This is a genomic window from Arcobacter sp. s6 (assembly GCF_040884245.1).
GTDB lineage: Bacteria > Campylobacterota > Campylobacteria > Campylobacterales > Arcobacteraceae > Aliarcobacter.
Genome location: NZ_JBEVTN010000019.1, coordinates 1 through 57,671 on the forward strand (window position 1 = coordinate 1; position 57,671 = coordinate 57,671).

At 27.9% G+C, this 57,671-nt stretch carries 61 protein-coding genes (1 of these 61 running past the window's edge); 35 read left to right on the plus strand and 26 right to left on the minus strand.

Annotation, left to right across the window (positions count from 1 at the left end):
* The first annotated feature begins 141 nt into the window (after positions 1-141).
* Genes ABVS04_RS12190 through ABVS04_RS12200 form a run of 3 tightly spaced genes read left to right on the plus strand, consistent with a single transcriptional unit; the run spans position 142 to position 2,613 of the window.
* Entirely contained in the window at positions 142-1,221 is a 1,080-nt protein-coding gene (locus ABVS04_RS12190; protein ID WP_368031013.1) for an amino acid ABC transporter permease, read from the plus strand.
* Positions 1,222-1,254: 33 nt separating this feature from the next.
* On the plus strand, positions 1,255-1,983 hold the full coding sequence (locus tag ABVS04_RS12195; RefSeq protein WP_368031103.1) for an amino acid ABC transporter ATP-binding protein: 729 nt from the start codon (positions 1,255-1,257) through the stop codon (positions 1,981-1,983).
* A gap of 15 nt (positions 1,984-1,998) precedes the next feature.
* Positions 1,999-2,613 (plus strand): LysE family translocator, encoded by a 615-nt coding sequence (locus ABVS04_RS12200; protein WP_368031014.1) that lies wholly within the window; start codon positions 1,999-2,001, stop codon positions 2,611-2,613.
* 11 nt (positions 2,614-2,624) lie between these two features.
* Here ABVS04_RS12200 and ABVS04_RS12205 read toward each other — a convergent pair whose 3' ends face one another.
* Complete coding sequence (locus ABVS04_RS12205) at positions 2,625-3,272, minus strand: LysE family translocator (protein ID WP_368031104.1); 648 nt, start codon at positions 3,270-3,272, stop codon at positions 2,625-2,627.
* 149 nt (positions 3,273-3,421) lie between these two features.
* On the opposite strand from ABVS04_RS12205, the gene ABVS04_RS12210 reads away from it, so the two are divergent.
* Positions 3,422-4,000: a helix-turn-helix domain-containing protein gene (locus ABVS04_RS12210; RefSeq protein WP_368031015.1), complete on the plus strand. Its 579-nt coding sequence runs from the start codon at positions 3,422-3,424 to the stop codon at positions 3,998-4,000.
* Positions 4,001-4,021: 21 nt separating this feature from the next.
* On the opposite strand, the gene ABVS04_RS12215 is transcribed toward ABVS04_RS12210, so the two are convergent.
* Genes ABVS04_RS12215 through ABVS04_RS12225 form a run of 3 tightly spaced genes read right to left on the minus strand, consistent with a single transcriptional unit; the run spans position 4,022 to position 5,909 of the window.
* Positions 4,022-4,321, minus strand: a complete 300-nt coding sequence (locus tag ABVS04_RS12215; RefSeq protein WP_368031016.1) for a metal-sulfur cluster assembly factor — start codon at positions 4,319-4,321, stop codon at positions 4,022-4,024.
* 4 nt (positions 4,322-4,325) lie between these two features.
* Positions 4,326-5,561 (minus strand): hypothetical protein, encoded by a 1,236-nt coding sequence (locus ABVS04_RS12220; protein WP_368031017.1) that lies wholly within the window; start codon positions 5,559-5,561, stop codon positions 4,326-4,328.
* A 3-nt stretch (positions 5,562-5,564) separates the two neighbouring features.
* Entirely contained in the window at positions 5,565-5,909 is a 345-nt protein-coding gene (locus ABVS04_RS12225) for a hypothetical protein (RefSeq protein ID WP_368031019.1), read from the minus strand.
* A gap of 121 nt (positions 5,910-6,030) precedes the next feature.
* On the opposite strand from ABVS04_RS12225, the gene ABVS04_RS12230 reads away from it, so the two are divergent.
* On the plus strand, positions 6,031-6,411 hold the full coding sequence (locus ABVS04_RS12230) for a hypothetical protein (protein ID WP_368031020.1): 381 nt from the start codon (positions 6,031-6,033) through the stop codon (positions 6,409-6,411).
* Between the two features lie 345 nt (positions 6,412-6,756).
* Here the strand turns inward: ABVS04_RS12230 and serS are convergent, their stop codons facing one another.
* On the minus strand, positions 6,757-7,998 hold the full coding sequence (gene serS, locus ABVS04_RS12235) for a serine--tRNA ligase (RefSeq protein ID WP_368031021.1): 1,242 nt from the start codon (positions 7,996-7,998) through the stop codon (positions 6,757-6,759).
* Between the two features lie 74 nt (positions 7,999-8,072).
* On the minus strand, positions 8,073-8,279 hold the full coding sequence (locus tag ABVS04_RS12240; protein ID WP_368031022.1) for a hypothetical protein: 207 nt from the start codon (positions 8,277-8,279) through the stop codon (positions 8,073-8,075).
* 154 nt (positions 8,280-8,433) lie between these two features.
* Here ABVS04_RS12240 and ABVS04_RS12245 point away from each other — a divergent pair, with 154 nt between their 5' ends.
* Positions 8,434-9,717, plus strand: coding sequence for a TAXI family TRAP transporter solute-binding subunit (locus ABVS04_RS12245; protein ID WP_368031023.1), 1,284 nt, complete (start codon positions 8,434-8,436; stop codon positions 9,715-9,717).
* 48 nt (positions 9,718-9,765) lie between these two features.
* The gene (gene trpS / locus ABVS04_RS12250; protein ID WP_368031024.1) at positions 9,766-10,731 is read left to right on the plus strand and encodes a tryptophan--tRNA ligase; all 966 of its coding nucleotides are present in this window, start codon (positions 9,766-9,768) and stop codon (positions 10,729-10,731) included.
* A 25-nt stretch (positions 10,732-10,756) separates the two neighbouring features.
* On the opposite strand, the gene ABVS04_RS12255 is transcribed toward trpS, so the two are convergent.
* From ABVS04_RS12255 to ABVS04_RS12275, 5 genes are read right to left on the minus strand one after another with little or no spacing between them, the layout of a single operon-like run.
* A complete protein-coding gene (locus ABVS04_RS12255) occupies positions 10,757-11,362 on the minus strand; it encodes an FmdE family protein (RefSeq protein WP_368031025.1) in 606 nt (201 codons plus the stop codon).
* A gap of 59 nt (positions 11,363-11,421) precedes the next feature.
* Complete coding sequence (locus tag ABVS04_RS12260; RefSeq protein ID WP_368031026.1) at positions 11,422-12,120, minus strand: methyltransferase domain-containing protein; 699 nt, start codon at positions 12,118-12,120, stop codon at positions 11,422-11,424.
* The gene (gene hisG, locus ABVS04_RS12265; protein WP_368031027.1) at positions 12,120-12,728 is read right to left on the minus strand and encodes an ATP phosphoribosyltransferase; all 609 of its coding nucleotides are present in this window, start codon (positions 12,726-12,728) and stop codon (positions 12,120-12,122) included. The genes ABVS04_RS12260 and hisG overlap by 1 nt, the downstream gene beginning before the upstream one ends.
* Complete coding sequence (locus ABVS04_RS12270; protein ID WP_368031028.1) at positions 12,706-13,332, minus strand: type III pantothenate kinase; 627 nt, start codon at positions 13,330-13,332, stop codon at positions 12,706-12,708. Before ABVS04_RS12270 ends, hisG begins: the two co-directional genes overlap by 23 nt.
* Positions 13,319-13,651 carry a hypothetical protein gene (locus ABVS04_RS12275; protein ID WP_368031029.1) on the minus strand — a complete coding sequence of 111 codons (333 nt, stop codon included), beginning with the start codon at positions 13,649-13,651 and terminating at the stop codon, positions 13,319-13,321. The genes ABVS04_RS12270 and ABVS04_RS12275 overlap by 14 nt, the downstream gene beginning before the upstream one ends.
* 126 nt (positions 13,652-13,777) lie before the next feature.
* Here ABVS04_RS12275 and ABVS04_RS12280 point away from each other — a divergent pair, with 126 nt between their 5' ends.
* Positions 13,778-14,551: a threonine/serine exporter ThrE family protein gene (locus tag ABVS04_RS12280; protein WP_368031030.1), complete on the plus strand. Its 774-nt coding sequence runs from the start codon at positions 13,778-13,780 to the stop codon at positions 14,549-14,551.
* 1 nt (position 14,552) lies between these two features.
* Positions 14,553-15,020 (plus strand): threonine/serine exporter family protein, encoded by a 468-nt coding sequence (locus ABVS04_RS12285; protein WP_368031031.1) that lies wholly within the window; start codon positions 14,553-14,555, stop codon positions 15,018-15,020.
* A 38-nt stretch (positions 15,021-15,058) separates the two neighbouring features.
* Here the strand turns inward: ABVS04_RS12285 and ABVS04_RS12290 are convergent, their stop codons facing one another.
* Positions 15,059-16,870, minus strand: coding sequence for a menaquinone biosynthesis decarboxylase (locus ABVS04_RS12290; protein WP_368031032.1), 1,812 nt, complete (start codon positions 16,868-16,870; stop codon positions 15,059-15,061).
* Between the two features lie 90 nt (positions 16,871-16,960).
* Here ABVS04_RS12290 and ABVS04_RS12295 point away from each other — a divergent pair, with 90 nt between their 5' ends.
* The 20 genes from ABVS04_RS12295 to ABVS04_RS12390 all read left to right on the plus strand — a co-directional run bounded on the left by ABVS04_RS12295 (position 16,961) and on the right by ABVS04_RS12390 (position 40,976).
* Positions 16,961-18,133 (plus strand): MalY/PatB family protein, encoded by a 1,173-nt coding sequence (locus tag ABVS04_RS12295; RefSeq protein WP_368031033.1) that lies wholly within the window; start codon positions 16,961-16,963, stop codon positions 18,131-18,133.
* A 127-nt stretch (positions 18,134-18,260) separates the two neighbouring features.
* Positions 18,261-18,623, plus strand: coding sequence for an NADH-quinone oxidoreductase subunit A (locus tag ABVS04_RS12300; RefSeq protein WP_368031034.1), 363 nt, complete (start codon positions 18,261-18,263; stop codon positions 18,621-18,623).
* Positions 18,614-19,129 carry an NADH-quinone oxidoreductase subunit B gene (locus ABVS04_RS12305; protein ID WP_368031035.1) on the plus strand — a complete coding sequence of 172 codons (516 nt, stop codon included), beginning with the start codon at positions 18,614-18,616 and terminating at the stop codon, positions 19,127-19,129. The genes ABVS04_RS12300 and ABVS04_RS12305 overlap by 10 nt, the downstream gene beginning before the upstream one ends.
* Positions 19,122-20,756: an NADH-quinone oxidoreductase subunit D gene (locus ABVS04_RS12310; RefSeq protein WP_368031036.1), complete on the plus strand. Its 1,635-nt coding sequence runs from the start codon at positions 19,122-19,124 to the stop codon at positions 20,754-20,756. Before ABVS04_RS12305 ends, ABVS04_RS12310 begins: the two co-directional genes overlap by 8 nt.
* Complete coding sequence (gene nuoE / locus ABVS04_RS12315) at positions 20,756-21,235, plus strand: NADH-quinone oxidoreductase subunit NuoE (RefSeq protein WP_368031037.1); 480 nt, start codon at positions 20,756-20,758, stop codon at positions 21,233-21,235. Before ABVS04_RS12310 ends, nuoE begins: the two co-directional genes overlap by 1 nt.
* Positions 21,232-22,482 (plus strand): NADH-quinone oxidoreductase subunit NuoF, encoded by a 1,251-nt coding sequence (nuoF, locus tag ABVS04_RS12320; RefSeq protein WP_368031038.1) that lies wholly within the window; start codon positions 21,232-21,234, stop codon positions 22,480-22,482. The genes nuoE and nuoF overlap by 4 nt, the downstream gene beginning before the upstream one ends.
* Positions 22,483-22,510: 28 nt before the next feature.
* Positions 22,511-23,797 (plus strand): citrate synthase, encoded by a 1,287-nt coding sequence (locus ABVS04_RS12325; protein ID WP_368031039.1) that lies wholly within the window; start codon positions 22,511-22,513, stop codon positions 23,795-23,797.
* A gap of 31 nt (positions 23,798-23,828) precedes the next feature.
* Positions 23,829-25,265 carry a 2Fe-2S iron-sulfur cluster-binding protein gene (locus ABVS04_RS12330; RefSeq protein ID WP_368031040.1) on the plus strand — a complete coding sequence of 479 codons (1,437 nt, stop codon included), beginning with the start codon at positions 23,829-23,831 and terminating at the stop codon, positions 25,263-25,265.
* A 2-nt stretch (positions 25,266-25,267) separates the two neighbouring features.
* Entirely contained in the window at positions 25,268-26,545 is a 1,278-nt protein-coding gene (locus tag ABVS04_RS12335) for an NADH-quinone oxidoreductase subunit H (RefSeq protein WP_368031105.1), read from the plus strand.
* A gap of 1 nt (position 26,546) precedes the next feature.
* Positions 26,547-27,053 (plus strand): NADH-quinone oxidoreductase subunit I, encoded by a 507-nt coding sequence (locus ABVS04_RS12340; protein WP_368031041.1) that lies wholly within the window; start codon positions 26,547-26,549, stop codon positions 27,051-27,053.
* Entirely contained in the window at positions 27,046-27,573 is a 528-nt protein-coding gene (locus ABVS04_RS12345; protein ID WP_368031042.1) for an NADH-quinone oxidoreductase subunit J, read from the plus strand. The genes ABVS04_RS12340 and ABVS04_RS12345 overlap by 8 nt, the downstream gene beginning before the upstream one ends.
* Complete coding sequence (gene nuoK, locus ABVS04_RS12350) at positions 27,570-27,881, plus strand: NADH-quinone oxidoreductase subunit NuoK (protein WP_172124688.1); 312 nt, start codon at positions 27,570-27,572, stop codon at positions 27,879-27,881. The genes ABVS04_RS12345 and nuoK overlap by 4 nt, the downstream gene beginning before the upstream one ends.
* Positions 27,881-29,767, plus strand: coding sequence for an NADH-quinone oxidoreductase subunit L (gene nuoL / locus ABVS04_RS12355; protein WP_368031043.1), 1,887 nt, complete (start codon positions 27,881-27,883; stop codon positions 29,765-29,767). Before nuoK ends, nuoL begins: the two co-directional genes overlap by 1 nt.
* Before the next feature lies 1 nt (position 29,768).
* Positions 29,769-31,256 (plus strand): NuoM family protein, encoded by a 1,488-nt coding sequence (locus ABVS04_RS12360; protein WP_368031044.1) that lies wholly within the window; start codon positions 29,769-29,771, stop codon positions 31,254-31,256.
* Positions 31,253-32,773 carry an NADH-quinone oxidoreductase subunit N gene (locus tag ABVS04_RS12365; RefSeq protein WP_368031045.1) on the plus strand — a complete coding sequence of 507 codons (1,521 nt, stop codon included), beginning with the start codon at positions 31,253-31,255 and terminating at the stop codon, positions 32,771-32,773. The genes ABVS04_RS12360 and ABVS04_RS12365 overlap by 4 nt, the downstream gene beginning before the upstream one ends.
* Positions 32,774-32,984: 211 nt before the next feature.
* Positions 32,985-33,785 carry a fumarate reductase cytochrome b subunit gene (locus tag ABVS04_RS12370; protein WP_368031046.1) on the plus strand — a complete coding sequence of 267 codons (801 nt, stop codon included), beginning with the start codon at positions 32,985-32,987 and terminating at the stop codon, positions 33,783-33,785.
* Positions 33,785-35,770, plus strand: coding sequence for a fumarate reductase flavoprotein subunit (locus tag ABVS04_RS12375; protein WP_368031047.1), 1,986 nt, complete (start codon positions 33,785-33,787; stop codon positions 35,768-35,770). Before ABVS04_RS12370 ends, ABVS04_RS12375 begins: the two co-directional genes overlap by 1 nt.
* Positions 35,770-36,501: a fumarate reductase iron-sulfur subunit gene (locus ABVS04_RS12380; RefSeq protein WP_368031048.1), complete on the plus strand. Its 732-nt coding sequence runs from the start codon at positions 35,770-35,772 to the stop codon at positions 36,499-36,501. The genes ABVS04_RS12375 and ABVS04_RS12380 overlap by 1 nt, the downstream gene beginning before the upstream one ends.
* Before the next feature lie 96 nt (positions 36,502-36,597).
* On the plus strand, positions 36,598-38,952 hold the full coding sequence (locus ABVS04_RS12385; protein WP_368031049.1) for a dynamin family protein: 2,355 nt from the start codon (positions 36,598-36,600) through the stop codon (positions 38,950-38,952).
* The gene (locus tag ABVS04_RS12390; protein ID WP_368031050.1) at positions 38,952-40,976 is read left to right on the plus strand and encodes a dynamin family protein; all 2,025 of its coding nucleotides are present in this window, start codon (positions 38,952-38,954) and stop codon (positions 40,974-40,976) included. Before ABVS04_RS12385 ends, ABVS04_RS12390 begins: the two co-directional genes overlap by 1 nt.
* 13 nt (positions 40,977-40,989) lie before the next feature.
* Here ABVS04_RS12390 and ABVS04_RS12395 read toward each other — a convergent pair whose 3' ends face one another.
* Positions 40,990-41,544, minus strand: coding sequence for a PhnA domain-containing protein (locus ABVS04_RS12395; protein ID WP_368031051.1), 555 nt, complete (start codon positions 41,542-41,544; stop codon positions 40,990-40,992).
* A gap of 58 nt (positions 41,545-41,602) precedes the next feature.
* Here ABVS04_RS12395 and ABVS04_RS12400 point away from each other — a divergent pair, with 58 nt between their 5' ends.
* From ABVS04_RS12400 to ABVS04_RS12415, 4 genes are all read left to right on the plus strand, one after another.
* Positions 41,603-42,094, plus strand: coding sequence for a YgjP-like metallopeptidase domain-containing protein (locus ABVS04_RS12400; RefSeq protein ID WP_368031052.1), 492 nt, complete (start codon positions 41,603-41,605; stop codon positions 42,092-42,094).
* Between the two features lie 78 nt (positions 42,095-42,172).
* A complete protein-coding gene (locus ABVS04_RS12405) occupies positions 42,173-43,285 on the plus strand; it encodes a glycosyltransferase (protein WP_368031053.1) in 1,113 nt (370 codons plus the stop codon).
* Between the two features lie 98 nt (positions 43,286-43,383).
* Entirely contained in the window at positions 43,384-43,947 is a 564-nt protein-coding gene (locus ABVS04_RS12410; RefSeq protein WP_368031054.1) for an HPP family protein, read from the plus strand.
* A 119-nt stretch (positions 43,948-44,066) separates the two neighbouring features.
* Positions 44,067-44,294, plus strand: coding sequence for a hypothetical protein (locus ABVS04_RS12415; protein ID WP_368031056.1), 228 nt, complete (start codon positions 44,067-44,069; stop codon positions 44,292-44,294).
* A gap of 237 nt (positions 44,295-44,531) precedes the next feature.
* Here ABVS04_RS12415 and ABVS04_RS12420 read toward each other — a convergent pair whose 3' ends face one another.
* The 8 genes from ABVS04_RS12420 to ABVS04_RS12455 all read right to left on the minus strand — a co-directional run bounded on the left by ABVS04_RS12420 (position 44,532) and on the right by ABVS04_RS12455 (position 52,017).
* A complete protein-coding gene (locus ABVS04_RS12420; RefSeq protein ID WP_368031057.1) occupies positions 44,532-45,338 on the minus strand; it encodes a class I SAM-dependent methyltransferase in 807 nt (268 codons plus the stop codon).
* The gene (recQ, locus tag ABVS04_RS12425; RefSeq protein WP_368031058.1) at positions 45,338-47,443 is read right to left on the minus strand and encodes a DNA helicase RecQ; all 2,106 of its coding nucleotides are present in this window, start codon (positions 47,441-47,443) and stop codon (positions 45,338-45,340) included. The genes ABVS04_RS12420 and recQ overlap by 1 nt, the downstream gene beginning before the upstream one ends.
* Before the next feature lie 384 nt (positions 47,444-47,827).
* A complete protein-coding gene (locus tag ABVS04_RS12430) occupies positions 47,828-48,148 on the minus strand; it encodes an EF-hand domain-containing protein (protein ID WP_368031059.1) in 321 nt (106 codons plus the stop codon).
* Positions 48,149-48,223: 75 nt separating this feature from the next.
* The gene (locus ABVS04_RS12435) at positions 48,224-48,766 is read right to left on the minus strand and encodes a cysteine hydrolase family protein (protein WP_368031060.1); all 543 of its coding nucleotides are present in this window, start codon (positions 48,764-48,766) and stop codon (positions 48,224-48,226) included.
* Positions 48,763-49,635: a DMT family transporter gene (locus tag ABVS04_RS12440; protein ID WP_368031061.1), complete on the minus strand. Its 873-nt coding sequence runs from the start codon at positions 49,633-49,635 to the stop codon at positions 48,763-48,765. Before ABVS04_RS12440 ends, ABVS04_RS12435 begins: the two co-directional genes overlap by 4 nt.
* Entirely contained in the window at positions 49,632-50,018 is a 387-nt protein-coding gene (locus ABVS04_RS12445) for a 4-oxalocrotonate tautomerase family protein (protein WP_368031062.1), read from the minus strand. The genes ABVS04_RS12440 and ABVS04_RS12445 overlap by 4 nt, the downstream gene beginning before the upstream one ends.
* Positions 50,019-50,109: 91 nt before the next feature.
* On the minus strand, positions 50,110-50,697 hold the full coding sequence (locus ABVS04_RS12450) for a TetR/AcrR family transcriptional regulator (protein ID WP_368031063.1): 588 nt from the start codon (positions 50,695-50,697) through the stop codon (positions 50,110-50,112).
* A 3-nt stretch (positions 50,698-50,700) separates the two neighbouring features.
* Positions 50,701-52,017 carry a L,D-transpeptidase gene (locus tag ABVS04_RS12455; protein ID WP_368031064.1) on the minus strand — a complete coding sequence of 439 codons (1,317 nt, stop codon included), beginning with the start codon at positions 52,015-52,017 and terminating at the stop codon, positions 50,701-50,703.
* A 165-nt stretch (positions 52,018-52,182) separates the two neighbouring features.
* Between ABVS04_RS12455 and ABVS04_RS12460 the strand changes: the two genes are divergently transcribed.
* Positions 52,183-53,403, plus strand: coding sequence for a MotA/TolQ/ExbB proton channel family protein (locus ABVS04_RS12460; protein ID WP_368031065.1), 1,221 nt, complete (start codon positions 52,183-52,185; stop codon positions 53,401-53,403).
* Between the two features lie 6 nt (positions 53,404-53,409).
* A complete protein-coding gene (locus ABVS04_RS12465) occupies positions 53,410-54,483 on the plus strand; it encodes an OmpA family protein (protein ID WP_368031066.1) in 1,074 nt (357 codons plus the stop codon).
* Positions 54,484-54,591: 108 nt separating this feature from the next.
* Here the strand turns inward: ABVS04_RS12465 and ABVS04_RS12470 are convergent, their stop codons facing one another.
* From ABVS04_RS12470 to ABVS04_RS12490, 5 genes are all read right to left on the minus strand, one after another.
* The gene (locus tag ABVS04_RS12470) at positions 54,592-55,518 is read right to left on the minus strand and encodes a D-2-hydroxyacid dehydrogenase (protein ID WP_368031067.1); all 927 of its coding nucleotides are present in this window, start codon (positions 55,516-55,518) and stop codon (positions 54,592-54,594) included.
* 69 nt (positions 55,519-55,587) lie between these two features.
* Positions 55,588-55,851 carry a TetR/AcrR family transcriptional regulator gene (locus ABVS04_RS12475; protein WP_368031068.1) on the minus strand — a complete coding sequence of 88 codons (264 nt, stop codon included), beginning with the start codon at positions 55,849-55,851 and terminating at the stop codon, positions 55,588-55,590.
* Between the two features lie 4 nt (positions 55,852-55,855).
* A complete protein-coding gene (locus ABVS04_RS12480) occupies positions 55,856-56,359 on the minus strand; it encodes a dihydrofolate reductase (protein WP_368031069.1) in 504 nt (167 codons plus the stop codon).
* A gap of 9 nt (positions 56,360-56,368) precedes the next feature.
* Positions 56,369-57,232 (minus strand): thymidylate synthase, encoded by an 864-nt coding sequence (locus ABVS04_RS12485; RefSeq protein ID WP_368031070.1) that lies wholly within the window; start codon positions 57,230-57,232, stop codon positions 56,369-56,371.
* Between the two features lie 59 nt (positions 57,233-57,291).
* A protein-coding gene (locus ABVS04_RS12490; protein WP_368031071.1) for a hypothetical protein crosses the window boundary here: on the minus strand, positions 57,292-57,671 show its 3' portion. It continues 598 nt past the right edge of the window; only the last 380 of its 978 coding nucleotides appear in the window; the start codon falls outside the window, past its right edge — the gene reads right to left on this strand; its stop codon occupies positions 57,292-57,294.

Here is a 57,671-nt window from a genome sequence, read left to right on the forward strand (position 1 = left end):
AATGATTTTTTAAAAGTTAGAAACAGCTATAGTAAAAAACTAGCTACTTGCTTGGATTTAAATTTGCAAGTGGCTCATTAGTATTACCATTTCTATATTAATGAATATTCTTAATGCAAAAATGCAAATAAAGGAGAGATAATGGCAATCTATAAAAAATTAGAAGCGAAACCCGCTCCAAGTGGAACAAAGGGAGCTGGGAAATGGATAAAAGATAATCTTTTTCCATCAATAACTAGTTCAATTTTAACTATTTTATCGATTTTATTACTTTGTTATATCATTCCTCCTTTATTAGATTGGATGATTTTTGATGCAACTTGGTCAGGAACAAAAGAAGAAATAACAAAAGATGGTGCTAGATGGATTTTTATTTATGAAAAATTCAATCAGTTTATCTATGGTTTCTATCCAGAAGAATTATATTGGAGACCAAATTTAATCTTAATACTTTTTGTAGTTTCAATAGTAACTTTCAAAATGATTAAGAATATAAAAGTAAGAGCGGCAATAATTATTTTATATCCAATTATTTCATTCTTTTTACTTTATGGTGGATTAGGATTAGATATAGTTCCAACTACAAAATGGGGTGGATTATTACTTACTATTGTGGTTGCTGCTGTTGGTATTGTTGTATCTTTTCCAATTGGTATTATATTTGCACTTGGAAGACAATCTGATATGCCTATTATAAAAACAATTAGTGTGATTTACATTGAATTTATAAGAGGTGTACCTTTAATTACTTTACTATTTATGGCATCAGTAATTCTTCCATTATTCTTCCCTGAAGATATGAGTTTTGATAAATTACTTAGAGCATTAATTGGTATTACGCTATTTCAAGCTGCTTATATTGCAGAAGTTATAAGAGGTGGATTACAAGCTATTCCAAAAGGTCAATATGAAGCTTGTGATTCTATAGGTCTTTCATATTGGCAAGCTATGGGATTAGTTATTTTACCTCAAGCGCTTAAAATATCGATTCCAAATATTGTTGGATCTTTTGTTGCATTATTTAAAGATACAACATTAGTTTTAATTATTGGATTATTTGACGTTTTAGCAATGGTAACATTAACAACAACTGATCCAAACTGGTTAGGTTTTGCAACAGAGGGTTATGTATTTGTAACCATCATTTATTGGATTATTTGCTTTAGTATGTCTAAATATGCACAATCAGTAGAAAATAGATTTAATACAGATCACAAATAGAGAATAGGAATAATAATGAAAAATTTAGATTACATGATAGAAATGACTAATGTTAACAAATGGTATGGAGATTTCCACGTACTAAAAGATGTTAATTTAAGAGTAAAGAAAGGTGAGAAAATTGTAATTTGTGGACCTTCAGGTTCAGGTAAATCTACAACGATTAGATGTATGAATAGACTAGAACCTTTCCAAGAAGGTGAGTTATATGTTGCTGGTTTAGAAATGACAGAAGATGTAAAAAGAATTAGAGAAATAAGAACTCATGTTGGAATGGTTTTTCAACATTTTAATCTTTTTCCACATCTTTCTATTTTAGAAAACCTAATATTAGCTCCAACATGGGTAGGGAAAATTCCAAGAAAAAAAGCTATTGAAACTGCAATGTATTATCTTGAAAGAGTAAAAATTGCAGAGCAAGCACACAAATTCCCAAATCAGTTATCAGGTGGACAACAACAAAGGGTGGCAATTGCTAGATGTTTATGTATAAATCCTGATATTATGCTATTTGATGAGCCAACATCAGCACTTGATCCTGAAATGATTGGAGAAGTTCTTGATGTTATGACAGAATTAGCAGATGAAGGTATCACAATGGTTTGTGTAACACATGAAATGGGATTTGCAAAAAAAGTAGCAGATAGAGTAATTTTCATGGATGCAGGTCAGATTGTAGAAGAAAATACTCCTGCAGAATTTTTTGGGAACCCACAATCTCCAAGATTAAAACAATTTTTAGAACAAATTTTAGATCACTAATATATAGAAAAACATATGTCATTATTTAATGTTCTTGCATTTGCAACTGCAATGTTTTTATTAGCAATTACTCCAGGACCTGGAGTATTTGCAATTATCTCAAGAGCTTTAGCTTCTGGCTTTTACAGTGCTTCCTTTATTGTTATAGGAATTGTAATAGGAGATATAATATTTCTTTTATTAGCAATTTTTGGACTTAGTGCAATAGCTTCTATTTTAGGTGAACTTTTCATTTTAGTTAAATATTTGGGAGGAGCCTATCTTTTATTTTTAGGATATAAAATATTAAGATCTAAAGAAAAAGAGACAAATATAAAAGGTATAGAAGAATTATCATGGAAGAAAAACTTCTTAACCGGACTTTTAATAACACTTAGTAATCCAAAAGTAATACTATTTTATTTAGGATTCTTACCTACTTTTATAGACTTACAAACTTTAAATATAATTGATATTTTTACTATTTCAACTATTGTTACTATTGTTTTAGGAGGAGTTATGTTAGCTTATGCATATAGTGCAAGTAGTGCTAAAAACTTATTTAAAAATAACTCATCTAAAAGAAAAATGAATATAGCAGCAGGAAGTGTAATGATAACAGCTGGTGGAATCTTAATAGCAAAAGCTTAAATTCTTAGAATTTAAGTTAATGCTAACCAAATTCCTATTCCTATCATCATTGTTCCTGCTATTTTATTTAATAATTTTACATTTGATGAATTTTGAAGTAATTTTCTTAAAGTACTTCCACCACTTGCGTAAATAATTAAACAAGAAAATTCTAATAAGAGAATCAATAAAATAAGTACAGACAACTGAGGAACGAAAGCTAAATCTTCATCAATAAATGGTGGTAGTAATGCTATAAAAAATGCCCAACCTTTTGGATTTGCAATTGCCGTTACAAAACCTTGCATTGCAAGGTTCTTTTTTGAAACTTTAAAATTTGATTTTTCTAAATTTAAAGCCATTTTTCCACGTGATAGCCACATAGAAATACCTAAATATATTAAATAAGCTCCACCTGCGTATTTTAAAACTAAAAATATTGTTGGATATTTAAGCATAATAGTTGCAACTCCAATAACTGAAGAAGTTGCTACTATTCCTACACCCAAAAGTTCACCATACATCATATAAAAAGTTTTTTTCAAGCCTATGCTCATACCCATACTCAAAGATAGTGTCATACACATTCCAGGAGTAATTGATACAAAAAAGAAAGTTGGTATAAAAATTGCTAATATTGATAAATTAATATAATCTAAAATTTTAAATCCTTTGAAAATAAGAAAAAAGTATACTCAAATAATACAAAAAGAATACTAATTATCATTACATTTCTATTTAATTATATTAAAATATTTAATAAATACAAAAATTCTGATTATCACTAATTCTGCTATAATAATTTATAAATATTGAAAAAGGTATCTTTGTGACTGAAGAATTTAATGTCGGAAAAAAAATTAAAAAATTAAGAAAACAAAAAGCTATGAATGCAAAAGATTTAGCGGAAGAAGTAGGTATTTCTTATGGTATGTTATCTTTACTTGAAAGTGGTTCAACTCATGGTTCAGTTGAAACATTAAGAAAAATTGCAAAAGTTTTAGATACAACATTAGCTCAATTATTTACAAATGAAGATAATATAAATGAAGAGATTACAGATGAATCTATGATAATAGTAAGAAAAGATAAAAGGAAAAAAATATCTTTTCCTGATCCTTTATATAATTGTGAATTATTAGTTCCTAATTTACAAGGTGATATTGAATTTTTATTAGTTCATTTAGAAGCACAAAGAATTACAGAAGATATTATCCCACATACAAAAGGTGGAGAAGAGTGTGATTATGTATTAAAAGGTGAAATTATTATTACACTTCAAGATAAAGAATACATACTAGAAGAAGGGGATTGCATTAGATTTAATCCAGCAATTCCCCATAAAATAGAAAATAAAACAAATACTCAAGCATCTTATTTATCTGTTATTACTCCAGTTTCTTTTTAGGCTTTTAGCTAAAACAAGAAACTAAGATAGTTTTTGTTTTACTTCATCACTTGCCATTGAAATATTCCAAGCAGGTTCCCAAACTAAATCAATATCAACATGTTCAACTTTTTCAAGCTCTCGCATAACTGCTTCTTCAACCCATTGTAAAATCATTTGATGTAAAGGGCATGCTTTTGTACTTAGAGTCATTGTTACTATTACATTCATTTTTTCATCACAAACAGCATCGTAAATTAAACCCATTTCAACAAGATTAAACCCAACTTCTGGATCATTTACAGTTGATACTGCTTTAAAAATTTCTTCTTTTGTATACATAAAATTATCCTTTAAAATTTATGATATAAAAAACATCTTTGATTATAAAAGATGTTCCAATAAATAAAAAACTAATAGCTGATTTAAATAAAATATCACTACTAAAACTAAATGCTATTAAACATAAAACAAAACCTATTAAATAAAAAACAAAACCAAAATCAGAGCTTTTAATAGGTACCATATCGGCTAACATAGGAACTTTTTCTTTTCCAACTAATGGCGCAAATCTATGAAACCAAACTAAAAAAGGAATTATCTTATATAAATGGGCTGTTATAATTGGAATTAAAAAACCAAGTAAAAATATAAATCCAGCAATAATTAATATATAATCATTTAAAAAAATATAATAAATACATACTAATATCAAAGCTAACACAAAATTTACAATAGAAAAAACAATATATTTATAATATATATCTTTTTGTTTTCTAACTTTTGTTTTAAAAATTAAATATAATTGATAAATAAAAAGTATAAATCCAATTAATACTAGAGAATATCCAAAATATTCAAATATTAGAAACTTGAATATTTGACTTAAAACAACAAATACTACACCAACACTAATACTATAAAATGCAAGTTTTAAATATATATTATTAAATGAGTGAGAAAGCCAAAACATTGGAATTAAAATATAACTCATTGAAATAATTGTAATTCCTAGATATCCCACAAAAACTAAGTATATATGAGAAAGCATCAAAGCTTTTATATCTAAATCTAAATTTCCACTATAAACAAATGATAAAATAATCGCAACAATAAGCCCTAATAGTAAAAATACATTAGCAACTAACACAGTACTAGATAGGAAATTTAGTTTTTCTACTTTTTTAATTGTTAAAAAACTTTCAAGTAAAAAAATAAAAAAGGATATAAATACAATGACTCCACCATATGATAAAAGAATAGGATATTTATAAAATCCAAAAAAGATTATAACTGTGCCTAGAAAAAGTAATGGGTTAACCACATAATATAAATCAATAGAAAAGTGCTCTACTTCCAAAACTACAGGCAATAACTGAGCCATAGAAGCAAATATACTCATCATTACAAAACCCAATAAAAACAGATGCACCCAAGATAGAACAAAAGTATTTTGAGTATGTAATGAATTAATATCAAAATTGAAAAGCAAGATAATGCTTATAAATAAAATAAACATTGCACTTACAAAAAAAGAACCTACTAGCTTAAATGGTGGTGCAAATTGTTGTGAAATATTCATTTTTTAGTGCATACATCCAGAACCACTACAAGATGTATCTACATTACTAAGATTTACACTTGTATTAGTTTTTTTTATAAAAACTACCTTTACTGTATCATTAGGTAATTCAACTACTTCATAATCAAATGACTCTTTTATTTTAGGAAATAAACCCATAGGTGATTTATGATTAATCATTACAAGTTTATGTTTATCATCAAGTAATTGAAGCCCAACCATCGCATTTACCATAGGTTCAGGAGGAGCAGTTAAACTTGAATCAAAATAATAAGTATCTTCATCTTCAAAAAAGGGAACCGTTGATCCAATAACTTCAATTTGTTTTGCATTTTGTGGAATAATCATTTTCTATCCTTATAATATAAATTATAAGAATGATAACTCTTTATAATAGGTAAATCATTGATAATCATCAATAGATTTATATTTTATACAAAAATTACACTAAAATATAGTAATATTATCTATGAAAAAGATTATATTTATATTAAGTACTTTTATAATTACTCTATTTGCTTATAACTCTAAAATAAATGCTTCATATGCCATTGGAATTTTCAATGAAAAAGGTGATGGTGAAAATATTCAACATAAAAGAGTCACAGATAATGACTACAACGGTACTTGTTATTCAAGGATTGTAGTATTTGGGAATATTTCACATAAAAGAATTGAAGTAAAAATTGGAAATTCATTAGGTTATTTTGAAAAATCAACCTCTGTTTTTAATAAACATAAAATAAAAATAGGAGAAGAAATGACTTTTAAGCATTATAATATTGATAAAGGTTATTTTGAAGTAAAAATAAATAATAAACTCTATGATACTAAGGTATTTGTTAGATGATTTCTTATTAAGTTTGAATATTAATTCATAAATTTAAATATTTTTTTAGAAACGTAGCATTAAAATAGCATTCTTTAAGTTTCAAGTGTGTATACTTTCATCAGATAAGAAGTTTTGTCTACTTACTCTCTCCTTAGTTAAAAATTATAGCACTTGTGACAATTTTTTTTAAGATAGAACTTCTTCTTCGATTTATTAAAATAAAAACAATTTTTGAGTTTTATTTTTATATATACTATCATTTTATAGAAACTCAAGATTAGAAATAAAAAAAGGGAAAAGTTATAAACTTTTCCCTTTTTTCGTTATATATGAAAATTAATTTATCAAGGAAGCTAAAGCTTCCTATTTCATATATGGTTTTAAAACCTCTGGAATTCTAACACTTCCATCTTCATTTTGATAATTCTCCATAATAGCTACTAATGTTCTTCCAACAGCTAATGATGAACCATTTAAAGTATGTGCTAAGATATTTTTCTTTGCATCTTTATATCTTATTTTTGCACGTCTTGCTTGAAAATCTCTTGTATTTGAAATTGATGAAATTTCTCTATATTTATTTTGTCCAGGTAACCAAACTTCTAAATCTATAGTTGTGGCTGCTGAAAAGCCTAAATCACCTGTACATAATTGCATTTTTTGATGAGGAAGTCCAAGTGATGTTAATAAATCAGATGCACAAGCTACCATTTTTTCAAATACTTCATTTGATTGCTCTTGAGAAGTGATTGCTACCATTTCAACTTTATCAAATTGATGTTGTCTGATTAATCCCCTTGTATCTCGCCCTGCACTTCCAGCTTCCTTTCTAAAACAAGGAGTATAAGATGTAAGTAACAGTGGAAGCTCTTCGATTTCAAGAATCTCATCATTAAATAAGTTTGTTAAAGATACCTCTGCAGTTGGAATTAAATATAAATCTTCACCTTCAATTTTAAATAAATCATCAGCAAATTTTGGAAGTTGTCCTGTTCCTTGAAGCGTATTTGAGTTTGCCATAAATGGAACATACCACTCTTGGAAACCTCGTTCTCTATTAAAATCAAGCATATAGTTAATTAAAGCTCTCTCAAGTCTTGCTCCATCACCTCTAAGTGCTGCAAATCTTGATTTTGCAATTTTAACACCTCTTTCAAAATCAATCCAACCATTGTTTAAATCCCAATGCTCTTTTGGCTCGAAAGTAAAAGTTGGTTTAACTCCTACAACTTCTAAAATAACATTTTCATTTTCATCAGCACCATTTGGCACAGACTCGTCAGGCATATTAGGAACACCTAAAATAATTGAAGTTAATTCCTCTTCTAAAACTCTAACTTGTTCTTCTAATTCTTGTTTTTTATTTTTTAGATTATTTATATTTTCTTGAAGTGGTGCAACATCTAGCTTCTCTTTTTTATATCTTCCAAACTCTTTTGAAAGTAAATTTTGCTCAGCTGTTACCTCTTCCATCTCTTGTCTTTTTTGTTTTGTGTTAGATGCAAGTGTTTTTAAGTTATTTAAAAGTTCGTTATCTACACCTTTTCTTTTTAAAGCTGTAACAACATATTCGAAATCTTTTTGTAGTAGTTTAATATCTATCATCTTCGCTCTTTATAATTATATTTTTTGCATTATAACTAAAAAAATCTATAAAGAGATTAGATGATATTCTAAATTTATCCGTTCATTACCATTTTAATCATTACATTTCCATCAACATATTCAGTTTTGAATTTATGTTTATGACAAAAATCTTCATTCATAATTATACACATTTCATCTGCTTTTGCTAATGCTTCATCTATTGTATCACAATGTGTTTCTTGTTCGAAATCTGAATTTTTAAAGCATCCACATGCTCTTTCAACTATTATAGCTGCCATTATAATCCTTTTAAATTTTTTGCGATTATATCATAATCAGATTATAACTATCTTTTAATAAACTTTATTCCTTTTAAATATAGATTAATACATTCATAATAAATATTTGACTAAAGTAAAAAGATATAAAAATTCAAATTATTAAAGAGTCAAAATGAAATATAAATTTTTTACTGTATCTATTCCTATCTTACTTTTAGTAGTAGCATCGTTTTATTTAACTTCAAAGTTTATACAACCAAGTTCAAAAAAAGAAATAACAATTGCAACAGGCTCAATGGATGGTGAGTATTATAACACTGCACTTAAATATAAAGAAATTTTAGAAAAACAAAAAGTTAAAGTAAATATTCTTACGTCAAATGGTTCAATGGAAAATATTCAACTTTTAAATGAGGGGAAAGCAGATATCGCTTTTGTGCAAAATGGAATTGATTCATTAAAAAAACAAACTGAAATAAAAGCAATTGCTTCTATTTATTATGAACCCTTATGGATTTTTTATAGAAATGATAAATACAAAATAGATTATCTTCTTCAATTAATTTCAAAAAAAATATCAATAGGAAAAGAAAAAAGTGGAACAGAAGACTTATCTTTAAAAATGTTAAATGACAATGGAATAAATAAAGAAAATTCTCAATTACTTTCTACTTCAACACAAGAAGCAAAAGAACTATTAAGCAAGGGTGAAATTGATGCTATGTTTATAGTTAGTTCTCCTAACTCAAAAATAATAAAAGAGTTATTGGAAAATCCAGATATAAGTCTTTTTAACTTTAAAAGAGCAAAAGCATATAGTAGAAAATATACTTTTTTAGAACCTATTTCTCTTTACGAAGGAACAATTGATTTGTATAAAAATCTTCCAAATCAAGATATAAGCTTGCTTTCCACAACTGCTAACTTAATTGTAAAGGATGATTTCTCTGATGAATTAACAAGACTAATTCTAAGAGAGATTAAAAAAGTTCATAATAAAAAAGAGTTATTTGAAGCAACAAATCAATTTCCAAATATAGATAATTTAACAATTGAAGTGAATGATGATGCGCTTAGATATTTCACCTATGGAGACACTTGGCTTGAAAAGATATTTCCTTATTGGATTGCATCAAATATAGATAGATTATCTATACTTTTAATTCCTCTTATTACACTTATGATTCCTTTATCTAAAGGATTTTTCCCTCTTTATAGATGGAGTATTAGGTCAAAAATTTATAAATGGTATGAAGAAATACATAAAATTGACTTATTAGTTGAAGAATCTAATAATGAAAAACTACAAGATTATTTAAATCAAATAATAATTTTAAAAAAAGAGATAAAACAAGAAACAAAAGTTCCACTCTCATATATGGGTGAGTATTATAATTTAATTATGCATTTGGAATTAATAATTTCTAAGATAAATATGAGGTTAGCTAATAATTAATTTTAGCTACTTTAGATACAATAAAGCAAAAATTATAAGGAATTTGATTTGAGAATTTTATCAGGTATTCAACCATCAGGAACAATTCATATAGGAAACTATTTTGGAATGGTTAAGAAAATGGTTGAATCTCAAAATGATGGAGAGTTATTTGCATTTTTAGCATCATATCATGCATTAACATCAGTAAAAACAAAAGAAGCTTTAGAAAATAATACTTATGAAGCAGCTATTAATTTTCTAGCACTTGGAATGGACCCTGAAAAATCAACATTTTGGGTACAACACGATGTAAAAGAAGTATTAGAGCTTTACTGGATTTTATCAAATCATACTTCTATGGGATTGTTAGAAAGAGCCCACTCATACAAAGATAAAACATCAAAAGGAATTGTTGCAGGGCATGGATTATTTTCATATCCAGTTTTAATGGCTGCTGATATTTTATTATTTGATTCAAATATTGTTCCTGTTGGAAAAGATCAAATTCAACATGTTGAAATGACAAGAGATATTGCAACTTCATTTAATCACGCTTATGAAAAAGAAATTTTTATTTTACCAGAATCAAAAGTAGATGAAGTAGTAGCAACAGTTCCTGGAACAGATGGGGCTAAGATGTCTAAATCATATAATAATACAATTGATATGTTTACAAGTCCTAAACAAAGAAAAAAACAAGTGATGGGAATAGTTACAGATTCAAGAGAATTAGATGAACCAAAAGAGTGGGAAAACTGTAACATCTATACTTTATGTAAACTATTTATGAATGAAGATGAACTAAAAGATTTACAAAAAAGATATGCAACACCAGGGGAAGGTTATGGTCATTTTAAAATGACTTTACTTGAAAAAATAAATGAGTATTTTGCACCTTATGAAGAAAAAAGAGAGTATTACTTAAATAATAAAAAAGAAGTAAGAGAAATTTTAGCTCATGGAGCACAAAAAGCTAGAAAAATTGCATCTGCTAAAATGGAAATTATTAGAGATGCTGTAGGATTAATATAAAAAAATAGAAGAGTTTAAAACTCTTCTATTTTACTTCAACAATTTTTATAACTTCATCAATAACATTTGAAATATCTTCAACTCTTTTTTGCCAAACTTTTCCAAACTCTATTTTTTCTTCATTTGTTGCACTTCCTTGAATACATTTTTGCATTAAAGAATTCATAGAAGGATCTGGTAAAACTGAGCTTGCATTATAAAAAATATCTACACTTTTTTGAGTATCAAGTCTTGTAAATCTTACACTTGCCCCATTTATATCTTTTTCAAAATTCATTAAATGATTTCTATCATGCTTTCCAGCAAGTCCTTTAAAACCATTTGTAGTTGTAGAACCAGTTATATTTGTAATAACACTTCCTATTACACCTGCTACTCCATCTATTTGCTTTTCTTTAAACTCAACTAATATATTACCACGTTTTGCTACTTCATTTTCATGTAAAGCTTTTAAACCTTGAAGTGTCATAAGATAAGCCCCAAGAACTGTAGGACAGCTATGTCCTGCACTTTTAACTACATCTAAATATGAGTATTCTATTAATCCACCTTCGAAAGCACCTAGAAGGCAAGCTAAATCATCTTGTAGTTTTATTGTTGGAATATTATTAAAAAATTGTGGGTAAGTCATATTTTAAACCTTTTTGTTGGTATTATTTGCACTAACAACAAAGTTTAAAATATTTTGTGTTAGGCTATTTTTTTACAAATAAAAATCAATTTATCTGCATGTTCATCTGTATGTAAATTAAATTTTTTTATCTCTTGAACTTCAAAATTACACTCTTTTAGAAGTTTTCTTAAGAATTCTTTTGAATGATATTCTTGGATTATAGAATCGCTCTCTTTAGAAAATAGGCCGCTATTTTCTTTAGTAAAAAGAGTAATATCCGTTTGAAGTTTATTATCTCCAAAATTTGCATCAATAGCAATGAATTTATCATCAAGATCAATAGTAATACATCCTTGAGCAACTTCTTCAAATCCAAAAAGAGAGTTTACATCAAAAATAAAATAAGCACCTTGATTCAAAACAAGATTTGTTTGAGTTATAAATGTTTTTAAATCTTCTTTTGGAAGATAATTAAGTACATCAAAAATAGCAGTTGCACAATCAAACTTTTCTTTTACATCTTCAAGTGGCATTGCTTTTGCATTTAAATTTCTTTCTTCACAAGCTTTTATTTGCTCAACACTTAAGTCAATTCCCAAAGCTGTTTTTTTATTTACCATTAAATTTTCTAAGAAATATCCTTGACCACATCCAATATCAATAATATTATCAAGTTCATTTACCATTATAAATTTTAAAAATTCTTTATGTAAAGTGTAAATTTCTTCTTCAAAACTTAAAAAAGGCTCAACCTTTGCGTATAAATCTAAACCCATTATAAATGCGCTTCTATTCTTTCTTTTAAGTCTAAAATTAAATCTTTTTTAGCATAAAAAGAGTTTTTATTTGCAATTAAGTGTGCGCTACTCTCCATAATAGTAGGACCAACTTCAAGTCCATTTTGTTTCATTGTTTCACCTGTTTCTACAATATCCACAATACAATCACAAAGTCCAACTAATGGAGCTAATTCAATAGAACCATAAAGCTTTATAATTTCAACAGCCATTGCTTTTTGTTCAAAATATTTTTTTGCAATTACTTCATGTTTTGTTGCAATCGTAATTTTACTTTTATCAAAATTTAGTTTTTCACCAGCTCTTAATCCAAAGGCAACTTTACAACGTCCAAGTTCTAGGTCTAAAAGTTTGATTAAGTCATATTCTTTTTCTTCAAGTACATCAAGTCCAACAACACCTAAGTCAGCTGCTCCATGCATTACATAAGTTGGTACATCTTGATTTCTTACGTTTAAAAATCTAAACCCAGCTTTTTCTAGTATTAATTTTCTGTCTTCAAAAATAAATTTTTCGCCAAAAGCTTTTTCAAATTTATCAAGAGTTTCTTCAGCAATTCTTCCCTTAGGTAATGCAATTGTTAGCATCAATTATCCTTTTCATATTTTCAAATATTAAATCTTTTTTATATATACTATTTTCAAAATATTTACTCAAAACTAGCCCATCACCACCTGTAAATATAATATTTTTATTTAAACTTACTTCTTTTATTGGTAAAATGATAGATTTCAGCATCGCATATTGTATAGCATCTTTTGTTTGAAGCGGTATTTTATCTAAATTTATATCTTTTTTAAAAGAAAATTTCAATTTTTTTGATATTTTAGGATAGGAAGATATGAAACTTCTCATGCCAAGAAGAATAAATCCTCCTTGATGTATTCCTTTTTCCATTATATCAACGGTAATTGCACTTCCTGCATCTACGATTACAATATCATCATAAAAGCTACAAGCTACTGCTCTATCTTTGCCTAAGCCCTTATATGAAGTTTGAAAATTCATTATATCTTCTATATTTTTTGCTTGTGGATTATTTTTAAGTAGTTTTTTTGTTGCTTTTTCATTTACAGATATATAATATATTTCATCATCAAAAACAGGAATCTTCTCATCAAGAAAATATTTTTTATGTTTTTTATTTATAAAAAAATGAAAAGTTGTATTTCCAATATCACATAAAATCAACTCTTACGCTCCAATCATTTTGTTTTAAATACTCTTTTGCCTTTGAGCATAATGGACTTGAAATCAATAACTCTTTTCTTTTGAAATTATGATCTAAATGATTTACTAGTTTTTCACAAAGTTCCATTAAATCATTTGCATTTTTTCTAATAAATCTACTTTTTGAATCAACTATAAAAATTGCATAAAAATTTGCATCAATACTTGTTGCAGCATATATATCAATTTTTTTACGTGAGCCTATTTCTTTTGGTGATATTTGTTTTATATCTTTAAAAAGTATATTTTTATTTGTATAGTATGTTGTTAATTTTTTCAATACATCCCTTTATTTAAAAAATTATATCTAATTAACTCTTTTTATTAAATTTTATACACAAAGCAAATATATTTGCTAACTTATTTTGTTATAATTCTGAAAAATTAATATAAAAAATAAAGAAACATGCAAGAAATAACCCAAGAAGAACAAACCAAAATTACCCAAGCCATTATAAAAGCAGCCGTATTAATGCTAGAATTTGGTGCAGAGAGTATTTTAATAGAACAAACAGCCGAAAGACTAGGAATAGCTTTAGGTGTAAACTCTGTTGAAATGTCACTAATTCCAGCAGCAATTGTATTAACAACTTTATATAATAACCGATCAGTAACAACAACAAGAAGAGTTCATCATAAACCAATTAATATGTCAATTGTTTGTGATGTTCAGAAAATGGTTATTCAGATTGAAAGAAATAATTATGATGCTAACTATGTAATAAATTATTTAAAAAATATCAAGCCAAATTTATATAATAGATGGTTAGTAGTGTTTATGGTAGGTTTTGCCTGTGCTTCATTTTCTAACTTACAAAATGGTGATTTAAATGCATTTTTTATTACTTTTGCAGTTGCAAGTTTTGCTATGTTTATTAGACAAGAACTAAATAAAAAAAGATTTATGATGATTATTACTTTTGGAATAACAGCCTTTATTGCAACTTACATTGCTAGTCTTTCAATTTTATTTAATTTAAGTACAACACCAAATGTAATATTAGCATCAAGTGTTTTACTTTTGGTTCCTGGAGTTCCTTTTGTAAACTCTTTTTTAGATGCTTTCAAAGGTTATTTAAGTATGGGATGGGGAAGATGGTTACAAGCGATGATTTTAACTATTGCCTCATCATCTGGAATAGTATTAGCAATGTCACTTTTAAATATTAAAGGTTGGTAAGATGGAAATAATATATGATATTTTAATAAAATCTATTTTTGCAAGTATTGCATCAACTGGATTTGCTATGCTTTTTAACGTACCAAGACACACTTTAATTTTTTGTGCATTGGGTGGTGCCATTACTTATATTATTAGAAATATCTCTATTGAATTTGGTCTTTCAATAGAATTATCAACTTTTATTGCATCTTCTTGTATAGGATTTATTACTTTAAAATGGTCTAGAAAATTCTTAATTCCAAGACCTGTTTATTCAGTTGCTTCTATTATTCCTATGATTCCAGGAACTTATGCATTTACTGCAATGATCTCTTTAGTTGATATGAATTCTCATGGAGTTAGCCCTGAATTGATTCAGTTGTTTATAGAAAATTTCTTAAGAGCTTTATCTATTTTAGGAGCTATTACTTTTGGATTAGCACTTACTTCTTTGTATTATATGAGACTTAATAGACCAGTTATTTAAAAAGAAAGAGTCAAACTCTTTCTTTGCTTACTGATAATTTATAAATAAAATTTATCTATAAATTCATCACTTACATCTAAGATTTTTCTCTCTCGAAGTGAATCTAAAACCTCTTTTGTACAATCAACATCATCAGGCCATCTTCTACTAAAATTATCAAAGGCATTTTTATTTGTTGCATCTAAACACATAGTATGACCATTTATATATAAATCTCTATTTGAATCTATATTATTTGCAACTCTCCAAACTAACATATATGAATTATTTACATCATTTTTAGATTCATCCACAATTATTAAAATTTTAATATGTTCAAATAAAGATTTTAAATCTTCAAAAAGATATTTTTGATTTCTATTTTTTTCTACACTTATTACTGTAATTGGATTTTTTGTATCTGTAAAATATTGTTTTAAATCTTTTACTTCACTAGTAAGTGCTTTCATTTTTAATAAAAGTTCAGAGTCTTCTAAAATAGTAATTCCTAATTCAGATATTTCATCACCCGTACAATCAATACCTAGTTTTCCACCAACTGCAAATTTTGGACTTGAATGATCAAGTGCATCTACTACACCTTTTGATATTAACATATCATCAATATTTAATCTATTTAAAATGTGTTTCATTATTGCTTGATGATCCGTAAGATCTGGTGCATCATCATTTACAAAAACAGCATGTTTTACAAAACTCATTTGCCCTACTCCCCAAAATGCATGCATCATTTGAGATGCGTGACCTGGATATAAAGTTTTAATTTTTGCTAAAATCAAATTATGAAAAACACCATTTTCAGGCATATAATAATCTATTAAATCAGGTGCTGTTGTTTTAAGAAGTGGTAAAAATATTCTCTCAGTTGCATGCCCCATATACTTGTCTTCTAAAGGTGGTTTTCCAACAACAGTTGCTAAGAATGTTGGTTTTGCTTTACTTGTAATTGCAGTTACTTCCATAAATGGATACTCTTCTTCAAGTGTATAATAACCTGTATGATCACCAAAAGGTCCCTCTATTCTTATTTTTGAAGGGTCAACAAAACCTTCAATAATAAAGTCATTATCTCTTGGAACCCAAATATCATTTGTAATTGATTTTACAAGTTGTGCATTTTTGTTTTTTACAAAACCATAAAGCATTAACTCAAAAATTCCAATAGGAAGAGGTGCTTGCCCACACCAAATATACATAGGATCTCCTCCAATTCCAATACTTACTGGCATTTTTTTAGCAGCTTTTTTATACTCATGGAAGAAATGATTTGAGTCTTTATGAATTTGCCAGTGAAGTCCTAAAGTATTATCAGGATAGACTTGTAATCTATACATACCAAGGTTTTTTAATTCCCCATTTAAAGATGTTGTATAAACTTGACCCATTGTAATAAAAGGTCCACCATCTTGCTCCCATGTTGTAAGAATTGGTAAATCAGAAAGTTTGGCTTCAGTTCCTAATTTAATAACTTGTTGACACTCACCTTTTCCTTTATTTTTTTTAGGAATGGTATTTTTAAGTGCAAATAATTTCCCAAAAGTTGATAGTTTTTCACTAAATGTTGTAGGTGGTTTCATTTTAAGTAAACTCTCGATTTCAGAGCCAATTTTATCACCATCACCAATAAATAATTCAACAGCTTTTTCATTACAAAATACATTCATTAAAACTGGAATATCAAATTTCTTATTATTTTTCTTATCTACAACATTTGTAAATAATATTGCTTTTGAATCCTTTTTTTTAACTTCAACATACGCAATATGTGGAATCTCTAGGTAAATATCTAGTTCATCATCAATAATTTTTAATAAATCATGCTTTTTTAATAGTTCAATTGCTTCTTTCATTTTTTCCCCAAAGTAAACCTAATAAGGTAATTAGTATAAATCTTATATCATTTTATCAATAAAAAATAGTTTATAATAGGGGTTTTGAATATGCTTAATAATATTGAATACAATTTTGATGAAATAATTAATAGAAAAAATACAAATTGTGAAAAGTGGGATGGACTAGTTAAAAATTTTGGTTACGAGGATTTAAATCCACTTTGGGTTGCTGATATGGATTTTAAAACTCCTGCTTTCATTAATGATGAAATAATAAAAGCTGCAAAAAATAGTTTTTATGGCTACAGTATTGAGACCGATGCTCTTTATTCATCAATAATAAACTGGCAAAAAAATCAACATAATTGGAATATTGATAAAGAAGATATATTTATGGTAAATGGAGTAGTTCCTGCTTTTAGTGCTTGTATTGAAGCATTTAGTGAAAGAGGTGATGAAGTTATAGTTCAAACACCTGTTTATCCTCCACTTTTTAAATATATAAGTTCAAACAACAGAAATGTTGTTATTAATGAATTAAAAAATGACAATGGCTACTATACAATGGATCTAGAAGATTTGGAGAGTAAAATTACACCAAAAACAAAAATATTAGTTCTTTGTTCTCCTCATAATCCAGTTGGAAGAGTATGGAGTAAGGAAGAACTTGAAAAACTTGCAAACATTTGTATTAAAAACAATATTATAATTATTTCAGATGAAATACATAGTGATATTACTTTTAAAAAATTTATTCCATTGGCTTCTATCTCTGAAAAAATAGCTATGAAAACAATTACTTTAAATAGTGCAGGAAAAACATTTAATATTGCAGGATTAAATACTTCATATGCAATCAGCAAAAATAGTTTTATTTTAGATGAATTTAAGAAAGTTGCAAGAAAAAGAGGAATAAATTCAATAAATTTTTTCGGATATATAGCAACAAAAGCAGCATACGAGAATGGGGCTTTATTTGTTAAAGAACTAAAGACTTATATTATGAATAATTTTATATTTATGAAAAAATATTTTGAAGATAACAACTTAAAAATAGATTTCCAGATTCCTGAAGCAACTTATTTAATTTGGTTAGATTTTAAACAGACAAACCTATCACATGAAGAGATAAAAGAACTATTATTAAGAAAATCAAAACTTGCTTTAAATGATGGTGTTTCTTTTGGTAGCAATGGAAATAAATATTTTAGATTAAATGCTGCACTTAGTAAAAAAGCCCTAGAAATAGCATTAAATCAGTTATCTGTAAGTTTTAAGTAGCAATTACATAGCAAAGTATTACATTTTTTCTCACTATTGGGATTATCAATTATAAATAATTGAAAAACTTTATTATGTATAAAAAATAGTGTACAATCTTTAATAATATTAATAAATAGGGAAGAAAATGTCAACTGAATTAATTTTAGCCTCTGTTATATTTGTAGCCATTGGCCTGATTCTTGTGTCTGTCTTTGCATTATCAAAATTTGTAGGACCAAATAACGAGAAATCAAAAATCAAAAATACTGTTTACGAAAGTGGTGTTTCAAATCCAGTGGGAACAACAAATATAAGATTCTCAGTTAAATTTTATTTAGTTGCAATATCATTCTTACTATTTGATGTGGAAATTATTTTTATGTTTCCTTGGGCAATAAATATTTTAGAATTAGGTTATGCTGGATTATTTAAAATGTTTATTTTTATGGGATTATTATTTGCAGGTTTAATTTATATCTACAAGAAAAAGGCATTATCATGGGATTAGGAGTTGAATCTAAATTTGGCGATTCTATCGTTACTACTAGACTTGATCACGCAGTAAACTGGGGAAGATCTTATTCTTTATGGCCAATGGTTTTTGGAACTGCGTGTTGTGGTATTGAATTTATGAGTGTTGCAGGGGCTAAATATGACCTTTCAAGATTTGGAGCAGAAGTTGTAAGATTTTCTCCAAGGCAAGCAGATTTACTTATAGTTGCAGGAACTATCTCATATAAACAAGCACCAATTTTACAAAAAATATATGAGCAGATGTGTGAACCTAAATGGGTTATTTCAATGGGTGCATGTGCTTGTTCTGGTGGTTTTTATGACAACTATACAACTTTACAAGGAATAGATCAAATTATTCCTGTTGATGAGTATATTGCAGGTTGCCCTCCACGTCCTGAAGCTGTTCTTGATGCAATTATGAGAATTCAAGAAAAAGCTCAAAGTGATTCAGTTATAAAAGACCGAGTTAAAGAATATAAAGGAATTTTAGATGCTTAAATGTGATATGTTAATTGAAGCTAATGATATTAAGTCTACAATTTCTAAATTAAAGAATGAAGATAATTATTCAATTCTTCTAGATATTACAGTTATTGATTATTTAAAATTTCCTGATATTACACCTAGTCGTTTTGCTGTTGTTTATATTTTAAGAGATAAAAGTTTTAAAAACCAAATCTCTGTGAAATCATTTATTGATGATAATGCTTTAGAAGTTGAAACAATTAGTGATATCTATAGTGCGGCAAATTGGGCTGAGAGAGAAGCTTATGATCAATATGGTATTAAATTTAAAGGTCATCCAAATTTAAAAAGAGTTTTAAATCATCATCAATTTGTAGGACATCCCTTAAGAAAAGATTATGAAATTACAAAGGGTCAAATTTGTACACAAACTGAAGATTTAATGGATGAAATGAATCCCTTATTAACTTCAAAGGGTTATACACCTGAAGATATCAATGACTTAATGCTATTAAATGTAGGACCCTCACATCCAGCATCACATGGAACAATTAGAAACTTTGTTGCAATGGAAGGTGAAACAATCACAGCTTGTGTAACTGAGATTGGATATTTACATAGAGGATTTGAAAAATCTTGTGAAAATCATACATATTCACAAATTATTCCATATACAGATAGATTAAACTACTGTAGTGCTATTTTAAATAATATTGGTTATTCAAAAGCTGTTGAAGAGATGTTGAAAATTGATATTACAGCTCGAGCTAAGATGATTAGAGTAATTATTGGTGAATTAAGTAGAATCATAGATCACCTTGTTTGTAATGCTGCAAATATGGTTGACCTTGGTGGACTTACGAATTTCTGGTATTTATTTGCCCCAAGAGATAAAGCTTATGATTTATTATCAAAATTAACGGGTGCAAGACTTACTAATACTTATACAAGAATTGGTGGGTTAGAGTTTGATTTATATGATGGATTTTCTGAAGATTTAGCAGCAGTTTTAAAAGATACAGAAGTAGCTATTGATGATGCTTTATCACTAATAGCTCATAACAAAATATTCCATGATAGAACCCAGGATGTTGGTGTTATAAAATCTGATTTTGCAATTGATCATGGAATTTCAGGACCAAATTTAAGAGCAACTGGTGTTGCCCATGATTTGAGAAAAGACAAACCTTATTATGGTTATGAAAATTTTGATTTTGATATTGTAATTGGAAGTCATGGTGATGTTTACGACAGAATGATGTGTAGATTTGAAGAGATGAGACAATCAATTAGAATTATTAGACAAGCAATGAAAGAGCTTCCAGATGGACCTATAAATATAAATGCTCCTGGAATTTTACTTCCAAGTAAAAAAGATGTTTATGGAAATATTGAAGGTTTAATGAATCAATTTAAACTTACATTTGAAGGTATAAAAGTACCAAAAGGTGAATATTACTCTTCAACTGAAGGTGGAAATGGGGAATTAGGATTCTTTATCGTAAGCGATGGAAATGGTCGCCCTTATAAAGTAAAATGTAGACCTCCTTGTTTTTATTCACTAGGAGCTTATGCAAAAATTGTTGAAGGTGGAATGCTAGCTGATGCAGTTGTTACAATGGCTAGTATGAATTTTATTGCAGGGGAGTTTGATAGATAATGAGTAGTTTTAAATTTACACCTGAGAATGAAATTAAATTTCAAGAATATGTAAGTAGATATCCTGTTATTGATTCTGTTATGTTACCGGCACTTTGGTTAGTTCAAGAACAAGAAGCGTGGGTAAGTCCAGAGGCTATGATTTATGTAGCAGATAAATTAGGAAAAACACCAATTCAAGTATATGAAGTAGCAACTTTTTATACGATGTTCAACTTAAAACCAATTGGAAAACATCATATTGAACTTTGTAAAACTCTTTCTTGTATGTTATGTGGTTCAAAAGATATTAAAAATCATATAAAACAAACTATAGGAATAGAACCTGGGCAAACAAGTGAAGATGGATTATTTCATTTAAGTGAAGTTGAGTGTTTAGGAGCATGTGGTGGAGCACCAATGTTTGCTTTAGATGGTCAATATCATGAAAAATTAACTAAACAAAGAGTTGATGAGTTAATTGCGGAGTGTAAAAAATGATAACAAAAATAGTAAGTCAAAATTTTGATATTCCAGATTCTCATAAACTTGAAGTTGCCCTTGTAAACGGAAGATACTCTTCAATTGATAAACTTTTTTCAATGGAACCAGATGCAGTAACAGCAGAAGTTACAGCATCTGGATTAAGAGGAAAAGGTGGAGGAGGAGCAGCTTGTGGACCAAAATGGGAATTAATGCCTAAAAATGACCCAAGACCTGCTTACTTAATAGTAAATGGTGATGAATCAGAACCAGGAACTTTTAAAGATAGACAAATATTTCAATATGATCCACATCTTTTAATAGAAGGAATTATTTGCACTTGTTATGCAATAAATGCTCACCATGCATATATTTATATAAGAGGTGAATATAAATTTTTCTCAGATAGAGTAAATGAAGCGATAAAAGAAGCCTACGAAGCAGGTATAATTGGTGATAGAATCATGAACAAATATGATTTTAAATTAGACATCACGGTTCATAGAGGTGGTGGTGCTTATATTTGTGGGGAAAAATCAGCACTAATTGAATCACTTGAAGGTAAACGTGGACATCCAAGACTTAAACCACATGGAAAAGAGTGTGAATGGTTCTTTGATAATCCAGCAACTGTAAATAACGTTGAAACAATAGCATCTGTTCCAAATATTGTAGAAAATGGTGCGCAAGGGTATACAAAATATGGTACACCTAAATCACCTGGAACAATGTTATTTGCAATTTCAGGACCTGTAAAAAATCCAGGTGTTTATGAAATGGCATATGGGAATAAAATGATTGATTTTCTAAACATTCTAGGTGGTGGAATGATTGAAGGAAAAAAATTAAAAGCAATTATTCCAGGAGGTTCATCTTGTCCTATCTTAACTGCTGAGGAAGTGGAGAAGGCAGTATTAGATTATGAATCTATGTGGGATATTGGTTCAACTTTAGGTACAGGAGGAATGATAGTTATTGATGAAGATACATCTATGGTTGATGTAGCTAAAAATCTAATTGAATTTTATCACCACGAGTCATGTGGACAGTGTACACCTTGTAGAGAGGGTACAGGATGGATTGATAAGATTTTAGGAAAAATCTTAAGTGGTGATGGTTCAAGTGAAGATTTAAATACAATACTTGATGTGTGTAGCACAATGAATGGTAAAACAATCTGTGTATTTGCACCAGCGGTAAAAGATATTATCGAAAGTATTGTAAGAAAATTCCCACAAGAATTTAATACATATTTTAAAAACTAAAATTTAATTTAATAAACAGGAGAAATTTATGGCTAAAAGCACAATGACATTAACTGATAACAGAAATGGCAAATCATATGAATATAATATTATTGATGGTACAAGAGGACCAAGTGTTGTAGATATTTCTACATTTTACAAAGATTCAGGTATGTTTACTTATGACCCAGGTTATACTTCAACTGCATCTTGTGAATCAAAAATCACATTTATTGATGGTGAAAACTCAGAGTTAAGATACAGAGGATATGATATAGCAGATCTTGCTGGTAAACACTCTTTCTTAGATGTTTCTTATTTACTAATGAGAGGTAAACTTCCAACTGAGCAAGCTTCTAAAAACTTTGATTTAGAAATCAGACATAGATCTTTCTTAAACGAAGGTATTATTAGATTATTTGATGCATTACCAGATGGCGCTCACCCAATGGCAACAATGGGAGCTGCAACTATGGCTTTATCAGCATTTTACAAAGATCACTTACATTTAGAAGATGAAGAAGAATTCAAAATGATGAGAAGAAGAATCTTAGCTAAAATGCCAGTAATTGCTGCAATGGCTTATCGAAATTCTATTGGTACTCCACTAATTTATCCAGATGTAAATAAATACTTCACTGAAAACTTCCTATATATGTTAAGAGCATACCCAGGTGGAAAAATGAAATATTTAGGTGATGGAGTAAATGACGAAATCAAACAAGTTGAAATTGATGCACTTGATGCAATTTTAACTTTACATGCTGATCATGAGCAAAATGCATCTACTACAACTGTAAGAAATGTTGGTTCAACTGAAGCTCACCCTTATGTTGCTATTGCTTCTGGTATTTCTGCATTATGGGGATCTGCTCACGGTGGAGCTAATGAAAAAGTAATGGATCAATTAAGATTAATTGGTGATGTTAAAAATGTACCAACTTATATTGCTAAAGCAAAAGATAGAAATGACCCATTCAGATTAATGGGATTCGGACACAGAGTTTATAAAAATAGAGATCCAAGAGCTGAAACTTTAAAAGGATTACAAGATAAATTAAGAGAAGAGTTAAAACTTGATTCTAAATTACTTGATATTGCAGCTGCTGTTGAAAAAGCTGCATTAAGTGATGATTACTTTAAAGAAAGAGGTTTATATCCAAATATTGATTTCTATTCAGGTGTTATCTTAACTGCACTTAGAATTCCAACTGCAATGTTTACTCCAATCTTTGTTATTGGTAGAACTCCAGGATGGTTAGCACAATGGTCTGAATTAAAACAAGATCCAAAACATAAAATTGCAAGACCAAGACAATTATACACAGGTAACTAAGAAAAAATATAACTTAAGGCAAGGATGATATATGAGTGAAATTGTAGACATTACAATCAATGGAGCACAAATGCAAGCTGCAAAAGGCAGCTTGTTAATTGATAAATTATTGGATGAAAATATACATATTCCTCATTTTTGTTATCATCAAGCCCTAGGAAAAGATGGAAACTGTAGAATGTGTATGGTGGAAATCGAAGGTCAAAAAAGACCACAAATTGCATGTGATACACCTGTAAAAGCTGGAATGATTGTAAGAACTCAAGGTGAGAATATCGAAAAAGTAAGAAGAGATATTCTTGAACTTGAACTTATAAATCATCCAATTGACTGCCCTACTTGTGATCAAGCAGGAGAGTGTAAACTTCAAGATTATTATATGGAATCAGGATTTTATGATTCAAGGGTAAATGTAGATGCAAAAGTTCATGCAAGAAAAAGAGTTGACTTGGGCTCAAATGTAATGCTTGATCAAGAAAGATGTGTACTTTGTACTAGATGTGTAAGATTTTGTTCTCAAATAACAAAAACAAATGAGCTAGGAGTTATTAGCAGAGCTGATCACTCGGTTATTGGAACTTTTCCAGGAAAGCCACTTGATAATCCATACGCTATGAATGTTATTGATATTTGTCCTGTTGGAGCATTAACAAATAAAGATTTTAGATTTAAACAAAGAGTTTGGTTTTTAGAGACTTTTGATGCCATTTGTAATGGTTGTTCAAAAGGATGTAGTATTTATGTTGACCATAGAAAAGAAAAATATAAAGATGATCAAATTTTCAGATTTAGACCAAGAGTAAATAAAAATGTTAATGGACATTTTATTTGTGATGAAGGAAGACTTTCTTATACAAAGGAAGCTAATAATAGATTTGAAACACCATTAGTTAATAAAAATGAAACTAATATTGATAATACTATTACTAATATGTTTAAAGAACTAACAACAAATAAAAATATCTTATTCGTATTAAGTGCAAATCTTTCAATAGAAGAAATGCAGAATGTAAAAAATTTAGCATCAAAATTAAATGTTGATGTGTCTGGATATTCTCCTGATACAATTGATGAAAACTTTGCTGATGATTATTTAAAAACAAATGATCGAACTGCAAATAGAGCAGCATTTAAAGACCTACAAATTGATGAATCAAAAGAGTATTTTGATGAAAAATTAAATAAATCATCATTAGTAATAATAGTTGAAAATAGCTATTTTGAAAATAACTCGAATTTATTAGAAAATAAAAAAGTAATCTCTTTATTTTCTCACCATTGTATGACAATTGGATATTCAAATATAGCAATTCCAGTTGCTTCTTTTTATGAAAAATCAGGAACTTACATAAATATAAATGGAATAAAGCAAAAAGTTATTTCAAAAATGAATAAAAATAATCCTATGCAATCTATAACAACTGTTATTGAACATCTAAAATCAATGATTGAAAAAGGAACTGTATGAGTATTGAATCAATAATTATCATTGTAATAAATATTTTTCTTGCAATTATCCTAGCTGTGGGTATGACCCCTGTTTTTGTTTGGTGGGAAAGAAGAGTATCTGGATTTATGCAAGATAGAACTGGACCTAATAGATGTAATATCGGCCCATTTAGATTAGGTGGTTTAATCCAAAGTTTTGCAGATATGTTAAAACTTGTATTTAAAGAAGATTTTACTCCCTCACATATTAAATATAAATTTTTCTTTACAGTAGCTCCAATTATAGTATTCTTTTGTTCATTTTTAACTTTTGCTGTTATTCCTTTTGCTGATGTTTTAGTTATAGATGGAAAAGAAAATATAATGCAAGCAATTCCTAGTGAATTAGGAATTATGTGGTTTATTGCATTTGCAGGATTATCTGTTTATGGAATCATCTTAGGTGGTTATTCATCAGGAAGTAAATATGGACTTTTAGGTTCAATTAGAGCATCAGCTCAAGTTATCTCTTATGAAGCGGCAATGGGATTAGCTATTATCTCTATGATTTTATCTTATGGTTCTATTCATTTAACTGATATGGTAAATGCACAAGCAGGAACTTACTTAGGTGTAATTCCTATGTGGGGAATATTTATACAACCACTTGCTGCTATTATCTTTATAGTTTGTGCCTTTGCTGAAACAAATAGAGCTCCATTTGACTTAGCAGAAGGAGAATCAGAGTTAGTTGCTGGTTATCATACAGAATATAGTGCAATGAAATTTGGTCTTTTTCAAGTAGGTGAATATGCAGCAATGAGTGCATCAAGTGCAATTATAGTTACACTATTTTTTGGTGGTTATCAAATTCCTTGGCTTGATACAAGTACAATCCAAAGTAATATAAACTATGTAATTATGGGAATTATAATTATTCTTCCAATAAAAGCATATATTCTTACAACATGGATGAAAAAAAACAATAAATCAAAAAATGCAGATACATCAAGAGATAAAGAAACAAAAATATTGACATTTGCATTTTGGGGTTTAAGTTTATTTATTATGGCTATTTTAGTTCTATTCCTAATTACAGGACTTGGAACAAATGGAATTAATATTGTAACAACAGTAATTCAAGTTGGAACTTTTTTAATTAAATTCTTTATGATGGCATTTGTTTTTATCTGGATTAGATGGACTGTTTTAAGATTTAGATATGATCAATTACAGATGTTAGGCTGGAAAGTGCTTATTCCATTAGCTCTTCTAAATATCGTTGTAACTGCAATTGTAATAGTAGTGGGGAATAATTAATATGGGAATAAAAGTAGTACCAAGATACGGTAAATCATTCAAAGACAAATTATATCTTCCTGCAATTGCAGGGGGGATGAAAACAACTTTTAAACATTTCATGAAAAACTTAAAAGATGTAAATAATCTAAAAACAATGCAATATCCAGAAGTTCAGCCAGATGATTTGAATGAAAGATATAGAGGTGTCCATAGACTTACAAAACATGAAGATCAAAGTGAAAAGTGTGTTGCTTGTTTTATGTGCGCAACTGCTTGTCCTGCTGATTGTATTTTTATCGAAGCAGAAGAAAGATTTGATGGTGTTGATGAAAAAAGACCAAAAGAGTTTAAAATAGATTTATTAGAGTGTGTATTCTGTGGATATTGTGTTGAAGCATGTCCTTGCGATGCAATTCGAATGGATACTGGAATTTTTTCATTTACATCTAGTAAAAGAGAAGATTTTGTATTAGATAAAAAAGCTTTAATGGCAAATGAAAGATCAAAGGATTTAGATAATGGCTGATTTAATTTTTATTGCACTTGCATTTTTAGCTATAAGTGGAGCTATTGCTATGATTGTATATGCAAATCCAATGTATAGCGCTTTGGGTGTTTTAATTTCTATGCTAAGTGTTGCTGGAATGTTTGCACTTTTAAATGCAACATTTTTATTCCTAGTTCAAATCATTGTTTACGCAGGGGCTATTATGACTTTGATTCTTTTTATTTTAATGTTCTTAAATATAAAAGAAGAAGATTTACCAAAAGAGCCTAATAAATTTAAATTAATTGCTGTAGGTGCAGTAATTATGATACCTTTAAATGTTTTAATACTAAAAGCTGTATCAAAACTTCCTGCAAAAGATTTAACTATTTCTAACACTGATTTTGGTGATATTAAACCTATTGGACTTGAACTTTATAATAACTGGATTATTGCTTTTGAGTTAATTTCAATTTTACTTCTAATTGCACTTATTGGTTCAGTTGTTCTTGCTAAAAAAAGAAAGTCTAAAATCAATAACAAAGGAGAGCAACTATGATTTCATTAACAGCTTATGCTTTTGTATCAATGATGTTATTTTCAATCGGTGCCATTGGAGTTATTGCTAGAAGAAATATCTTTGTTATTTATATGTCAATAGAGATGATGTTAAATGGAATAAATCTATTTTTAGTAACATTTGCTAGATATCATTTTAATATGGATCCTCAAGTTATTACCATTATGGTTATTTCAATTGCTGCTGCTGAAGCTGCAATATTCTTATCAGTTATAATTTTACTATACAGATCAAGAAAATCTTTAGATACAGATATTTTTAATACACTTAGACAAGGAGAAAAATAATGAATACATCACTATTAGTATGGATTATTTTAGCTCCATTACTTGGTGCTATTATGAATGGTTTATTATATTTTTACCATATCAAAAAAGAAAAAGTATCTGATATTTATTTTTCATTAATGGGAACAATAACTCCTTTTATTTCATTTATAATTACTCTTTATTTATTTTTAAGAATGAATGATGAGAATATAATTTTTAAACAACAACTTTTTACATGGTTAAATGTTGATAAACTAAATATAGAAATGGCATTTTTAGGTGACAATCTTTCTATATTTATGTCAATGTTTGTAACATTTGTTGGTTGGTTAATTCATATTTATGCAATTGGATATATGAAAGGTGATAATGGGTTTGGTAAGTTTTTTGCTTATTTCAATCTATTCTTAGCTTCTATGTTAATTTTAGTTTTAGCTGATAATCCAATAATTTTATTCATTGGTTGGGAAGGGGTTGGAGTTTGTTCATACCTTTTAATTAAATTCTATTATGGAAATAAAGAGAATGTATTAGCTGCAAATAAAGCATTTATTGTTAATAGAGTTGGAGACTTTGGGTTTTTACTTGGAGTTGTAACACTATTTTTTGCATTAGGAGAAGTTGATTTATCATTTGCTTCTATTGAAGCAAATTTAGGAAATGCATCTAGTGAGTTATTAGTATTATCTGGTATTTTACTTTTCATTGGAGCAATGGGAAAATCAGCACAAGTACCTTTATATGTATGGCTTCCTGATGCAATGGCAGGACCTACTCCAATTTCAGCATTAATTCATGCAGCAACGATGGTAACAGCTGGGGTTTATATGGTTGCTAGATTTCACTTTTTATATGCTGGAATCGAAGAAATTGGCTTATTCATAGCTTATATTGGTGCATTTTCAGCCCTATTTGCAGCTATTATAGCAACACGTCAAACTGATATTAAAAAGATTCTTGCATATTCTACAATGAGTCAATTAGGTTATATGTTTATTGCTGTGGGACTTGGTTTTTATTCAACTGGACTTTTCCATGTATTTACTCATGCTTTCTTTAAAGCTATGTTATTCATGGCAGCAGGTGGTGTAATTATGGCACTTCACCATGAGCAAAATATCTTTAAAATCGCACAACACAGAGCATCTTTACCTATTATTGCAACAACATTTTTAATAGGTGTAATTGCAATTTCTGGAATTCCTCCATTTTCTGGATTCTTTTCAAAGGATGCAATTTTAGCAGCTGCATTTCAAGAAGGTCAATATTTAATTTGGGGAATTGCAATGTTTACAGCATTCTTGACAGCATTTTATATGTTTAGAATGTATTTTATTGTTTTTGTTGCACCAAATCACCATGATGAAGAGTATGTATATACATCAAAAACAATAACTATTCCTTTATTAATTTTAGCTATTGGTGCTATAGCAGCAGGTTTCTTAAATCTTCCAGCTATATTTGGTGGAAATCATTTTGTAGATACATGGTTAGCGCAACTACACTCAAAACATATTCATATGGATCATACAACTGAATATGTATTAATGGCATTATCAATTATTGTTGCAGCTACTGGAATTATGACAGCATATGCAAAATATGCAAAATTTGATGTTACAAAACCTGAATTAGAAACTGGAATAATTGGAAATAAATTTTATATTGATGAAATTTACAATTTCTTATTTGTTCAATCAAGTAAAAAAATATCAACTTTTATTGATAAAGTAGTTGATGAAAAAATTATTGATGCATTTATTATGAATTCATCTATTGGTTTTGTAAATATTGGTAAACGAGTTGCCATGATACAAAATGCAAATGTTAGATTTTATGCAGCCTTTATGCTTATTGGTATGACGTGCATATTTATCTATTTATATATCACATTAGGATTGTAGTATGAGTTCAGATATACTTTCGTTTATTATATTTTTACCTGCTGTTGTTGCATTTGGATTAATGATTACAACAAAAGATGTAAATACAATTAGAAATATAGCTTTTTTAACTACTACTGTTATTCTAGCTTTGGTGTTAAAAATTTATATAGAATTTGTTCCAAGTGCAGGAATGCAATTTGTTACAAATGTACCATGGATTGAGACTTATGGTATTAATTATTATGTTGGATTAGATGGTTTTTCACTAACTATTTTATTAATGATTGCTATATTAATTCCTACTTCTTATTTATTATTATGGGAAGGAAAAACTAAAGGATATTGGATAAATATGCTTCTAGTTCAAACTGGAGTTACAGGAACTTTATTATCTTTAGATGTAATTCTTTTCTACTTCTTTTGGGAAGTTATGCTTTTACCTGTATTTTTATTAATTGGACAATATGGGTTTGGGGACAAGGTATTTACAACTATTAAAGTAACTGTGTATACAATGCTTGGTTCACTATTGATGTTTATCGCAATTTTATATTTAGGAGTTGCATATCATAATGAATTCGGAGTTTGGTCTTTTGCTTATGATAAATTAATGCATATTACAACTATAAGCTATGATACAAGAGTTTGGTTATTCCTAGCATTTCTTACAGCCTTTGCTATTAAAATTCCTATTTTTCCACTTCATACTTGGATTATGGATACATATAAAAATGCACCAACTGGAGCTGTTTTCTTACTATCATCTATAATGGCAAAACTAGGAGTTTATGCAATTGTTAGATTTATGATTCCAATTTTTCCAGAAATTTATGTAGAGTTTTCTATGTGGTTTGTTGCAATTGGATTATTTGGTTTAGTTTACTTTGGAATTGCAGCACTTATGCAAGATGATATTAAAAGAATGTTTGCTTACTCATCTGCATCACATTTAAGTTTTATCTCTGCTGGTATTTTTTCATTAAACTCTTATGGTGTAAATGGAGCATTATATTTAATTATTGCTCATGCAATTGCAACTGGAGCATTATTTTTATTAGTTGGTTTAATGCAAGAGCAAACAGGATTTAAAACAATAAAAGATTTAGGTGGAATTGCTAAAAAAGCTCCTATTTTTACATTTGTTTTTGCTGTTATGTTATTCGCAAATGTGGGACTTCCAGGAACAAATGGATTTGTATCTGAACTTTTAATTATATTTGGTATTTATGAATTTAATCATACATTAGGATATATTGGAGCACTTACAGTTATTATTGGTGCTGCTTATATGTTATGGATGTTCCAAAGAGCAATTTTACAAGACAGACCTGAAGGTGCTGTTGAGTTAAAAATGAGAGATTTAAAAATTAAAGAAATCATTGGTTTAATTCCTTGGATTATTTTAGTATTTCTAATGGGTTTATATCCTGAAATATTTATTAATAAATTTGAACCAACAGTTACTCATTATTTAAATGATATTTTACAAATTGGAGCCACAAAATGAGTCAATTTTTATATTTAATTCCTGCACTTACAATTTTAATAGGTGCCCTTGTACTTATGTTTATGAGTATGTATGAAAGATTTTCTGTTAAAAATTTCATTGTTGTATCTTCATTTTTTTTAGTAATTGCTTTAGGATTTACATTAAGTGATATTGGAAATTCATTCTCAGTTCAACCCTTTCCAAATTTTTTAAATAATGTTTTAACATTTGATTCTTTTTCAAATTTTTTCAATATTTTATTAATTACTGGTACATTACTTACTTTATTAATTGGAGAGCATTACTTCCAACACAGATCATATTTTAAAGGTGAGTTTTTCTCAATTTTATTATTTGCATTATTTGGAATGATGATTTTAGCCCATGCAAATGAATTAGTAACAGCTTATATTGCGCTTGAAATTGCATCTTTTTCTGTTTATATAATGGTTGGATATAATAGTGAAGACTCTAAAAGAATTGAAGCAATATTTAAATATCTAGTTTTAGGTTCGTTTATTGGAGCATTTTATCTTTTAGGTGTTGTTTTAGTTTATGGAGCAACACAAACAACGAACTTGGCTGAAATATCTACATTTATAAGTACTGCAAGTGCTGATGATATGATTTTAGTTTATATTGGATTGACGCTAATATTATTTACATTTTTATTCAAAATTGCTGCATTTCCATTCCAATCTTGGGTACTTGATGTTTATAGAGGTGCGCCAATGGTTATAACTTCTTATATGGCATCTACATTTAAAATTGCTATATTTTCATTCTTCTTAAGAGCAATACTTGAACATCTTGCGCCAATTATTGATTTTTGGGATAGTATAATTGCTGTAATTACCGTACTAACTTTAATTATTGGAACATGGTTAGCAATCACACAACAAGTAATTAAAAAAATGTTGGCAGCATCTTCAATAGTTCATACAGGTTATTTATTATTAGCATTTATAGCTCTTGGATATAAAGATGGTCAGTTAATTAATATTGATTCTGCATATGCAACTATGTTTTATTTAATTGCTTATTTATTATCTGCTCTTGGAGCATTTGGACTTGCATCTCATATTATTTCAGAAACAAATGTTAGAGTTACATATGATGATTTTAAAGGTCTAGCAAAAGAGAGACCATTTTTAGCAGCAATGATGACAATATTCTTGTTTTCACTAGCTGGAATTCCATCAACAATTGGATTTATAGGGAAATTTTACGTATTTACAGAAGCTATAAATGCTGGATATACAATTCTTACAGTAATTGCTATTTTTGCAACAATTGTTTCTGTTTATTATTATTTTAAGCTAATAGCAATGATGTATTTTTATCCTACAAAAGAATCTTGTGTATCAAAAGGATTTAATGATAAAAGAGTTTCAACTTATGCAATTGCTTTTGTTGCAATCTTGACTGTTTTAGGTGGTATTGGTTCGGCTATTGTATTTTTTATACCTGCTATGAATATTGATGCAATAATTAATTTAACACAAGTAGCAGTTCAGTCTTTATTTATAAAATAGAATGTGTTAATAAGTAACATTTCTATTCTTCTTTTTTAAATTCTAAAAAATACAATTATATCTAATAAAACCCCTATTAAAGGGGTTTTGGAACTTAATTAAATCAACTTTTTCTACATTTTTTTCTTAATAAAATAAACATTATTGAAGTACTTTTAAGCTATTATTACGCTATTATTCAAAAAAATCTAAATCGCAGAAAGGATAGCAAATGAGTGACCTAATAGAAGGTTATTTAGGGAAAACGGAAGAAGGAAGAAAGAGTAGATTACCTGCAAAACTTGATTTTATGCAAAGTTTTACTGGTGGATTCTTAGCTTTATTTATGTGGGCACATATGTTATTAGTATCATCGATATTAATTTCAAAAGATTTTATGTACACTGTTACAAAACTTCTAGAAGGAAGTTTTATATTTGAAGGTGGAAATCCAATTTTAGTTACAATAGCTGCTGCTATTATATTTACTGTATTTATCGTACATGCTGCACTTGGAATGAGAAAGTTACCAAGTAACTTTAAGCAATATCAAGTTATGAAAGCACACTCTAAGAGTATGAATCATGATGACACAAAACTTTGGTTTATTCAAGCATTTACAGGTTTTGCTATGTTCTTCTTAGGTTCTGTACATTTATATATCATTATGACTAACTCAGCTGACATTGGTCCTTATGAAAGTGCTGATAGAATCTGGTCTGAATGGATGTGGCCTTTATACATATTCTTATTATTAGCTGTTGAATTCCATGGAACAATTGGTCTTTATAGACTTTGTGTTAAATGGGGATGGTTTGATGGAGAAAATCCAAAAGCAACTAGAAAAGCACTTAAAAAAATTAAATGGGCACTTACTGTATTTTTCTTAGTATTAGGTTTTGCATCACTTGCTGCTTATATGAAAATTGGTATGGAAAATGCTTCAAAAGGAACAGTTGGTCAAAAATATACTCCAACTGCTAAAGTAATGGAATTTAATATTACAAATAAAAGTGTTGGAGGAATTGCATAATGAAAATTAATTACTGTGATGCGTTAGTTATTGGTGGTGGATTAGCAGGTTTAAGAGCTGCTGTTGCTGCACAAAAAAAAGGTTTAAGTACAATCGTTTTATCTTTAGTTCCAGTTAAAAGATCACACTCGGCAGCTGCTCAAGGTGGAATGCAAGCATCTTTAGGTAACTCTAAAATGTCTGATGGTGATAATGAAGATTTACACTTTGCAGATACTGTAAAAGGTTCTGACTGGGGATGTGATCAAGTTGTTGCAAGAATGTTTGTTCACACTGCACCAAAAGCTATTAGAGAATTAGCATCTTGGGGTGTTCCTTGGTCTAGAGTTAAAGAAGGATCAAGAGAAGCTGTTATTAATGCTAAAAAAACAACTATTACTGAAGATGCAGATAGACATGGATTAATTACATCAAGAGATTTTGGTGGAACTAAAAAATGGAGAACTTGTTATACAGCAGATGCAACTGGACATACTATGTTATTTGGTGTTGCAAATGAAGCTTTAAGACACAATGTTGATATTAGAGATAGAAAAGAAGCTTTATCACTTATTCATGAAGATGGAAGATGTTATGGAGCAATCGTAAGAGATTTAATTACAGGTGAATTAGAAGCTTACGTTGCTAAAGGTACATGTATTGCAACAGGTGGATATGGAAGAGTATTTAAACAAACTACAAATGCTGTTATTTGTGAAGGTATCGGAGCTGCTATTGCTCTTGAAACTGGAATTGCAACTTTAGGAAACATGGAAGCTGTTCAATTTCACCCAACACCAATCGTACCATCAGGAATTTTATTAACTGAAGGTTGTAGAGGAGATGGTGGAATATTAAGAGACGTTGATGGTCATAGATTTATGCCAGATTACGAGCCTGAGAAAAAAGAACTTGCTTCAAGAGACGTTGTTTCTAGAAGAATGATTGAACATATCAGAAATGGTAAAGGTGTTCCTTCTCCTTATGGATTCCACGTATGGTTAGATATTTCTATTTTAGGTAGAGAGCATATTGAAAAAAACTTAAGGGACGTTCAAGAAATTTGTCAAATCTTTAATGGTATTGATCCAGCAGATGAAGGTAAAAAAGGATGGGCTCCTGTTTTACCAATGCAACATTATTCAATGGGTGGAATCAGAACTAAACCAACAGGTGAATCTCAAAACTTAAATGGTTTATTTGTTTGTGGTGAAGCTTCTTGTTGGGATATGCACGGATTTAACAGACTTGGAGGAAACTCAGTTTCTGAAACAGTTGTTGCTGGTATGATTGTTGGAAATTATTTTGCTGATTATTGTTTATCAAATGACGTAACAATTCCAACTAGAACAGTTCAAAACTTTTTAGATAAACAAGACAATTATTTAAATGATATTTTAGCTTATGAAGGTACAGAAGATATTTTCAGAATTAAAAATAGAATGCAATTATTAATGGATGAAAAAGTTGGTATCTTTAGAGATGGTATTAGATTACAAGAAGCTGTAACTGAACTTGAAGAGTTATTAAAGAAAACAAAACATATCAATGTTAAGTCTAAAGAGAGAGCTGGTAATCCAGAACTTGAAGAAGCATATAGAGTTCCAAGAATGTTAAAAATTGCACTTTGTGTTGCAAGAGGTGCATTACAAAGAACAGAATCAAGAGGTGCTCACTATAGAGAAGACTTCTTAAAAAGAGATGATGCAAACTGGTTAAATAGAACATTAACTTCTTGGCCAAATGAATCTGATACTTTACCTACAATTACTTATGAGCCATTAGATATTATGACTATGGAAATGCCTCCAGCATTTAGAGGTTATGGTGCTAAAGGTATGATTATAGAAAATGAATTATCTGAAACTAGACAATCTCAAGTTGATGAAATTACAGAAAAAATGCAAGCAGAAGGTAAAGATAGACACGAAATTCAACATGCCTTAATGCCATTTGATTTACCAATGAATTATAGAGAAAAAAATGAAAGAGCAGGAGATTTATAATGAGTATTGAAAAAGGTAGAGATATAACAATATCAGTTTTAAAATTCAACCCAAGATCTAAGGTTTCAAAACCTCATTTTGTGGATTTCCATTTAGAAGAAACTCCAGGGATGACTCTATTTATTGCTTTAATGAAAATTAGAGAAACAATGGATGCAGATTTATCTTTTGACTTCGTTTGTAGAGCTGGGATTTGTGGATCTTGTGGTATGGTTGTAAATGGTAAACCAACACTTGCTTGTAGAACTTTAATTGCTAATTATCCTACTGGGAAATTACAATTAATGCCTATGCCAGCATTTGAATTAATCAAAGACTTATCTGTAAATACAGGTAAATGGATGGATTCAATGTCAAAAAGAGTTGAGTCATGGATTCATAGTGATCATGAAGTTGACATTACTAAAATGGAAGATAGAATTGATCCAGATGTTGCAAATGAAACATTTGAATTAGACAGATGTATTGAATGTGGAATTTGTGTTGCATCTTGTGGAACAGCACTTATGAGACCTGATTTCGTAGGACCTGTTGGACTTAACAGAGTTGCTAGATTTGAAGTAGATCCTCATGATAAAAGAACTGCTGAAGATTTCTATGAATTAATCGGTGATGATAATGGAATTTTTGGTTGTATGTCTTTAATGGCATGTGAAGACCATTGTCCAAAACACTTACCATTACAAAATAAAATTGCTTACTTAAGAAGAAAATTAGTAGCATTAAGATAATTATTACGAAGGATTTTATCCTTCGTAAATAATAAATATAAAAAGTTAAGTATCATCTGATGATATTTAACTTTTTACATTTTGGGGGATTTTAAAATGAGTTTAGCAAATGATTACTTTCTACTATATCACGGTATTACCTTTGAACAGAATTTAGATGTAGAGCAAATTGAAGCTACAATTGATGAAGATACTTTTACAATTTTTGCATTAATTGTTAGTGCTACAAGAAAAAATTTTGATAAGTATTTGCCACTTACTTCATTTAAAACTTTATGCCAACAATTAAACGTAAAAAGTCCTTCAAATAATAATGAACTAAATCACTTACAACATAATATTGTTGAAGCTATATTATCAAATAAATCAAAACAAAATATTTCAGTTTTACACTCATCTTTTGAATATTTAAAAAATGAAAATATTATTAATAATGAAAACTATAATAAACTAATCTCTTTATTTGACTACAAAGAATTAGACTTAATTGAAGAAAGTAATAATTTTGATAACAATATAAATAAACATGATGGTAAAAAATCTTCATTTAAAGAACTTAAATCAAAAATCGAAGACTTACTTAAAGAATTAAGAAATGATTTATCAAATAGTGAAATATTAAATGAATTAGAAGGAACACAAAGTTATTTAGATAATCAAAAGTTCTCAATCGGAATTACAGGTGTTATGAATGCTGGTAAATCTACAATGCTAAATGCACTAATGGGAAGAGAAATTCTAGGGAGTGCAGTTGTTCCTGAAACTGCGAATTTAACAATAGTAAAACACAATTCTACAGATAACGCAAAAGTTTTTTACTGGAATACTCAAGAATGGGAAAGAATTGTAAAGTCAGCTGAACAACTTGAATCTATGAAAGATTTTGTAAATGAAACTAATAGAATCTTTGGTGACGAATTAAAAAATTATATAAGACCTATTTCAAGATTTGATGAAATTAATATTAATGATTTATCATCTTACACATCAGCAGAGGCAAGTGGAAAAAAATGTAACTTAGTTAAATATGTTGAATTAGGTTCTAAACTAGATTTCTTAAGTGATGGAATTGAAATTGTTGATACTCCAGGTCTTGATGACCCTGTTATTCAAAGAGAAGAAATTACAAAAGAGTATATATCTGCTTGTGATATGATGTTACACCTTATGAATGTATCTCAAAGTGCTACATTAAAAGATGTTGAGTTTATTATTGATGCCCTACTTTACCAAAATATCTCTAAACTTTTAGTTGTTATTACAAGGGCTGATACAGTTTCCAAAGAGCAGCTTGAAGAAGTAATTAACTATACTAAATCTTCAATAGAAAGACAATTAAAAGCACAAAATAAAGATTCTAAACTTGATTATATTTTAAAAACTATTAAGTTTATTCCAATTTCTGGGAAAATGGCACTATTACATAGAACAGGAAGAGAACAAGAAGCAATTGATGCTGGATATGCTATTGAAGATACTGGTATTTTAGAAATTGAACAATATTTAAATGAAACACTTTTTGGTTCAAATTCACAAAAAGGTGAATTAGTAATTCAATCTTCTAAAAATCAATTACAAAGAATTATAGAAAAACAAAACTCTTTTTATAATTATGAATTAAAACTTTTATCAAAATCAAAAGATGAATTAGAAAAAGAACTTCTTGATTTTAATAAAAGAAAAGCAGTTAATACTAGAATTTTTCAAGCAATGAGTGAAGATATTAATTATTATAAAAATGATGCAAAAGAATATATAAATTCACTTGAGACATTTTTACAAAGTGAATTAATAGAGCTTCAAAATGTTATAAAACAAAGAGTTGTGGGTGATGTTAGATATTCTTTTGAAAAAATTAAAAAAAGGCCTGAAAATTCAAGAATTAGGGTTATTGTTGAAACTGCTATAAAAGATGGAATTATTGATGTAATTAGAGATTATAGATATAAATTTATCAAAAAATCACAAACTATTGGTGAACAGTGTGAACAAAAATATCATGATCTAGGTTTTACAATAGGACATAAGAATGAAAACTTTGATGCAAGAGGATTTTTCCAAGATGATTTTAAAGCTGGTTTCTTAACATCAAATAATGAAGTTTTGATAACACAAGTTGTAAATGCTGTTTCAAAATCTAAAGAAAATAAAATGAATGAATTAGATAGAGAAATAGAACTTCTAATTAGAAATCAATTCTCATCTATTGAAGAAGATATAAAAATAAAAGCAAAAAAAGTAAGTGGCTTACTAATTGAATCCTTCTTTACAACATTAAATGCTCCACTTAAAACATTTGAACAAAAACTAAAAAATGATGAACAAGTTTTACAAAATCAAATAAACTCATTTGAAGAGAATGATAAAAATAAATCTCAGTTATCTATTGATATTCATAAAAATATTAAAAAACTAGAAACTATGTCAATGACAATAAAAGGATTAAACTAATGAGTGCAAATTTAAATATCCTAAAAAGTTTTGTAAATGAGTATAAAGACAGTTATTCAATAAAAGAAGTTGTATATGAAGAGGGGCTAGTAGGAGACATTAAAAAAATCCAAACTAAACTATTAAATGAAAAATTCTTCCCTTCAAATCAACTTGTAAGTATTTTAAATAAGCAAATTAGACGTGCCAGATATCCTATGGAAGTTGCAATCACAGGACAGTTTTCTTCAGGAAAGTCTACTTTTTTAAATGCTCTACTTTCAAGAAATATTTTACCAACGGGTATTACACCTGTTACATCAAAAGTAAATTTTATTAATTATGGAGAAGAATATAAACTAAAAATTACTTATTATTCAGGTGCTCAAGAATATGCTCCTATTGAAGCAATAGCTGATTTTACAGATCAAAGACAGAATGAAATGAAAGATATAAAATATCTTACACTTTATGCACCAATGGATATTTTAAAAGATATCTCATTTGTTGATACTCCAGGTCTTAATTCACAATCTCAAAGTGATACAGAAACTACTAGAAAAGTATTAAGAGATGTTGGTGGAATTATTTGGTTAACACTTATCGATAATGCAGGAAAACTTTCAGAAGCTGAAGTTTTAGAAGAGTATATGCAACACTTTAAAAATAAATCATTATGTGTATTAAATCAAAAAGATAAACTAACTCCTGAGCAAGTAAATACAACTACAAATTATGTAAGTGATAAATTTGGAAAATATTTTGCAAAAGTAGTTCCTATATCTGCTAGAATGGCACTTGAATCAAGAGCACATCAAAAAGATATTTTAATACATGATGAATATACAAAAGTTGTTAATGAGTTTAAAAAAGAGCTACTAGAAAAAGATGTGGATGATTTAAACTTCTTTGAAAACAACTTCAAAGAATATAAAAATAAAATACATGCTATTCAAGATTCTGATGCAACTACAAATACCAATCTTTTAAAAGAATCAAATATTCAAGAAGTTATTGATTTTATCAACACAACAATAAGACCACAAGCAGCAGAAGCAAAAGAGTTTGCTATTAAAAAAGATTTAAAAAGTATTTGTGATATTTTAATAAAAGAGTATGAAACTATTACAAAAATTTATGATGTTTTAGTTGATGTTTTAAAAGATTGTGAAGCAAAAGTACTTGAACATTTTGAAAATATATATAAAAGATACTCAAAAGAACTATTTAATATTTATAATTCACTTGAAGCTATTATGGAAAAAATTGCCCATGAAACATATAAAAATATTAAGAAAAAAACATCTAATAGATTTGAAGAATCAAAAACTTTCTTAGGTGGAAAAATTGAGAAGTTTGAATATGAAACTTTCTGGATTGATTCTGATTCAATTTATAAAAGTCTTTTCTATGATGATCAAACTGTGGATAAAATGTTTAAAAGATCTATTAAGCTTCTTAAAAATATTGAACTTGATACAGATGAATCATTTAGAGATGTATATAAACTTATTAAAAATGAAGTTAATAAATGGCAAGAACCTTATGAATTAATTAGAAAACACAGAGAAATAGCTTCTGATTTAGAGTTTTCAAATACAAGACATTTTGCTGCTAAAGTTTATGAAAATGTTTTAAACGCATATCAAGCAGCTATTTTAGAAAATATTTCTGCACTTAGAAAAAAGTTTGCTTATTTTAATGGTGCACTATCATATTCGTATATTCAAACTACACAAGCAACAATTGCACATTTTGAGCAACAAATTTTTGAATCAGAAGAGTTATATAAAAAAGAACCATCAAGATTTTCTGTTTCTCATCCAAGAGAAGATGAAATTGTTGCAAAATTGAAAGCAAATTTTGGATTTGAAAAAATTGAAGATTTTTTAACATCAAAAAGAAATTATTTATTTAAAATTGTTAAATATTCAAAAGAACAATATTTAGAAATAAATGAAGACAGAATCAAATTTGTAGAGTCTAAAAAAGAACAATATTTAGAAAAAATTAAAGATTTAGAAAAAATTAAAGAAGAGATTTAAAACTCTTCTTTAATTAAGACTTTTTAAGAAAACAAGTCAATAAAACTATTTTAACGCCGTTTACTCTTCCTTCGATTTGTTCAGGATTTTCTGTAAGTGAAATATTTCTTACAGCTGTTCCTCTTTTTGCTGTAAATCCAGCGCCTTTTACTTCTAAATCTTTGATGATAGTTACTGTATCACCTGCATTTAGAGTAACTCCATTTGAATCTTTATGAACAATTGAACTATCAATTGCCGAAGTCCCAGCATCAGCCCAAGCTTTTACTTCATCTTCCATATACATCATATCAAGTGCATCTTGGTTTCCTATTTTTTTAAGCATTCTATATGAAGCTACTTGAACAGCAGGAACTGTGCTCCACATAGAATCATTTAGACAAAACCAATGATTTGCATCTATTTTTGATTCATCTTCGAATTGTTCTTTACAAGTTGAACATAATAATATTGATTGTTCAGCACTTCCATCACTTGGTGAAACTTCATATACACTTAAATCATTTGTTGATTTACAAAGCTCACATGAAGACTCACTTCTATTCATTAACTCTTGTTCTAGACTCATAATTACCTCTTTTGAAAAAAATAAGTGTGTATTATATCACAATAGGTTATAATTCTTTATGAAATATTTAAGCCACTATCCAAAAGATTTACAAGATAAAATTCAAGTTTTAATAAACAATGATAAATTATCTTCATATATAAAAAACAAATATCCAAATGCTCATTCATACACAAATGATAAAGCTTTATACTCTTATGTTATGGATTATAAAAATGAGTATTTCAAAAAACATCAAGTATCCAAAGTCATGTATGATGGAAAAATAAATGTAATAAACAATGCACTAGGAATGCACTCAATTGTCTCAAGAGTTCAAGGTGGAAAATTAAAAGCAAAAAATGAAATAAGAGTTGCATCTGTATTTAAAAATATGCCTGAAGAGTTCTTACAAATGATTGTAGTACATGAATTAGCTCATTTCAAAGAAAAAGACCATGACAAAGCTTTTTATAATTTATGCACTTTTATAATGCCTACGTATCATCAAATTGAATTTGATTTAAGAGTTTATTTAATGCATATTGATTTAAAAGGAAAACTTTATTAAGTTTTAAAATAATTACAATGCTTTTTTGTTGCGACTTTTAAGTGCTAGAATTTATTAGCAAAATTTAGGAGTAAATAAATGAGTAAATTTTTATATATAACAGACCAAGATGAATATACAGATCACAGTTTTATAGGGCCTTTATTCCAAAAATATTTAAATAGACATTTTGAAATAAATACTATTTTTTTCTCTAAATCTAAATATGATATTGAACTAAAAGATGATGGAAGAATTATAATTCCAGAAAAATTTTCTTCTACTGTTTTAGAAGAACTTGAAAATAAAGGTATAAATATAAATGATTATGCTTTTGTAGTTGTACGAAATAATACAACACTTTTAAAAGATGTTATTAAAAAAAAGAAAAAATATAATTATAAAGTAGGATTTAGATTATCTTTTCCAAAAAGAATAGCAAAACTCCAAACAGATGAAGCCAATCACAAAAAAAGTTTTTTTGATGTAATAAACAATAAAATACAAACATTTAGTGAAATATCTTTAATAAATGAATGTGATATTTTCCTTCCTACTTCATTTCAAATGAAAAATGATTATTTCAAAGATGTAAAAGTTCGAACTTTTGTAATTCCATCTGCAATTGATCCTGATTTATTACATGATAATATCCAACATGAAGGTGAAGAAAAAAGATTTTTCTATGCAGGAACTTTAGATAAATTAAGAGAATTTGAAACAGTATTAGAAGCATTTAGTACAATTGATAGTAATAAATACAAACTAATGATTTCAACAAAAGATCCTGAATATTTAAATGATATGTTATCAGTTTTCCCCAATTTACAAAATAACATTGAAATTTGTGATGCTAAAAATAGAGAAAATTTATTAAAACTTATTGCTCTTTGTGATGTAGGATTATCAGTTTTACCAGATATTGCATTATTTAATAGCTCCACACCTATAAAAGTATTAGATTATTATTCAAGTGCTGTACCTTGTATCATGAGTGGGAATGAAAACAATGCATCTATCTTTGAAGATAATAATAGTGCTTGGTTTAGTGATTTTACAAAAGAAGCTATTAAAGAAAAACTTGAATATATAATTTCACTTTCAAAAGATGAAGTAACACAAGTTGGAGTTAATGGTCAAAAAAGATTATTAGCAGTTAGAAATTACGAAAGAATTGCTGCTGATTTAGCACATCAATTAAATATATTATAAGAAGAATTTTCTTCTTATAATATAATCTTTGACTCAAATCATAAATTAATTTTAATCTTTTTGTTAAGATAAACCTTATTTTAAATTAAAGTTAAGCCATGAAAACATTTTTCAAACAATTCAAAAAAGTAAACTCGGAGCCTTTAGAGAAATCAAATATTATTTGGTCTTGGATTGGCTCATTTTTAGGAATATTAGCTATTTCATATTTTCATAGTGATTTTCTTGAAGATAAAGATTTAACTTTAGTAATTGGCTCTTTTGGAGCAAGCGCAGTCTTAGTTTATGGAGCTGTAAATTCACCCCTTGCACAACCTAGAAATCTTATTGGTGGGCATATATTATCAGCAATAGTTGGTGTTGTTTCATTTAAACTGTTTTCTTCAAACATATTATTAGCTTCAGCATTTGCCGTAGCGACTTCAATACTAATTATGCAGTTAACTCTAACTTTACATCCTCCAGGGGGAGCTACTGCACTTATTGCTGTAATTGGAAGTAATCAAATTCATGAATTAGGTTTTTTATATGTTTTTGTCCCTGTTACTTCAGGAGCTTTTATATTATTAATTATTGCTATAATTGTAAATAATATTCCAAAACATAGATATTATCCTGAGTCTTTAAAAGATTATAATAAAAAATGGTTTAGCGACGAATAGCCATAAATAGGTACTTTAGTAAAATAGGATAATTTCTATCCTATATTGATATAAATCAAGACAAAAATTATCCTATTTATATATACTTCCTTTACAAATTACAAAAAAAGGATTTTAATATGAAAAAAATATTCACAATAAGCCTATTAACAATGGCACTATTTACTGTAGCAAATGCTGATAATAAATTTGCAAACCTAACAGAAGATTATCTAACAACAAAAGCCTCATTAAATGTTAGAACAACCCTTGCAAAAGATCCACAAACCGCTACAAACGTTTTAAAAGTTTTAGCAAATGATAGTAATGATATGGTAAGAGAATACGCAAAAAATAACTTGAAATAATTTAATATCATTTATTCAATGGAATACTTTTTGTATTTATAATTTTAATAATAACAGAAAGGATTTATAATGTTAGGTTATTTAAAAAAAGTTTTATCTGAAATTCTAGTTTCTAAATCAAAAAGTATTTACTCTATCAATAAACATAACTTCAAAAACTAAATATTAGAAAGATCTGAAAAGATTTTTCTAATATTCTCTTCTTAAACTTTTATTTTTTTAAACAGTAGAGTTTTTCTACTGTACTTCCTTATCCCAAGAAATAATTGCCCAATATACAAACTCTTCATCTATTATTTTATTTTTATCTAAATTATTATAATAATTTTCGAGGGATTTTATTTCATTGGTACTTAAATCACCAATACTCCAAGAAACTGATTCTATAAACTTTTCTTTGGAACTATAAATAGTACCTCTTCCTTCACTTTGCACAAAATTTACACTTGCTCTTATTCCCATTGAGTACAAAATATTTACTAAATAAATATAATCTGGCTTTTTGATAATATCTCTTTTTAGAACTTCTAAAATCTCATTTGAGACAAAAGAACCACCTACTTTATATGAGAGAACTACTTTTTTATTTGCTTTATCATTTAGTTTTATAAGTGCTTCTTTCATATCTTTTACTTCCATAGAACGGGAAGCTATTACTAAATCTGCCTTTGGAACCTCATCCCATGGGTCATACCAAGATGTATTTATTATTTTTATATTTGATATATTTTTCTTTTTTGCATTTTCTTCAAGTATTTCAAGCATTTTTGGTGAATAATCCAAACTATAAACCTGGCTTAATTTTGCTGCTAATCTCAAAGATAAATTTCCAACACCACAACCAACGTCTAATAAGCTATTAATTTCATTTAAATCAAGAAGTTTTAAAAACTGCTCATTATAAATAGATTTATGAACTTTTTCATTCATCGAAGGCGCTTTTTTATCCCAAGATTCTTTGGCTTTTGCTTTAAAAGTAGATTTTTCTTTTTGTTCCACATATAGTTTATTAAAATCTATATCATCAAAATTTTGATATTGCATTATGATTCCTTTGATAAATATTCATATAAATAAAGCTTTTGTCTTAACTCTTTTAAAGAATCAAGTTTTAATCCCTGTTCTATCCAAAATTTAATCTCTTGAGATATTTCAAGAGGTTTTAATAGAGTTTCTTTTTCTTCTTTTGAAATCTTTTCGTGTTCACCTAAAACTGAAATATGCCCTAAAACAGAAGTTAAACCCAAATCTCTTATTTGTGCTATTTGCTCAAGAGTTTTCCCTTCTTGTACCAAGTCAAAAGTTTCTAGATATGTTTTTGTCAGTTTCTTTAAAGGAGCCCTATTTTCTAATTTCTCACTAAACTCTAATTTAATCTCTTTTGCTAGATCTAAAAAGGCTTCTCCATACTTTTCATATTTTACAAGCCCTACTCCATTTATATCTAACATCTCATCTTTTGTTGTTGGAAGTTTTGAAGCAAACTCTTTTAAGCTTTTATCTCCAAATATCACATAAGCTGGAACTTCATGTTCTAATGCTATTTCTCTTCTTAATGTTCTAAATCTTTCATAAATTAACTCATCAAAACTAAGTTCAATTTCTTCTTCTTGAATTTTTTGAGCAATTCCTAGTTTATCACTATCAAGGAAAAGTTTTTCATTTCCTTTTAGTATTTCCATTCCTAAAGTATTTAGTTTTAAAACTCTAAATTCACCTAAAAATACAGCTTGAATATCTATTAGTTTATCAGCTATTGCCATCCATTCATTTTTACTTTTATCAACACCTAAACCATAAACTTTTAACTTATCATGTTCAAACTCTAAAATTTTCTGATTTTTAGAAGCTCTTAAAATATCTATTATATAATTTGTTCCAAATCTTTGCTCAGATCTATAAACAGCAGATAAAAACTTTTGTGCATCAATACTTACATCTACTAGTTCAACTTCACCTTTAGTGCAGTTATCACATAAGGTTTTGCAATCATCTATCTCATCTTCAAAATAATTTGCTATTATTTTATGACGACAATTATTTGATACACAGTATCTATACATGGCTTCAAGTTTATCAAGACCTGTTTGTTTATATGAGTTATCTATGGCTTCTTCTATTTGTACTTTTCTTTTTACCTCATCAGATTTTGAATAAAGTAAATATACATAAGACATTTCACCATCACGTCCAGCTCGCCCTATTTCTTGATAGTAGTTTTCTATTGTTTTAGGTAAAGATGTATGTATAACAAACCTAATATTTGATTTATCAATTCCCATACCAAAAGCAATGGTAGCAACTACTATATCAATTTTTTCATATATAAAAGCATCGTAAACTTCATCTTTTACTTTAGGATTAAGTCCCGCATGATAAGCTTTTGAGCTATAACCATTTTCACTTAAAAATTGTGCTGTTGATTCTGCTTCTTTTCTTGTAAAAGTATAAATAATTCCGCATAAACCTTTATGAGTTTTTAAAAAATTTAAAATTTGAGTTTTACCATTTGCAATTCGTGGTTCAACTTTTATATCAATATTATCTCTTATGGTTTTTGCTCTAAAATGTTTTGCATTTTGTAGATTTAGATTTGAAGTAATATCTGCTTCAACTTTTTTTGTAGCAGTTGCAGTAAAGGCACAAATAGCACTATTTGGAAAGAATCTTTTTAACTTATCAAGATTTCTATACTCAGCTCTAAATTCATGACCCCAAGCAGATACACAGTGAGCTTCATCTATTACAAAATAGTTTATATTTATTCGCTGTAAAACACCAACAAACTCATTTGAGGTAAATCTCTCAGGAGCTACATAGATAAATTTTAAGTCACCATTTAAAAGCTTTTGCATAGTAAAGCTATTCTCATCATTACTTTGTGATGAACTTATCATCTCAGCACTTATATTCAAATCATTCAAAGCTTTTATCTGGTCTTGCATAAGTGCAATAAGCGGAGAGATTACAACAGTAGTTCCGTCCATAAGAAGTGTTGGAAGTTGATAACAAAGTGATTTTCCACCACCCGTTGGTAGAATCGTTAGTACATCTTGTTTGTTAAGAATACAATCAACAACCTCTTCTTGGAAGCTTCTAAATTTATCGTGTCCGAAAGTATCTTTTAGTATTTGGTATTTTTTATTCATTTGAGATGGTAACATAGTTTGAATAAGGGGTGAATGAATAATTGTAAAACAGGTGGAATAATACAAATATGAACTTATGAGCGCCATATTTTTTCAAATGAAGAAGCAGTTTATATGCTTCGAAGAGCTGCGGATGAATTGGTTTCCTTCACTTATTGTTTTATCTTTTCTGTCTTGCCTGCGTTTACACTCTCTTTGAGAAAAGAGAAACAAGGCTTACTTTTTTGAGACCAAAAAGTAAGAAAAAGCGGAAACTTTCAAGTTTTCAAGAGAGATTCTTCTATTTCTCAAAATCTTTGTTTTAATAACAATGCAAAAGTAATTATATGAATAAAAAAAACTCGTAGTAAATATTGAGGGTGTAAAAAATACCCTCAGATAAAATTATTGTCTTTGTTTCGTTTGATGAGCTAAAAACTCTTCTTTACTGATATTTCCATCTTTGTTAGTATCAATCTCTGAAAATGATGGAGCCTTAGCTTGATTTTTCATAGGCATTTCAGATTCTACTTTTTGCTCTATTCTTTTTGCTCTTAAATCATTAAACTCTTTTTCACTTACAAATCCATCTTTATTTCTATCGTAAGTTGAAAACTCAATTGGACCTCGATTTGGTAAATCTTGTGCAATAAGCGCACTTCCTAAAAGTGATAAAGAACCTGCAACTACTAAACTTAAGTTGATTATTTTTACTATATTTTTCATAATCTCGTCCTCCTTGTTTTTGTAATTTAGTATACTCTTTATTTAATTGAAAAGTTAAATTAATTAAAAAAATTATTACTTAATTATTTCTTTGATACTAACAATCTTTGCAAAAATACTTCCAAGTGCTGACATAAAAGAGTCATGTACCTCCCTTGCATTAAGTTTTTTATTTAAAAAAACTAGATCTTTTGTAGTACAAGCATCATGGGCAATAGTACAATCAAACCCTAAATCAAAAGCTGCTCTTACGGTTGAATCTATACACATATGACTCATCATTCCACAGATTACTAATTCTTTTATATTTTGTTTTTCTAGTTCACTCTCTAGGTTTGTTTCTAAAAAACTATTTGGAAAGTTTTTTTCTATAATGATTTCATTTTCAAGTGGTTTTACATTTTCATGTATTTGTACACCTTTTGTATTTGGCAGAAAAAATGTTGCACCTTTTCTTATATTTATATGTTGTATATGAAATATTGGTATATCTTTTTTTCTAAAATATTCTAAAACTTCTTTTGCTTTTAAACTTGCTTCCATTGGATTTACCAACTCACAAGCTCCACCTTGGAAATAATCATTTTGAATATCGATTATTATCAATGCTTTACTCATTTTTTCTCCTTTTTATTTATAAGTGTTATTCCAATTAGTACAGTTACGATTCCAACTATTACATTCCATTGCATAGTTTCACCTAATAAAAAATATGAAACAATTGCAGCACTTACGGGTACTAGATAAAAAATAGAAGAAACTTTTGAAACCTCTCCATTTTTTATCATAATATACAACAAAGATAAAGCTCCGATGCTTACTCCAACCGACATATACAATAAAGCAATTATAAAATCTGTATTCCAAATTATTTGAATATCTTCAAAAAATAAAAATGGAACAACTAAAATAGTTGAACTTAAAGTTTGTATTGCACCACCTGAGTATAAGTTCATACCAGTACAATATTTCTTTTGATACAAACTTCCAAAACTAAGTCCCAAAAGTCCAACTATTGACCAAAAAATTCCCACAATCGAATCATATGAAGTATCTAATTTAGAAATAACCACAAATTCAACTCCAATAAAACCCATAATTAAGCCCAACCAAATTCTTTTATTAATCTCTTCATTTAGAAATTTTAGTGCTAAAAAAGTTACAACAATTGGTTGTAAAGCAATAATCAAGGCATTTAATGCCCCTGAAACTCCATAGGAAATTGATAAAAAAACACCTATGGAAAATGTTCCAACAGTCAAACTTCCAGCAAAAGCTATTTGAAAAAACTCTTTTTTGCTCTTAGGTATTGGCACTTTTAAAACATATGCAATAATTAGTAAAATCCAAAAAGCTATAAAAAACCTTATACCTAAAAATGCCATTGGTGAAGAGTTTTGTAATCCATACTGCGTGAAAATAAATCCACTTCCATATAAAAATATAAAAGCAAATGGCAAAATTGATTTTTGTATATACCAACTCATGATATTTTGCTTTTTATATATCTATGCTCTTGAGTTAAACCTTCAAATCCCCAAGAATCTGCTTCAACTTCATCAATAACAATATAACTTGCAGGATTTATATCTTTTAATAATTTATTAAAATCTTCATAACACTTTTTTATATAGTTTGCTTTTTGCTCTTTTGTATTTGTTCCTTTAGTGATTTTTATATCCAAATAAAATGTTGTGGAATTTTTTCCACCAATACTCCAACTTTTTTGAGAAACAAACTCAACTAATACAGAAGTTACATCTGCTTTCTTATTTAATATATTTGTAGTATTTTCCAATACAATAGCAACAACTTTTTCTCTTAATTCATCACTCTCTTTTGCATTTAGTTTTACATTTATATAAGGCATTTTAAGCTCCTTTATTTTTGTTGACTATTTAGTCAAATAAAACTATAACACAATCTTGACTTGTTAGTCAAGATTAAAAAAGATTTTTGATTTATTTAAGTGAGTTAATAAATAGTTCTAATTGAGAGATACAAGTTTGAAAGCAATTACCATCTTGAGATTTTTTTGCAGTTCCTAAACAACCTTCAATAGAAGCAACCACATACATAGATAGAGCTTTTGAATCATTGTGTTTTATTTCACCTTTTTGTATAGCTTTATTTAAAACTTCTTCGATGATATTTTCAAATCTTAAATACACTTTTTCCAAGGCAATTTTAAAATCATTATCAACAGGTGATAACTCTTGCATAAGATTATTTAGTTTGCAACCACAAGTAAAATCAAAATTGTTTCTATTTTTTATTAGTTTTAGTATTTCATCACAAATATTTTCTTCATATTTTAATAAAACTCCATATTTGTCTTCTATATATGAATTTATTTTTTCATTTACAACAGCTAATCCTAACTCTTTTTTTGATTTAAAAAAATGATACATTGAGCCTTTATTCATAGAAGCTTGTTTTAATATTTTATCAATAGATGTTGCACTATATCCATTATGATATATTTCATTAAATGCAACATCAAGTAATTTTTCTCTTGGATTATTCATATTTACCTTTCTATGAGCCATTGACTACTTCAAAATAACTCTAACTTTATTCAAACTTTTTATTTCAGAAAAATCATTTATCAAAGCTGCTAATTGAATTACATCACTATTTTTCATTCTAATACAACCTGCTGATTCATTTGAGCCTAATGTTTTTTCACTTAGAGTTCCGTGTATTCTATATGTACTTTTACCATCAACAATATGTGTTAGATTTATTTTTGCAGCTCCCATATAGTTATATTTATGGCCAGGAGGAACTACTGAAGGAAGATTTATTCCCCTTTTTCTAAAACTTTTTAAAGTATCTTGCGTCGGATACCAAATAGGATTTAATGATATTTTAGAAATTCTTCCTTCGCCAAAAGGTCTTTTAACATCCTTTTTTGCAGTTGATACCACATACTCTTTTATATGTTTTAACTCATTGTTTATTTTTGCATTTACTGTCATTACATTTGTTAAGGGATCTACTTCTATAACTAATTCTTCATAATTTAAAATTGTAGGCTCATCTTCACTATTATTCATCACAACTTCTACAATCTCTTTTTTTAGTTTTTCTTCTTTCTTTTCTATTACTTTTGCTTTTTCAATTATTTGATTTGTAACTAATACTTCTTTTTTTGGAATAATTTCTTCTTTTCTTACTTCTTTTATTGGTTCTACTGTTTGTTTACTTATTTGAATTTCAGCTTGTTTTGCATCATCTGCTTTATCAAATTCTTCCATACTTATTAATTTAAGTTCTTCAAGTTTTTTTGACTCTTCATCTTTTACAGAAGTAGTATTATTTTCATAATAATCATCTGATAATTTTTGACCTTCATCAAAAGGATAAGAGGATACTAATTCAAGTTGCTCAACACTAGGAATTCTTGATACTAATTGGATTTTTTCTTGCTTTTGTTCTTTTATTTGCTTTTTTTGTTCTTGAATATTTTGTTCTTTTTCTTTCATTATAAAGACCTCTTGAACTCTTTGTTTTTTAGGTGCTTCACTTAAATCAATAAATGTTTTCTTTTTAGAATAAAGGTCAACTATTTCTTCAGAAATTTCTTTTACGTAAGGCTTTTGTTGTTTAACATAAGTTGATGCTTTACTTATTTTTAATCTTGCTTCATCTTTATTATCAAAGATATCTAAGTATGTATAATATTTCTCATCTTTATCTTTTACTATAAAGACTTTTCCATCCATATTATCAAAAATACTCTTTTTACAAATAAGCGCATTTTCTAAACTCAAAGTCATACAAACTGAAATCGTATACTTTTGTGCTGCAAAAGTTGATACTGAACTTCCTAAAACCACTAACAAGGCTATAAACATTTTTATCATAATTTAATTCATTCTCTTCCATAATATATTGTTATTTTATCTTTTAATTCTTTAAGCTGGTAAAATCTTTTGTAATATTTTAAATAATATTCAAAATTTTATATGTAAAAATGATAAATATGCTAAACTTCCATTTAAAATTACCTAACATTATAAGGAATATTTATGTTAACTGATGACGATTTTATTGATTTAAATTCAAGATTTTATACGACTTGTAAACCTATGTCGAGAATATTTACTTTATTAACAATACCAAGTGCACTTTTTGCAATAATAGTATTGTGTTATTTTGGATTTTTCCCTTTAAAAGTTGAAATTCATAGTGTTGTACTTATAGGATTTATATATTTAATCTATCTATTTTTTGTAAGACATAATGCGTATTATGTTTCTTGTAAATTTAAAACACAATATGAAGAATTATTTTTCAATTTAAAAAATTATATCAATGAAAATTTATTAACAATTGGAAATACAACAAAAGCAAATGGAAGTTCTGATGACTTCTTAAAAGATTATGCATCAAATATTAGAAATACAAACTTCTCTTCAATAGCATCTGGAATTTTCCCAACTCTAGGAATTTTGGGAACTTTTATATCAATTGCATTTTCTATGCCTGATTTTAACTCTGGAACTTCAAATGCTTTAGAAAAAGAGATTACAGTTCTTTTAGGTGGTGTTGGAACTGCCTTTTATGTTTCTATTTATGGTATCTTTTTATCTATTTGGTGGACTTTTTTTGAAAAATTTGGAATGAGTAGATTTGAACATGATACTTTTATTATTAAAGAAAATACAAAAACATTTTTCTGGACAAAAGTTGATATTGAATCAATTCATATTAAAAGTAATCTAGACAACTATGCGAAGATGACTGATGTATTTGAAAAATTAACTTCTTCTAATATGATGGAAAATATTAATTCTTTAATTGAAAAAAGAGTTGAACTACTTGAAGATATTCTAAAAAAAGAGTTATTACTTTCTACTAAAATTAGTGAAAATATTGATAACAATGAAAGTTTATCTATTATGTTAAGAGATGTTACATTAAATATGAATACAACTGTAAAAAGCTTTGAAAAACAAAAAGATTTATATGCTTTAAATACAGAAATGCTAAACAACAATGTTCAAATATTAAATTCTCATTTACATAATTTAAGTTCTGATAATCTAAAAGCTATTTATACAAATATTGTAAAAAGTATAGAAACTATGAAATCAGATATGGAAAAAATTGAGTGGAAATTTAAAAAAGAGCTTGATGATTATGATGTTAAAATTACAGATAAATTAAATAATTCTTTAGAATCAATTGATGAGCAAACAACAAAAATTATAGAAGATTTAACTGAATTCAAAAATTTATCAAAGTAGTAACTAATGTATAATAACGAACAAAAAAATGAAGAGAATTTTTGGATATCTTATGCTGATTTAATGGCAGGACTTCTTTTTGTATTTATTTTAGTAATTGGAGCTATTGTAATAAAATACCTTTATACTCAAAATAATTTAGAAAGAGAAAAACAAGCTTTAAATCTAAGTCAAGAAGAAATACTAAATAAAAATAGTGCTTTGAAAAAAATCGAAGATGAAAAAGCAAGACTATTTTATGAATTAGCACAAGCTAGAAATATTTATGAAGAGACTAAAAAAGAACTTAATACAGCAAATAATTCACTTGATGAAAAAGCAAAAAGTATTAGTCTAAATTTAGCAGAAATTGAAAAATTAAAAGCTTTGCTATTAGAATTTGATTTAAAAACAAAAGAACAAAATGAAACAAATGAGAGATTATCTGCTGAAATTTTAAATAGACAAAATATCATAAGTTTAAAAGATGAAGAGTTAGCACTACTTGCTGATAAGCTTTTAGTTCAAACACAAATTCATCAAAAAATGGTTGAAGAGTTTGATATTACAAAAGTTAAAATCAAAAACTTAACTGGTATAAAACTAAATGTTATTGCAAAACTAAGAGAAAAACTTGGGAAGTCTATAAATATAGATGAAAAAAGTGGAGCTATAAAATTTTCTTCAAATATCTTATTTGACCAAAACGAGTATAAATTAAAAGAAGAATCAAAAAAAGAGTTAAGTATAGTTCTAAAAAAATATTTAAACACATTAGTTGGTGATAAAGAAATGAGAAAATTCATTGAAAGTATTACTATAGAAGGTCATACAAATAGTGATGGTACATATTTAAGTAACTTAGCTTTATCTCAACAAAGAGCATTAGCAGTAATGCAGTTTTTATATGACTCAAATATCATTGATAAAGATCTTTTAAGCACTTATGTAAACTCAAGTGGAAGATCTTCATCTGATTTAATTTTAGATAAAGATGGAATTGAAGACAAGGATGCTTCAAGAAGAATTGAAATTAAATTTGCAATTAAAAATGAGGAAGCTGTAAAAGAACTTCAGAATTTTTTAGGTAAAGAGAAATGAAAAAAAGTATTTATCAACCAAAAAAACTAGAAGCACTATCCCAAGAGATAAGAAATAAAATCGAAAAAAAGAAACTTTCTTTTTTTCGAAGAATTATAAATTTTTTTCTTAAGAAATAAAATCTTCTATATTTTTAGCCACTAAAGAAATAAGTTTAGTTCTAGCCTCTATTGAAGCCCAACCTATATGTGGTGTTAATAAAAGTTGTTCTTTATTTTTTACTTTTAAAAGTGGATTTGACTCTTTTATTGGCTCAACAGATACAACATCAATACCGCAGTAAATCTCTTTTTCATCTATAATTTTTGCTAAATCAGCTTCATTTATAATTCCACCTCGTCCTAAATTTAATAAAATAGCACCATCTTTTATAGTTTTCATATTTTCATAATTTAATAAATCTTTTGTATCTTCATTTAAAGGACAATGAATTGAGATAATATCGCTTGTTTTTAATAACTCATCTAGTTCCACTCTTTTATATTCACTATTAGAGTTTTTACCAGATGTTGAATAATAAACAACTTCACATCCAAATGCACTCGCTTTTTTAGCAAAGTTTCTTCCAATATCACCTAAACCAATAACTCCTACTCTTTTACCATCTAGTTCAAAGAAAGGAGCATCAATATGAGTGAAAAGCTCTGATTTCTGCCAATTTCCTTTATCAACATAGTTTTTGTAGTAATTTAACTTTGTAACAAAATGAAAAATCATAGAAAAGGCAACTTGTGCAACAGATGAACTTGAATATCCAGCTACATTTTTAACTGGTATATTTTTTTCTTTTGCATAAACTAAATCCACATTATTTGTTCCAGTTGCAGTTATACAAATAAGTTTCATCTTTGAATTATCCATATGCTCTTTTGTTATTAATACTTTATTTGTAATTACAATATCAGCATCTTTTACTCTTTCTAGCGTTTCATTTTCTTTTGTTAAATCATATGAAATCACTTCTCCAAACTTATTAAAAACACTTACATCTACATCATTTCCTAATGATCTTCTATCTAATATTACTAGTTTCATTTTATGCCTTTATATTTTACTTTTAATTTAGTATATGAATTTTTTTATTTTTTAATCTTGACTACATAGTCAAACTTGTGATTTTTTTGCTGTACCTAGACAGCCTTCAATAGAAGCTACTATATACATAGATAAAGTTTTTGTATTATCATGTTTTATTTCACCTTTTAATACAGCAAGAGTAAGCTCTTTTTTTGATTTAAAAAAATGATACATAGAGCCTTTGTTCTTTGAAGCTTTTTTGAGAATTTTATCTATAGAAGTTCCATTATAACCATTATGATAAATTTCATCAAAGGCAACTTCTAATAGTTTTTCTCTTGGATTATTCATAAAATTAATCTTTCTTAACCCAAACTTTGAATTTCCAAGCTGGAGATTTTATTTTTCCATGTTCAAGTATTGCATCATAAGATTTTTCTTCTGATAAATCCCAAGTTGAAAAATCAATAGGATTTAAAAACGCATCAGCAACACCCTCAAAATCTACTTCTGATAAATACAACTTATCAACATAGGGAAAAAGTGTTTCATATATATTTGCACCACCAATTATAAATAATTCTTCTTCAGCACTTGCTCTTGCAAAATTAAAAGCTTCTTGAATATCATTAAAAGTATGAACACCTTCATGTTTAAAACCTTTGTTTGATAAAACAAGTGAAGTTCTATTTGGAAGTGGTTTTCCGATGCTTTCAAATGTTTTTCTTCCCATTAAAATATGATGTCCACTAGTTATTGTTTTAAAGTTTTTAAAATCTTCACTTATATGCCATAACATTTCATTGTTTAAACCAATTTCCCAGTTTTTACCATAAGCTACTATCATTGAAATTTTCATATTATTTCCTTATACAGCCATAACAGCTTTAATAGATTCATCACATACATAATCAATTAATTCAAAATCACTCATTTTAAAATCATTAATGTCTTTAATATTAGGATTTATTTTCATAGTAGGTTTTTTGTATGGTGTTCGGCTTAATTGAAGATTTACTTGATCCATATGATTTGAGTAAATATGTGCATCTCCAAAAGTGTGTACAAAATCTCCCACTTCCAAATCACAAACTTGTGCAATCATCATTGTTAAAAGGGCATAAGATGCAATATTAAAAGGAACACCTAAAAATACATCTGCACTTCTTTGATATAGCTGACAAGATAGTTTTCCATTTACAACATAAAACTGGAAAAAAGTATGACATGGAGGTAAAGCCATATTTTCTATTTCTGCTACATTCCATGCATTTAAAATAATTCTTCTAGAATCTGGATTTGTTTTTATTTGATTTATAACATCTGCTAATTGGTCATAAGATTTTCCACCTTCACCTTTCCAAGATCTCCATTGTGCTCCATATACAGGACCTAATTCTTTTATTGTATCTGTATTTGTATAACCTAATGCTTTTCCTTGAGCATCTGCATTTGCAGTCCAAACTGTATTTTTACCAATTAAATTTGATGCATTTTCTGAATAGTGAATTTCAGCCAATCTTCTTTCATCTGTACTACCTTCAATAAACCATAAAAGCTCGCTTATAATACCTTTTAAGAAAGTTTTTTTTGTTGTAACAAGTGGGAATCCTTCACTTAAATCAAATCTCATTTGATATCCAAATACAGATCTTGTTCCTGTACCTGTTCTATCTTCTTTTGTAATTCCATTATCTAGTATGTGCTGTAATAAATCTAAATATTGTTTCAACTGTTTTCCTTCACATTTTTTATTTTAAGATTCTAACATCTTATAACTTTTTATATCTTTTAGTTTCTTCTTTGACCTGATTTAGGACTACTTACTTCTTTTTGTAAATCAATACTTAGGTTATTGTAAAAAAGTTCTCCATAATCAGTTTGCCTATTTATTGTTTCATATGCTTGTCTTATATCATTTCCATATTTTAGTGCTTCTTGTAATATTTTTATGATTTTTACTGACTCTAAAAAGTTCACATGTGAAGGTGCTTCTATTGGTGAAGAGTAATATTTATGCATTCTTTCAACTAAAGATTTATTTCGTATTTCTATAAATACAGATTCAATTGGTGATTTAAAGAAAAGTACTTTTTGCTTTACATTTATAGATATATATGTAGTTTCCATTCCATATATTTTTCTTGAAAAAGAATCAAACAAGAAGAGTT

Bases quoted from the DNA above. Each gene is read 5' to 3' on its own strand.
- ABVS04_RS12240 (WP_368031022.1), bottom strand. From the start codon at position 8,279: ATGGCAGCTATAATAGTTGAAAGAGCATGTGGATGCTTTAAAAATTCA.
- ABVS04_RS12460 (WP_368031065.1), top strand. From the start codon at position 52,183: ATGTTAACTGATGACGATTTTATTGATTTAAATTCAAGATTTTATACG.
- ABVS04_RS12200 (WP_368031014.1), top strand. From the start codon at position 1,999: ATGTCATTATTTAATGTTCTTGCATTTGCAACTGCAATGTTTTTATTA.
- ABVS04_RS12450 (WP_368031063.1), bottom strand. From the start codon at position 50,697: ATGGCTCATAGAAAGGTAAATATGAATAATCCAAGAGAAAAATTACTT.
- ABVS04_RS12415 (WP_368031056.1), top strand. From the start codon at position 44,067: ATGAAAAAAATATTCACAATAAGCCTATTAACAATGGCACTATTTACT.
- ABVS04_RS12225 (WP_368031019.1), bottom strand. From the start codon at position 5,909: ATGATTATTCCACAAAATGCAAAACAAATTGAAGTTATTGGATCAACG.
- ABVS04_RS12435 (WP_368031060.1), bottom strand. From the start codon at position 48,766: ATGAGTAAAGCATTGATAATAATCGATATTCAAAATGATTATTTCCAA.
- ABVS04_RS12325 (WP_368031039.1), top strand. From the start codon at position 22,511: ATGGCTAAAAGCACAATGACATTAACTGATAACAGAAATGGCAAATCA.
- ABVS04_RS12410 (WP_368031054.1), top strand. From the start codon at position 43,384: ATGAAAACATTTTTCAAACAATTCAAAAAAGTAAACTCGGAGCCTTTA.
- ABVS04_RS12310 (WP_368031036.1), top strand. From the start codon at position 19,122: ATGCTTAAATGTGATATGTTAATTGAAGCTAATGATATTAAGTCTACA.
- ABVS04_RS12190 (WP_368031013.1), top strand. From the start codon at position 142: ATGGCAATCTATAAAAAATTAGAAGCGAAACCCGCTCCAAGTGGAACA.
- ABVS04_RS12375 (WP_368031047.1), top strand. From the start codon at position 33,785: ATGAAAATTAATTACTGTGATGCGTTAGTTATTGGTGGTGGATTAGCA.
- ABVS04_RS12445 (WP_368031062.1), bottom strand. From the start codon at position 50,018: ATGCCTTATATAAATGTAAAACTAAATGCAAAAGAGAGTGATGAATTA.
- nuoE (WP_368031037.1), top strand. From the start codon at position 20,756: ATGAGTAGTTTTAAATTTACACCTGAGAATGAAATTAAATTTCAAGAA.
- ABVS04_RS12360 (WP_368031044.1), top strand. From the start codon at position 29,769: ATGAGTTCAGATATACTTTCGTTTATTATATTTTTACCTGCTGTTGTT.
- ABVS04_RS12255 (WP_368031025.1), bottom strand. From the start codon at position 11,362: ATGACTTACCCACAATTTTTTAATAATATTCCAACAATAAAACTACAA.
- nuoF (WP_368031038.1), top strand. From the start codon at position 21,232: ATGATAACAAAAATAGTAAGTCAAAATTTTGATATTCCAGATTCTCAT.
- ABVS04_RS12465 (WP_368031066.1), top strand. From the start codon at position 53,410: ATGTATAATAACGAACAAAAAAATGAAGAGAATTTTTGGATATCTTAT.
- ABVS04_RS12380 (WP_368031048.1), top strand. From the start codon at position 35,770: ATGAGTATTGAAAAAGGTAGAGATATAACAATATCAGTTTTAAAATTC.
- ABVS04_RS12430 (WP_368031059.1), bottom strand. From the start codon at position 48,148: ATGAAAAATATAGTAAAAATAATCAACTTAAGTTTAGTAGTTGCAGGT.
- ABVS04_RS12395 (WP_368031051.1), bottom strand. From the start codon at position 41,544: ATGAGTCTAGAACAAGAGTTAATGAATAGAAGTGAGTCTTCATGTGAG.
- ABVS04_RS12195 (WP_368031103.1), top strand. From the start codon at position 1,255: ATGATAGAAATGACTAATGTTAACAAATGGTATGGAGATTTCCACGTA.
- ABVS04_RS12420 (WP_368031057.1), bottom strand. From the start codon at position 45,338: ATGCAATATCAAAATTTTGATGATATAGATTTTAATAAACTATATGTG.
- ABVS04_RS12400 (WP_368031052.1), top strand. From the start codon at position 41,603: ATGAAATATTTAAGCCACTATCCAAAAGATTTACAAGATAAAATTCAA.
- ABVS04_RS12455 (WP_368031064.1), bottom strand. From the start codon at position 52,017: ATGATAAAAATGTTTATAGCCTTGTTAGTGGTTTTAGGAAGTTCAGTA.
- ABVS04_RS12245 (WP_368031023.1), top strand. From the start codon at position 8,434: ATGAAATATAAATTTTTTACTGTATCTATTCCTATCTTACTTTTAGTA.
- ABVS04_RS12290 (WP_368031032.1), bottom strand. From the start codon at position 16,870: ATGAAAGAAGCAATTGAACTATTAAAAAAGCATGATTTATTAAAAATT.
- ABVS04_RS12470 (WP_368031067.1), bottom strand. From the start codon at position 55,518: ATGAAACTAGTAATATTAGATAGAAGATCATTAGGAAATGATGTAGAT.
- serS (WP_368031021.1), bottom strand. From the start codon at position 7,998: ATGATAGATATTAAACTACTACAAAAAGATTTCGAATATGTTGTTACA.
- ABVS04_RS12475 (WP_368031068.1), bottom strand. From the start codon at position 55,851: ATGAATAATCCAAGAGAAAAACTATTAGAAGTTGCCTTTGATGAAATT.
- ABVS04_RS12280 (WP_368031030.1), top strand. From the start codon at position 13,778: ATGCAAGAAATAACCCAAGAAGAACAAACCAAAATTACCCAAGCCATT.
- ABVS04_RS12260 (WP_368031026.1), bottom strand. From the start codon at position 12,120: ATGGGTTTAGATTTATACGCAAAGGTTGAGCCTTTTTTAAGTTTTGAA.
- ABVS04_RS12365 (WP_368031045.1), top strand. From the start codon at position 31,253: ATGAGTCAATTTTTATATTTAATTCCTGCACTTACAATTTTAATAGGT.
- hisG (WP_368031027.1), bottom strand. From the start codon at position 12,728: ATGCTAACAATTGCATTACCTAAGGGAAGAATTGCTGAAGAAACTCTT.
- ABVS04_RS12480 (WP_368031069.1), bottom strand. From the start codon at position 56,359: ATGAAAATTTCAATGATAGTAGCTTATGGTAAAAACTGGGAAATTGGT.
- ABVS04_RS12390 (WP_368031050.1), top strand. From the start codon at position 38,952: ATGAGTGCAAATTTAAATATCCTAAAAAGTTTTGTAAATGAGTATAAA.
- ABVS04_RS12305 (WP_368031035.1), top strand. From the start codon at position 18,614: ATGGGATTAGGAGTTGAATCTAAATTTGGCGATTCTATCGTTACTACT.
- recQ (WP_368031058.1), bottom strand. From the start codon at position 47,443: ATGAATAAAAAATACCAAATACTAAAAGATACTTTCGGACACGATAAA.
- ABVS04_RS12440 (WP_368031061.1), bottom strand. From the start codon at position 49,635: ATGAGTTGGTATATACAAAAATCAATTTTGCCATTTGCTTTTATATTT.
- ABVS04_RS12300 (WP_368031034.1), top strand. From the start codon at position 18,261: ATGTCAACTGAATTAATTTTAGCCTCTGTTATATTTGTAGCCATTGGC.
- ABVS04_RS12385 (WP_368031049.1), top strand. From the start codon at position 36,598: ATGAGTTTAGCAAATGATTACTTTCTACTATATCACGGTATTACCTTT.
- ABVS04_RS12295 (WP_368031033.1), top strand. From the start codon at position 16,961: ATGCTTAATAATATTGAATACAATTTTGATGAAATAATTAATAGAAAA.
- ABVS04_RS12215 (WP_368031016.1), bottom strand. From the start codon at position 4,321: ATGTATACAAAAGAAGAAATTTTTAAAGCAGTATCAACTGTAAATGAT.
- ABVS04_RS12285 (WP_368031031.1), top strand. From the start codon at position 14,553: ATGGAAATAATATATGATATTTTAATAAAATCTATTTTTGCAAGTATT.
- ABVS04_RS12370 (WP_368031046.1), top strand. From the start codon at position 32,985: ATGAGTGACCTAATAGAAGGTTATTTAGGGAAAACGGAAGAAGGAAGA.
- ABVS04_RS12405 (WP_368031053.1), top strand. From the start codon at position 42,173: ATGAGTAAATTTTTATATATAACAGACCAAGATGAATATACAGATCAC.
- ABVS04_RS12230 (WP_368031020.1), top strand. From the start codon at position 6,031: ATGAAAAAGATTATATTTATATTAAGTACTTTTATAATTACTCTATTT.
- nuoL (WP_368031043.1), top strand. From the start codon at position 27,881: ATGAATACATCACTATTAGTATGGATTATTTTAGCTCCATTACTTGGT.
- ABVS04_RS12345 (WP_368031042.1), top strand. From the start codon at position 27,046: ATGGCTGATTTAATTTTTATTGCACTTGCATTTTTAGCTATAAGTGGA.
- ABVS04_RS12340 (WP_368031041.1), top strand. From the start codon at position 26,547: ATGGGAATAAAAGTAGTACCAAGATACGGTAAATCATTCAAAGACAAA.
- nuoK (WP_172124688.1), top strand. From the start codon at position 27,570: ATGATTTCATTAACAGCTTATGCTTTTGTATCAATGATGTTATTTTCA.
- ABVS04_RS12220 (WP_368031017.1), bottom strand. From the start codon at position 5,561: ATGAATATTTCACAACAATTTGCACCACCATTTAAGCTAGTAGGTTCT.
- ABVS04_RS12330 (WP_368031040.1), top strand. From the start codon at position 23,829: ATGAGTGAAATTGTAGACATTACAATCAATGGAGCACAAATGCAAGCT.